Source organism: Candidatus Uabimicrobium amorphum (assembly GCF_009002475.1).
GTDB lineage: Bacteria > Planctomycetota > Uabimicrobiia > Uabimicrobiales > Uabimicrobiaceae > Uabimicrobium > Uabimicrobium amorphum.
This window is the reverse complement of sequence record NZ_AP019860.1, coordinates 8,336,753-8,394,423: the sequence shown is the minus strand read 5'-3', so window position 1 is coordinate 8,394,423 and position 57,671 is coordinate 8,336,753. Positions and strand designations below refer to the sequence as shown.

33 protein-coding genes and 1 pseudogene (2 of these 34 running past the window's edge) are annotated in these 57,671 nt (G+C 40.0%); 6 read left to right on the top strand and 28 right to left on the bottom strand.

Annotated elements, in window-relative coordinates:
- From UABAM_RS29420 to nusA, 3 genes are all read right to left on the bottom strand, one after another.
- Positions 1–1,025: the 5' portion of a phosphopentomutase gene (locus tag UABAM_RS29420; protein ID WP_151971565.1), read on the bottom strand. The gene continues 136 nt to the left of window position 1, outside the view; only the first 1,025 of its 1,161 coding nucleotides appear in the window; it begins with the start codon at positions 1,023–1,025; its stop codon lies off the left edge, out of view.
- A gap of 1 nt (position 1,026) precedes the next feature.
- Complete coding sequence (gene infB / locus UABAM_RS29415; protein ID WP_151971564.1) at positions 1,027–3,441, bottom strand: translation initiation factor IF-2; 2,415 nt, start codon at positions 3,439–3,441, stop codon at positions 1,027–1,029.
- A 251-nt stretch (positions 3,442–3,692) separates the two neighbouring features.
- On the bottom strand, positions 3,693–4,736 hold the full coding sequence (gene nusA / locus UABAM_RS29410; protein WP_173013647.1) for a transcription termination factor NusA: 1,044 nt from the start codon (positions 4,734–4,736) through the stop codon (positions 3,693–3,695).
- Positions 4,737–5,467: 731 nt separating this feature from the next.
- On the opposite strand from nusA, the gene UABAM_RS29405 reads away from it, so the two are divergent.
- Positions 5,468–6,832 (top strand): serine/threonine-protein kinase, encoded by a 1,365-nt coding sequence (locus UABAM_RS29405; RefSeq protein ID WP_173013646.1) that lies wholly within the window; start codon positions 5,468–5,470, stop codon positions 6,830–6,832.
- A 94-nt stretch (positions 6,833–6,926) separates the two neighbouring features.
- On the opposite strand, the gene UABAM_RS34075 is transcribed toward UABAM_RS29405, so the two are convergent.
- The 20 genes and pseudogenes from UABAM_RS34075 to UABAM_RS29310 all read right to left on the bottom strand — a co-directional run bounded on the left by UABAM_RS34075 (position 6,927) and on the right by UABAM_RS29310 (position 38,329).
- The gene (locus UABAM_RS34075; protein WP_261344016.1) at positions 6,927–7,208 is read right to left on the bottom strand and encodes a hypothetical protein; all 282 of its coding nucleotides are present in this window, start codon (positions 7,206–7,208) and stop codon (positions 6,927–6,929) included.
- 363 nt (positions 7,209–7,571) lie between these two features.
- Positions 7,572–8,345, bottom strand: a pseudogene (locus UABAM_RS34070) (hypothetical protein); the annotation flags it as partial.
- A gap of 15 nt (positions 8,346–8,360) precedes the next feature.
- Positions 8,361–11,954, bottom strand: coding sequence for an MG2 domain-containing protein (locus tag UABAM_RS29395; RefSeq protein WP_151971560.1), 3,594 nt, complete (start codon positions 11,952–11,954; stop codon positions 8,361–8,363).
- Positions 11,955–12,470: 516 nt separating this feature from the next.
- The gene (locus tag UABAM_RS29390; protein WP_151971559.1) at positions 12,471–14,969 is read right to left on the bottom strand and encodes a hypothetical protein; all 2,499 of its coding nucleotides are present in this window, start codon (positions 14,967–14,969) and stop codon (positions 12,471–12,473) included.
- On the bottom strand, positions 14,962–18,264 hold the full coding sequence (locus UABAM_RS29385; RefSeq protein ID WP_151971558.1) for a serine/threonine-protein kinase: 3,303 nt from the start codon (positions 18,262–18,264) through the stop codon (positions 14,962–14,964). Before UABAM_RS29385 ends, UABAM_RS29390 begins: the two co-directional genes overlap by 8 nt.
- 14 nt (positions 18,265–18,278) lie before the next feature.
- Positions 18,279–19,685 carry a pyruvate kinase gene (pyk, locus tag UABAM_RS29380; protein WP_151971557.1) on the bottom strand — a complete coding sequence of 469 codons (1,407 nt, stop codon included), beginning with the start codon at positions 19,683–19,685 and terminating at the stop codon, positions 18,279–18,281.
- Between the two features lie 275 nt (positions 19,686–19,960).
- The gene (locus UABAM_RS29375) at positions 19,961–20,911 is read right to left on the bottom strand and encodes a glutathione S-transferase family protein (protein WP_151971556.1); all 951 of its coding nucleotides are present in this window, start codon (positions 20,909–20,911) and stop codon (positions 19,961–19,963) included.
- A 12-nt stretch (positions 20,912–20,923) separates the two neighbouring features.
- A complete protein-coding gene (locus UABAM_RS29370) occupies positions 20,924–21,613 on the bottom strand; it encodes a pirin family protein (RefSeq protein ID WP_151971555.1) in 690 nt (229 codons plus the stop codon).
- A gap of 562 nt (positions 21,614–22,175) precedes the next feature.
- Entirely contained in the window at positions 22,176–22,805 is a 630-nt protein-coding gene (locus UABAM_RS29365) for a DUF4783 domain-containing protein (RefSeq protein ID WP_151971554.1), read from the bottom strand.
- Between the two features lie 102 nt (positions 22,806–22,907).
- Positions 22,908–23,276 carry a cytochrome c oxidase assembly factor Coa1 family protein gene (locus tag UABAM_RS29360; protein WP_151971553.1) on the bottom strand — a complete coding sequence of 123 codons (369 nt, stop codon included), beginning with the start codon at positions 23,274–23,276 and terminating at the stop codon, positions 22,908–22,910.
- A gap of 11 nt (positions 23,277–23,287) precedes the next feature.
- Positions 23,288–24,121 (bottom strand): hypothetical protein, encoded by an 834-nt coding sequence (locus tag UABAM_RS29355; protein ID WP_151971552.1) that lies wholly within the window; start codon positions 24,119–24,121, stop codon positions 23,288–23,290.
- 119 nt (positions 24,122–24,240) lie between these two features.
- On the bottom strand, positions 24,241–26,790 hold the full coding sequence (locus tag UABAM_RS29350; protein ID WP_151971551.1) for a M14 family metallopeptidase: 2,550 nt from the start codon (positions 26,788–26,790) through the stop codon (positions 24,241–24,243).
- On the bottom strand, positions 26,787–27,137 hold the full coding sequence (locus UABAM_RS29345; protein WP_151971550.1) for a S24/S26 family peptidase: 351 nt from the start codon (positions 27,135–27,137) through the stop codon (positions 26,787–26,789). The genes UABAM_RS29350 and UABAM_RS29345 overlap by 4 nt, the downstream gene beginning before the upstream one ends.
- A gap of 628 nt (positions 27,138–27,765) precedes the next feature.
- On the bottom strand, positions 27,766–28,341 hold the full coding sequence (locus UABAM_RS29340) for an HAD family hydrolase (protein WP_151971549.1): 576 nt from the start codon (positions 28,339–28,341) through the stop codon (positions 27,766–27,768).
- Positions 28,334–29,365 (bottom strand): tetratricopeptide repeat protein, encoded by a 1,032-nt coding sequence (locus UABAM_RS29335; protein WP_151971548.1) that lies wholly within the window; start codon positions 29,363–29,365, stop codon positions 28,334–28,336. Before UABAM_RS29335 ends, UABAM_RS29340 begins: the two co-directional genes overlap by 8 nt.
- A 257-nt stretch (positions 29,366–29,622) precedes the next feature.
- Positions 29,623–33,876, bottom strand: a complete 4,254-nt coding sequence (locus tag UABAM_RS29330; protein WP_151971547.1) for a hypothetical protein — start codon at positions 33,874–33,876, stop codon at positions 29,623–29,625.
- 5 nt (positions 33,877–33,881) lie between these two features.
- The gene (locus tag UABAM_RS29325) at positions 33,882–35,366 is read right to left on the bottom strand and encodes a hypothetical protein (RefSeq protein ID WP_151971546.1); all 1,485 of its coding nucleotides are present in this window, start codon (positions 35,364–35,366) and stop codon (positions 33,882–33,884) included.
- Positions 35,363–36,457 (bottom strand): PX domain-containing protein, encoded by a 1,095-nt coding sequence (locus tag UABAM_RS29320; protein ID WP_151971545.1) that lies wholly within the window; start codon positions 36,455–36,457, stop codon positions 35,363–35,365. Before UABAM_RS29320 ends, UABAM_RS29325 begins: the two co-directional genes overlap by 4 nt.
- Positions 36,458–36,529: 72 nt before the next feature.
- Positions 36,530–37,450, bottom strand: a complete 921-nt coding sequence (locus UABAM_RS29315; protein WP_151971544.1) for a DUF445 family protein — start codon at positions 37,448–37,450, stop codon at positions 36,530–36,532.
- Positions 37,451–37,858: 408 nt separating this feature from the next.
- Positions 37,859–38,329 (bottom strand): hypothetical protein, encoded by a 471-nt coding sequence (locus UABAM_RS29310; protein ID WP_151971543.1) that lies wholly within the window; start codon positions 38,327–38,329, stop codon positions 37,859–37,861.
- 215 nt (positions 38,330–38,544) lie between these two features.
- Between UABAM_RS29310 and UABAM_RS29305 the strand changes: the two genes are divergently transcribed.
- A complete protein-coding gene (locus tag UABAM_RS29305) occupies positions 38,545–39,756 on the top strand; it encodes a serine/threonine protein kinase (protein WP_151971542.1) in 1,212 nt (403 codons plus the stop codon).
- 289 nt (positions 39,757–40,045) lie between these two features.
- Here UABAM_RS29305 and UABAM_RS29300 read toward each other — a convergent pair whose 3' ends face one another.
- The 4 genes from UABAM_RS29300 to UABAM_RS29285 form a co-directional block, all read right to left on the bottom strand.
- Complete coding sequence (locus UABAM_RS29300; protein ID WP_151971541.1) at positions 40,046–40,417, bottom strand: FHA domain-containing protein; 372 nt, start codon at positions 40,415–40,417, stop codon at positions 40,046–40,048.
- A gap of 63 nt (positions 40,418–40,480) precedes the next feature.
- Positions 40,481–41,674, bottom strand: coding sequence for a tetratricopeptide repeat protein (locus UABAM_RS29295; RefSeq protein ID WP_151971540.1), 1,194 nt, complete (start codon positions 41,672–41,674; stop codon positions 40,481–40,483).
- A 67-nt stretch (positions 41,675–41,741) separates the two neighbouring features.
- The gene (locus tag UABAM_RS29290) at positions 41,742–43,154 is read right to left on the bottom strand and encodes a hypothetical protein (protein WP_151971539.1); all 1,413 of its coding nucleotides are present in this window, start codon (positions 43,152–43,154) and stop codon (positions 41,742–41,744) included.
- 14 nt (positions 43,155–43,168) lie between these two features.
- Positions 43,169–43,906: an FHA domain-containing protein gene (locus UABAM_RS29285; protein WP_151971538.1), complete on the bottom strand. Its 738-nt coding sequence runs from the start codon at positions 43,904–43,906 to the stop codon at positions 43,169–43,171.
- Positions 43,907–44,540: 634 nt separating this feature from the next.
- Here UABAM_RS29285 and UABAM_RS29280 point away from each other — a divergent pair.
- The 4 genes from UABAM_RS29280 (at position 44,541) to UABAM_RS29265 (ending at position 55,441) form a co-directional block, all read left to right on the top strand.
- Positions 44,541–48,953, top strand: a complete 4,413-nt coding sequence (locus tag UABAM_RS29280) for a hypothetical protein (RefSeq protein ID WP_151971537.1) — start codon at positions 44,541–44,543, stop codon at positions 48,951–48,953.
- 96 nt (positions 48,954–49,049) lie between these two features.
- Complete coding sequence (locus UABAM_RS29275; protein ID WP_151971536.1) at positions 49,050–52,406, top strand: bifunctional serine/threonine-protein kinase/formylglycine-generating enzyme family protein; 3,357 nt, start codon at positions 49,050–49,052, stop codon at positions 52,404–52,406.
- Between the two features lie 2 nt (positions 52,407–52,408).
- The gene (locus tag UABAM_RS29270; protein WP_151971535.1) at positions 52,409–53,995 is read left to right on the top strand and encodes a hypothetical protein; all 1,587 of its coding nucleotides are present in this window, start codon (positions 52,409–52,411) and stop codon (positions 53,993–53,995) included.
- A gap of 6 nt (positions 53,996–54,001) precedes the next feature.
- Positions 54,002–55,441, top strand: a complete 1,440-nt coding sequence (locus UABAM_RS29265; RefSeq protein WP_151971534.1) for an aldehyde dehydrogenase — start codon at positions 54,002–54,004, stop codon at positions 55,439–55,441.
- Positions 55,442–55,824: 383 nt separating this feature from the next.
- Here the strand turns inward: UABAM_RS29265 and UABAM_RS29260 are convergent, their stop codons facing one another.
- On the bottom strand, positions 55,825–57,671 hold the 3' portion of the coding sequence (locus UABAM_RS29260) for an SUMF1/EgtB/PvdO family nonheme iron enzyme (protein ID WP_151971533.1). The gene runs 115 nt beyond the window's last position; 1,847 of the gene's 1,962 nt are visible here — the last part of the coding sequence; its start codon lies off the right edge, out of view; the stop codon is at positions 55,825–55,827.

Sequence of the window (57,671 nt, the reverse complement as noted above, 5' to 3'; positions counted from 1 at the left end):
ACCAATAGCGGTACATATTCCCGCGAATGATCTGTCGAAGCTGTGGTCGGATCATTACCATGATCAGCGGTGATGATAAGCAGATCCTTTTCTGTCATTTTTGAGAGCATTTGTGGAACTTGTGCGTCGAATGTTTCTAAGGCCTGTGCGAATCCTTGTGGATTATTGCGGTGCCCGTACAACATATCAAAGTCGATTAAATTGACAAAAACTAGACCACGGAAGTCTTTATCTAAGAGTTCGAATACACTTTCCATGCATGCGGCGTTGCCTTTCTGTGGATAACTCTCCGTTATACCACGTGCCGCGAATATATCGGATATTTTTCCGACACCTATTGCAGATAAACCGTTCTTTTTTAAGGCATCAAGAATTGTAACGTCTGTTGGCTCTACGGCAAAATCTTTGCGCCGTGAGGTTCGCGTGTAGTTACCACTTTCTCCAACGAAAGGACGCGCAATGACGCGTCCGACACAATGCTCACCCATTAGTATTTCGCGGGCTATTTTACACATTTCATAGAGCTTCTGTGGCGGAATTACATCTTCATGAGCGGCAATTTGAAATACCGAATCTGCGGAGGTATAGACAATCGGATACCCTGTCTTACAGTGTTCATCTCCCAGTTCTTGTATAATGGCAGTTCCGGAAGCAGGGTAGTTTCCGAGAATTTTTTCTCTTCCTACTTTTTGAGTAAATTCATCGATGATTTCCGTTGGGAATCCTTGAGGATAAGTGGGAAAAGCTTGTTCGAGAATGACACCGCTTATCTCCCAGTGTCCCGTCGTTGTATCTTTTCCCTCGGAACGCTCTTGCATAGTACCCCATGCGCCCTTGGAGGCTGAAGTTTGCGTTGGGATAATATTACTCATTCCCAACGCGCTCATATTTGGAACACTCAAACCTACATGTTCATGGACATGGAGCAAAGTATGACTACCAACGTCGCCGTACTTGTCAGCATCAGGAGATGCTCCTGCCCCAACACCATCTAAAATAATGAGAAATACGCGATCAAAGCTCATATTAATCTAGCTTTCTCTGTATTTCTACCATTTCGAAAGCTTCCATCTCATCGCCTTCTTTGAAATCATCAAACCCATGGAGACGAATTCCGCATTCGAAACCTTGTTTTACTTTGGCAACATCGTCTTTGTGATGTTTGAGTGAAAGAAGTTCTAGTGGTTTCTCTTTATTCATCACAACACCATTGCGGCTAATGCGAATTTTTGAATTACGGCTTACAGTTCCATCTGTAACGTAGCAACCTGCAATGTTGCCCAGACGTGAAATACGAATCACTTTGCGGATGGTAATATGGCCGGTAATTTTTTCCTGAACATCAGGGTCCAACATACCAGTCATAATATCTCGAATACTATCCAGTAGGTGATATATGACGCTGTAACGGCGAATTTCAACACCTTTATCTTCTGACATATCACGCGCTGCTTTAGAAGGGGTTACGTTGAAACCAATAACTAAAGCTTGACTTACTTCTGCAAGTTGTATGTCCGTTTCATTAATTCCACCGGCGGCGGCGTGTAGAACTTTTACCTTTACTTCATCGTGGGAAATTTCAGAAAGCTTGTGAGTAAGAGCTTCGAGAGAACCTTGGACATCGGCTTTTAAGATAATGTTGAGTTCTTTGGTTTCGCCTTGCTGAATTTGTTTCATTAATTCGTGGATACTAAGCTTGCGCGATCCCTGCTCTAAGTTCTTTTCATGCAGATTTTTTTTACGTTCTTCCGCAATACTCTTTGCTTGAGACAAGTTCTTGACAACATAAAATTTGTCCCCTGCCTCGGGAAGGTCGGATATACCCGAAATTTCGATGGGTGTTGACGGACCTGCCTGCTTGATAGTTCTTCCAGTATGGTCGATGATATCGCGGACACGACCGTATGCACCTCCACAGAGGATAAAATCTCCGCGTTTTAAAGTTCCATTTTGTACCAGCAGTGTCGCTACGGAACCTTTACCATCTTTGACTTTTCCTTCAAGTACCGTGCCGCTTGCTTTGCGTTTAGGGTTCGCTTCTAAACTTTGCATTTCCGCGACAAGTGCTATGTATTCTAGTAGTTCATCGATTCCAGCACCTGTTATCGCTGAAACTTTTACGAATACTGTGTCTCCACCCCATTCATCGGGAATTAAATTGTACTTTGTAAGTTGTTGAATGGTGGCTTCTGGCTTGGAGCCTTCTTTATCTATTTTGTTTAAAGCAACAATAATAGGTACTTCCGCTGCTTTTGCGTGGTTGATAGCTTCTACTGTTTGTGGCATGACGCCATCATCGGCGGCAACGACCAACACCACAATGTCAGTTACATTTGCTCCACGAGCTCGCATAGAAGTGAACGCTTCGTGTCCTGGTGTGTCTAGAAACACGATGGAACTTTTTTTGTAGGGGACCTTGTAGGCTCCGATGTGCTGGGTGATACCGCCAGCTTCCCCTTGGGTAACTTTAGTATTACGAATTTTATCTAGAAGAGATGTTTTTCCATGATCAACGTGACCAAGGAAAGTAACTACCGGGCCTCTTAATTCTAGATCTTTTTCACGATCTTCCATTTCTTCCAATTCTTCGATCACAGTTTGTTCTAAATTCTTACTTTGTTTTATTTTTACTTTTTTATCAAACTCTAAGGCTATGGCCTCAATAATATCAGCATCAAGAGATTGGTTGATTGTCGCAGCCATACTATAAGATGCAAATAACGTTTTGATGATATCATTACTTCTTATGCCCAGTACCTGTGACAAATCTTTTACGGTAATCGGAGTCACCACTTCATATTCTCTGTTTTTTTGAATGATGGCTGTAGGGTGATCTTTTCTTCTCTCTTTTTGCTTCTTTCTATTTCTTCCTCTATTTCTGAAATCTTGTCTGTTATTGTTGAATCTGTTGTTGTGTCTCGAGTTATTTGTAGGCCTTGAGTGCGCTGGTTTTGCATTAGACTTATTGTCATTGTTACTATGTTGCTTTTGTTTTGGTTTTTGCTTTTGATCTTTGTTTTTATTGTTTTGAAAAGACGGTTTTGATTCTTTTGCTTCAGGTTTTGTATGACGTTGCTTTTTGTTATCTTTTCCTTTTGCAGGCGCGTTTTCTTGTCTAATTTCTTTGGGTTTGATCTGTTTTTTGTTTGGGGATGGTTCATGTTTGTGCTTTGCTTTGTCGTGTTTTATAGACGTCGCCTTTTCTGAACTTTCCGCTTCTTTTTTCTTGGTATTTTTGGGAGTTTTTTTTCTTGATTCTTTTTTCTCTTGTTCCTTTTCTTTTTTAGGAGCTTTTGCAAGTCCTCGTAAAATTTTTTCTTCTTCTTTGCTAATGCTTGCCAAGTGGTTTTTTAATTCAATATTCTTGGTTTGTGCTAATTTCATTAACTCTTTACTTGTTAGATTTAACTCTTTAGCAAGTTCCCACACTCGAGTTTTCATTCTACCTCCTGAGTTTAAACATTCATAATATAATCCCCTAAATAAATTAATATTTAATTTATTTTGGTCTGTCTGGACTGAAGTTATAAGCAATTTGTCGCGAAAAAAATTGCTTATAATATACGATATTTTTGATAAATGTGAGCATAGTATACACCTGCTCACATCTATTTGCGAAACTTTTTTGATATTTCAGGGTTTTTCTTTAATAAATGACCTTACCCGAAAGGTTTTTTTGCAATTTTAGAAAATTACTCGTCGTCTTGATTTTCTTGTTGTGTTGGACTATCGTCGTTTTGGTCATTTGTTTCCGACGATTCAGTCTCTTGAGTTTGTTTTTCCGTATGGTCAGAGCCTTCGGCTTCTGCTTGTGGAATAATATCTATGTCCCATTTACACAACTTGGCGGCCAGACGTACATTTTGCCCTTCTTTACCAATCGCAAGAGGTTGTTGACTGTCTTGAACAACAACACGTGCCTTTTTCTTTTCGGGCTCAAGGAATATTTTTTCAATTTCTGCAGGCTTTAGGGCATTGGCGATGAAAATTTCAGGGTTATTGTCCCACGGAATAATATCTATTTTTTCTCCGCCCAGCTCATCTATAATATTTTTGATACGTGACCCTCTTACACCTACACAAGCGCCAACGCAATCGACTTTGTCATCTTTACTGACAACCGATATTTTTGTTCTGTATCCGGCCTCACGCACCACATTAATTACTTCTATGATTTCTTGTGTAATTTCGGGTACTTCTAGTTCAAATAGTTTACGAATAAAATTAGGATGCGTACGCGAGAGAATAAGTTTTACGCGATGGGATATTTTTTTGACATCGAGTAAATAAGCGCGTATACGATCTCCGGGTCTATAATATTCACCTAAAATTTGCTCTCTCGGAGGTAAAACACCTTCGGTTTTTCCTAAGTTAACTATGAGGTTTTTGTGCTCATAGCGCTGCACGTAGCCCGTAACAATGCTACGTTTTTTGTGTATAAACTCTGTGTGAATTACATCTCTCTCCGCTTCGCGAATTTTTTGTATAATAAGTTGTTTTGCTGTTTGAGCAGCAATTCTACCAAATTCTGGAGGTTCTAACTTGTCTCCATCTTTCGAAGAGGCGATAATATTTCCATTTTTTCTATCAATGTGGATAATCACATCAGAGTTCGAACGGTATTTTTTTCTAGCTGCCGATTGAAGAGCGGATTCTATCCCCTGAAATATAATTTCTTTGTCAATGGCTTTGTTTTTATGGATTGTTTCTACTAATCTAAGTACATCCCCTTGCATATTTATGCCCCCCAATCGAATTAAAATCATCGTGATTTAGTGGCTAATATAAACTTTTGATTCTCCTCTTGTTGAGAGGTAATAGCAATTAAATCATCAAAATCTAAAGTCTATGCGCGATTTTACCTTCAGCGAAATAAATGGTACTTCAAAATATTGGATGTTTGTTACAGACACATCCTAAAGATTCAAATATAAAGCTCGGGAACTCTACAAATCCCCGAGCTTTACAGAATGCATTTCTATTCCAAAGTATTTAGGGCGTGCCATTAATTAATTTCACATTGTGAATTTAATTGATGATACGCCCTAATATTTTTATTTGGTAGCAGGTGGTATTTTCCCTAATATTATTCTACACCACCACAAACTCCAAAACAGCATTTTTCTGAATTATATTCTCTAACAACGTGAAATGTCAAGTAAAAATTGACTTTAGACGTGGAAAAGCCACTAAAGGAATTTTCTAAAAACTTTGTTTTTTACACCTGTCATTTAACGGATAGGTATTTTTCCCTTGAGAATTTAGGGGTAAATTGCTAAACTTTTAAAGCCTAAAGCAAGCATTAAACGCTATTTAATGTTGAAATACATCCTTGTAATTTTGGGCGTATCTTTCAGTTAACTCCTGTTAAATCTCTGACTCTTACAAACACTATATTGTGTTACTTCTCCATAAAATAATACTGCTATGTTCCCACAAAGCACTAAAAGCAATGAAAGAATTTCGAATGAAGGGTATCGATAAGAAAGACCAAGAGGCTTTTGCAAAATTTTTAGTTGTTGACAAAAAAGTCATGACTTCTGACGAGATAAAAACGTGTTTCAAAGTTCAAAAAGCCATGACCGATTTGGGTATACCATCGCCTCTTGACAAAGTCATCGTTGAAAAAGGTTATCTTAACGCAACAACCGTTGGTGATTTGATCAGGGAATTTAAAGGAGGAGATGAAGATTTTGTTCCTGGATATCGAATTCTTTCTAAACTTGGTGAAGGTGCTATGGGAGAAGTGTACAAAGCCATTGATTTAGAAGAAAACAAAGAAGTTGCTATCAAAGTATTATTCCCACACCTTGGCAAAAGAAAATCGACAGCAAAAAGATTTCTACAAGAAGCCGAAATATGTAAAAAACTCAATCACCCAAACATTGTAAAGGGTTTTGATGTTGGCTACGAAGCAGACCAAGATTTTTACTTTTACATAATGGAATATGTGGATGGAGTGACTCTTAGTGGCTATGTAAAAGAGCATGGTATTTTACCGGAAGATTTAGCTATTAAGATTGTGGAACAAATGGCCTCCGCTTTAGAGCAAGCCACACGCCTAAATTTGGTGCACCGCGATATCAAACCTGATAATATCATACTCACAAAAAACAACGATGCAAAGTTGTGCGATCTCGGCTTGGCGCGAAACTGGGCGCAGGATTTGTCGCTGACGCTAACAGGAGCGGTAATGGGTACACCTTTCTACATTTCTCCTGAAGCGGCAAAAGGAATGGAAGATCTAGATAGTCGCAGTGATATTTATTCCCTGGGAGCAACTTTGTACCACCTGACAATTGGCGAAGTGCCCTTCAAAGGCAAGAATAGTATGGAAGTGCTAGATTTACACAAATCCGATAAGGAAATAACACCGCCTATTTCGCTGCGTGCTGACTTGTCTCCAGGTCTTTCTTCGATTATTGAAAAGATGATGATGAAAACAGTGAGTGATCGCTATCAAAATCCATCGGAACTCATTATCGATATAGAGTTGCTGAAAAAAGGCGAAGAGCCTTCGGCACTTCAGGAAAAAAAGCAACAACTTCCCAAGAAGAAACTCAGCCGCCAAAAGACCGATGGCAATATTCAAATTCAGAAAGACGATCAATATCGTCAATCTAGTGTCGAAGAATACTCGATACGCCCATCAAAGAAAATGAAAAATATTGGCAAAGCTCCCAATATATTTGATAATTTCTTTACCTCTACAGAGCAACGCGTCTTATCCAACGCGAAAGGAAAGCTCACCGCTCTCATCACTCTTATTGTTTTGGTAATATCACTGATCATTATCCTCGCCATCTTTTTAGTTATGCGCATTTTCTTCTAAAGTTTCACTGCGTAGTTTGGTGAAGAAGTAATCCCTAGTAAAGCTAGGGATTACTTCAGTAAACTTCTGTGAAAAAATACTGACTATTCCAGTACTATTCTGTTACCTCAATAAGCTGTGGCTTACTTTCAGCACGAACATCCGGAGAGTAGTATTCATAAGCAGTACTTTTGGGCGTTTTCGCTTTGAGTGGATATTTCGCCTTTAGATGATAATTGAATTTTATTTCATCTTGAGGATTTACATCACCCAAATACAAAGTTACCTGTGAAGGCGTAATGCTGTAGCGCTTGATGACATTTCCCCCCAGCAACTCCGCAAAATCACCACGGTCTACGTTGAATCCTGGTGGAATTCCCAAGTCAATAATCACCATATACGTAGAGCTTGTACCGTTGTACTTTAGTTTTGCCGTCGCAATGATGGTGTCATGTCGCGATAAAGTGGTACGATCGTAACTGACGTTGAGATCTATCATTGGCTTTTGTGGTGTATTGTCTTTTCGCCACGGCTTGTAATGACGCGTGACAACTTGGTACATCACGTTAGGATTTCCGGTTACTTGAAGTTTTAGGTTATTTGCGCCTTGTTGTGTGTATTGTGCGAGGTCGATAATTTGCATCACGTCACGGTTACTGTCGCTAATTTTCCACGTGTCGATTTTCTTATCGTTTAACACAATATCAATATTCGCATCCCCGCCTGTTGTCGACAATGCATCACAAGAAACCAAACTTTGCAATGCTAGAATTGTCGCTTGCGTGGAGCCCCAAGTACCGCTACTTAGCCTAGATTGAACAATATACTGTAGCGCTTTGTTCACGACGTCGCTGTGAGTTTTTGCTTCGAGCATTGCGAGAATAGCCAGAGCTGTTACTTCGACATTGGCGGCATTTCCATAGGCATAGCTTGCGGTTTTGCCTGTGGTTTTCCAGTAACAAATATCCTTCTCTGTTGTAGCAATGTCACGCAGTTGTTGCAGTATATCTAAACCTATTTCGTCTTTATCGTCGATAGACAATAAGGCATTGGCCGCCAGAGATAACAAATATGGGTTGTTTTTTGCTTTGTTAACATTGTTGCGCAAATAACGACAACTGGCATCGAGGTTTGCAAAACCAGCTTTTGCTAAAGACCATGTCACATAAGCGGTCAATGCAAAATCGGGATGGGCAACGTAAGAAATGGTTTCGCTATGAGTGTTACCTATGTCTCCCCACGAACCATTTGCCTGGCGTTTGTTTATTAGAAAATTACGTGCGCGCTCAATGACACCCATGTCAATTTCTTTGACTTTTGATAAGGCGGTGAGCTGCTGAACACCATAGGCGGTTAACCACACGAGTGCCGGATCGCGTCCCCACCAGTCAAATCCACCCCCAGGACGTTCAAATGTCAAGATTTTTTGATAACCAACGTTTAGCAAACTTTCCGCTTTTAGCATAATTTTAGGAGAAACCGAACCGGTTCTCTTCAAGTAGTCCACAACCAAAATGTTGGGAAATGATGTGGACGACGTTTGCTCGAATCAGCCACCAGGGAGGCGTAACATACCTTCCAGTCCCTCGACGAGAACGGCGGCAACTCCTGGATAACATTTCACAATGATTTTGCTCGCTTCGGCAATAGCATCTTCAGGAATGCTACACTTATGCTCTATGGTCTTACTAAGCGAACCGTTTATTACCGTCTCCATTTTTTTACCGTCCGGTGTTATGGTTACCGAGCGACGAACCGCGTCGTCCATTTTACTACCATAAGCAAATACTGTTAGCTGTCTTTGTCCAACGCGTTTGGCACGTATGGTGAAGTGTGTTGCGGTAACTTCGTTAGCAGATACGGTGAGCTGTTGCTGCGCTTCTCCCAAACACTCAAACCAATCTTCTTTTTGTACAACTAATTTGATTTGCTGTTCACCTTTTAAGTAGTTGTATACTTGGATGGGAACCGTTACCACATCGTTTTGCGTCAAGGCAACGGGGAAATCAATGTCGACAAAGAAGTCCTGAAAAACGCGAATACCTGTTGTCGTTGCGCCCAGATTTCCTTGGCGATCGACTCCCTGGCATACCATGCGGAATGTGGTGATCGAATCGGAAACTGGTATGGTAATTTGCGCTTTGTTGTCCTCAGCGATGAGCTGTGGGTTCCAGTAGAGTGTTTCCGGAAAATGTTTACGTATGCGCACCTTGCGCTTTCCTTGGCCCTGGCTTTGTCCAGGTACAAGAGACATTTCTTTGGTTTTTTTCGCGAAGGTTTGTTCGTTTTGCATGTCCATATTTTCAGCAAAGACCATACCGTCTTGTACACGTCTTGCGTTGCCCACACTTGATAGGGTTGGTAACAGCAAAAAAGCTACTAAGCAGAAAGAAGGTATAACTGTCGCAAACGCCAAGTTTTTACCTGCAGATCTTTCACGTAGAAAACTACCTAAATAGGAAGCCATTAAAGGTACAAAGAACAGTACGACAAAACCACTGATGACGAGAACAACTTCGATTGTATTTCGTCCTATATAATTGCGCAGTTGGTAGTTATCTTCCAGAACGACAATCGATAGTATACCTAATGCGAAACAAACGAAAAAAGCAATCAATGAGCCTACAGCGAAGGAAGACGACTTTATACGCCGTTTGTGGAAAAAGTAACGACAGGCATAGCCCAAGGACAATAACAGTGCCTTCGCCAACAAGATGATATACAGCCAAGCATTTAATTCGCGAACATTGCGTACATATCGCCAGCGGTTTGCTGTGGAGAAAAAAGTGGAGACAAGTGCCGTAATTGCGACAATGACAAAAATCGCCAATAAACCGCGGTGTAATCGCACGCGTGAATTGCTCGTAGTCAAAGAGGCAACTATAGTAAAAACAGCACATGATGAGATCAGCATGGTCAAAGCCACTATTTTGTTATATGTTTCCGTTAAAATGAACATACTAAGGAAAAGTAATACAACGGTAAATATCGCAACTTTATAGTGAAAAAGTGTACGTGCTAGTGTTGCTTGTTGTAGTGATGGTTCTTGGTAAAAAATATTTTTTTGGGCAAAAAATTTGTAAAGACTCATGACCACTGCCAGTAGACAAATAAGCCATCCTATTACAAAAGGGATGCTGAGCAAAAAAGTACCTAATTTTTTAAAGTATAGACTTTTTTGTCGTTTGATTTTTTCTAGTTTGGGCTGGTAACTGTTGTTGAATTGCTTGTAGTCTTCAGCACTATTGGCCATGGCAAACATTACCCGCGTTGCTTGTTCTTTCTCTTCGCGTAATGACGATTTTTTTTGCGGTAAATTGACCACTTCTCTTGCGGCAATTGGGGGAGAGTAGCGTATCTGATAACGTGGCTTCAGTAACTCCTTGTGCAACATGAAGTATACTTTTTCCAGTCCCGGTTGCATTTCCTGTAACGCAAATACACTCTCATCAACGATGGAAATGGATAAAGCTGCGCGCTTAGAATTTGTCGTAAAATCGATGACCGCGTTCTCTCCTGGACGATATATATCTTTATCGAGTTTGGTGGTGATGTCTAGATCTTTTGTCGGAGAAACAAAAAGTAAACGTGTGTCGCGCTCGACAAGATAGTGTTCACTACTTTTGTAGATGTTAACTGTTAGAGCACCGTTTACATCTTGAGGTAGAGTAAATTTTAAGTTATGCTTACCATTTTGTGGAGAAACAATATAACTGGCAATGGCCTGTCTCTCTTTGATGATGTCAACATAAAAATTGCCGCGGTGATTTGTCGATAAAATATCGAGGGATACTTGTTCTCCCGTTTTATAGGTTGCACGGTCTAGAACACCGAGAAATGTTCCATGTGAATCGCCGACTTTTATTTGTTTTTCGATGCGATTTCCACGTTCGTCTACAGCCATAACTTGCGCTTTTAGAGGTATAGTTTGTGGCGTAACTTGCCACAACGCGATACCAAGATCATTGGTGGCAATGGTTTCGCCGTTGATCGTTATTTCCGTCTTTGCCGGTAAACCGTTGGGGTATGTGGTGCACAGAAAAATCGTATTGCGTACTCCACAAACCAAACGACTACTTTCGCTAATGGCGAATACATCTAATGTATTCTTGCTAACGGTAATGTTTTTCGTAATTTGTTGACTGTGATTTGCTGTATCTGTCACCTTTATGTTTACTGTTACGAGGGCACTACCCTTTGTCAAAGCACTACCGTACAGCTTTTGTGGTAGGGAAAATTCAATAGGGCATTTACCATCGCGATCTGTTTTGCCTTTCCACGATAACAATTTATTGAAGTTCACATCGAAAGTGGCGACATCTACTTCTACAGTGCTATTTGCCACGGGTTTACCAAAAAAATATTGGCTATCAACATTACCTTGTACCGTCTCTCCTGGCATGTAGTAGTCTTTTGCAAAACTAGCCGCGATTTTAAACTTTGGCAAAACGTAACGTTTGATATTTAGGTTTTTTTCTTCAGTGAATCTTCCGCAAGTGGCTTTGACAACATACGTTCCCTGGTTAATTTCACTCGCGAGTTGAAAATCGCACGCGGCGATACCGAACTCGGAACTAGGAAGTTGTTTTTTGAAAACTTTATTTCCCTTGGGATCGTTGACTTCGATGGTGACTTGTTCGTTCGCAACAGGCTGGTTACTGAAGCGATTCATCGTTAGACTACGAATATGAATAATTTGCCCAGGTTGGTACAAAGGCTTGTCGGTACTTAGCAAAATGCGATAGTCTTTTTTTATGGCGACGTCCAATTCTTGGACATCACGACCAATATTTGATTCTGTAGTTACTTGTAATTTGTAATTGCCGTCTTTGATTTCTGGTATTTCAAAAGCAACTTTCGCATTTCCGTTTGTGTCGCTAGTCGCGGTACCTAACTCTATGGTTTGCGTACCGGACACAAGCGTTGCGGTTACGTTGGCTTTGTCGACACGCGCGTTTGTTGCGCGGTCTGTTACCCACAAGCGTAGCATACCCTTGCTTTGAGGAGCAAGTTTTTTCGGAGCAAATAGTACCGTTTGCTGTGAATCAGCAACGAGGTTAGCTACACGCCACGAATATAACGCAACACCTATGACGACAGCCATAAGACCTGCAATGACAAATAGTATTTTTTTCTTTGTCACGAAAACCTCCAAATGTAAAGCTTGGTAATTTTGGGATGTAGATATTCGCTAGTGTGTGATATTCATACTGTTTAGATTCGTCTTCAGATTGGTGCCCTCACCATCGACTTGTAGATTTCAGCTGCGCTGAAAGCAACAAGTCTCATGCCTCTCCCACGGGAGAGGCGTAATACGCTTTAATTTGTTTTTATTGCTTTACTTTGTTACGGTTAAATACGTAATACAAATCAAAGAAGATTTGAAATAGCAGTGTTGTCCGCAAATCAAGTGAATTTTGTTTTTACCAAAAGAGAAGCATTACACCTCTCCCTGTGGGAGAGGTATGAGAATACGAGGTTTCAGCTACAACTGAAACTCGTTATTCGATGGTGAAGGCACCAATCTGAAGACAAAACCTTTTACTACACCACACACGCTAGTCATAATTATTAATCAATACCCAAAATACCAACAATATAAGTAGAAATATTTGATTTATTGTATTAGTTGTTTTTCTCGCATAAAAAGTTCCATATTCTATGGCAAAATTTTAAAAATATGTCGCTTATCAGCTAAGGGAACGATGGCAAAAGCTTGTTTTTCTGTTACGTAGTCGAGTTGGATGCTTTTCAACGGAATGTATGTGTAGTTTACTAGAACCTCACTCACAAATATTTTTTTTACGCGTATTTTATGTACTTTTTTTAATGTATAGTTTTGTGCATACATTCCCGCTGTGTTGTAGTAGTTGGCGATCGCTTTGGACAAATCTTTACCATGAAGAGATTGCGACTCTTCGTCGCTAAGTTGTAATCCTCGTGACATCATTTCATGAACTTTATTGTTGTGGTCTGCAAAGAAAATACGCCGATCATCGCCATTGTCTTTACCATTTTTCGCCGCGTATTGGTAAGAGACATCAAGCATTTGCCATTCTTTGCGTGCAACCTCTATCTGGCGTAATTTTTTTATTTTACATATACCAAGGCTTTTCGCGTTCAAAAGAATGTCTACGAGTGGAGTAGATGTGGGATATTGTTTAGGTAGATAACGTTCTATGTATTGTTCTATATTTTGCGGAGCGGATACCTGTGAGGCCGTATGCTGTTGTAAGTGTGAAAAAGTTCTGTAGTCTTTTGCCGCAAGCCTATTTTTATTGCGTTGGCGAAATATTGTGGCGCGTGCGAGAAAGGCTTCGGGAAATATAAAATTTTTGCGGATGGCTCGCGATAAATCTTTTCGCGGTGCATCGGAAATAACGCTACGTTGATACAAGGCAATTTCCGTGTGTTTTGTGTTTTGGATCACGGTGGTGTAATGCTGTATTTGTTTTCGCGTATTTTCCTGGGGAATAATGGTCATGGAGTCACTAATTTTTTGATAGACAGGATCTTTCGCCATGCGTGACCAAAATCCAAAAACACAAAGGAAGTTCGTATTTTTTGCGAAAAAGTATGTCAGATGAAACTTGCCTATATCCGCACGACGACAATCGTAAGTTTTTTGCTGTCCGAGTATATTTCCAAATAAAGTTTTTTGGCTGCGCTTTGTGGAGAATTTCGTAGCCAAAGATTGTAAATATTTTTCCGTTTTGCGAATGACATCGTCTAGAGAATCCTGTGGATGTTCGCGTGAAATATAAAAGGAAAACTGACTGTGCGGACTTTCATAGATACGATGAACGGTACCAAGTGAAATTTTTTCATCGTAGCGCTTGTATTGTCTTGGTACGGTGTAGTGGATGGGAAAGCTTTCTTCGTAAACTGTTTTGAAGTTTTTTAGTTGTTTTTGCGGCGCTTTCGGTTGGTATTGAATTGTATTGACCACTTGGCGGATTTTATTTACCTCGCTTTTATGCAAAACACTAGGGTAGACGCTATAAATCATAAAAGAGTCGTTATCGAGACCTCCATAAACTAATTCCACAATATGTGGAGGAAGTGGGAGGGTTTTCACATGAGCTTTGTATATATACTTTTGTCCTTTTACACCATTTGCTCGATAAGGCTCTTTGGAAACGACCTCATAAGATCCCATCCATGCTAGCGTTAATTTTATATTTTTTGGCCAATTGAAATTTTTTCCCAGGTCTGCGATACGAAAAAATGTTTGCGTCATTTCATTGGGCCCATACAAATTGAAATGCATCCCCGGGGAGTTTCTCATGGGGTGCGATTCCCAAGTACTAGGGATTTGGTACGAAAAACTCAATCGCGGAAAATCAATTTTTCTCCATTTGTAGGCGCTAGGAGGAATAAACTGATTTTTGATACGTAGAGAAAACAAGGCCTCTTTTAATTGGGGGATATGTTTGCTACCTCGTGGACAAATGGCATAACACAAATATATATTTTGACCGTCGATACTGTAAAAAGCAATCGCTGAAGATATGTAACCATTGGCACTGGTGAGTTTATATTCTATGTATTTTCCGGGACGACGATCTATTTGTATATTTTCACTTACCACCGGAACATAGTCACTGTAGTTTTCTCCGAAAATGTAGTGTTCCGCAGACCTTATCACTTGACTGATTCCCAATGGTTCGCCATAACGATACGCATTGAACACTATTTGCGTGTAGCGATTTATATGATAATTGTATACTTGTTGTTTTAGCGTATCGGTATGTGTTTCTTGCCAGTTATCTTTGACTCTAAAAGAAAAATGGTGGGTATTGTTGTCTTTTTGTATCCAAACATTTTTCGCCTCAGGTTGTTTTTGGGTACTTTTTTTGGTTATTGTTTGCAATTGTGTGGATTGTTTGCGATTTATTTCGCGTTTTAGAATGACGACACGCCGCGAAACTTTACGACGTATATCGTCGTCTATTTCCTCATTTTCGATATTGTGAGGAAATGCCTTGAGAAAATTATTCCACAAATCAATTTGCAAATGACTGTTTACATTTAACGTGCGCAATGAATGAAACGTTTGGCGCATGTTGTGTAGTTGCTGTTGTTGATTTATGGTTTGTGGTTCATGATCACTACAACAGCACAGAAACACAAAGAAAATGCTCAAATACTTACTCATATTGCCCATCCCAATTTTTTGTGGAAAGTTCTTCGGTGACTTGTTGTCGGAAAAGATATTGGCAAAGTTGAAATGGCTGGTCTTTTATTGCCTGTTCAATCACAATTCCAGGAATGTCACGACGAAAATCGAAGAAGCTACTGCGTTTTGTGAGCGAATATTTATTTTTTTTGATAAAGTCATCCGCCCATCTTACGAAATTGTTGGGGAGACGTTTGTCGTGCTCTAAATGCCAAACAACTAAGTTACTGTTTTGCACGGTGGCGATACGTTGTTCGCTGGCGCTCAATGAGGCACCTGTTGACGGGATAAATCGCAGCGGTGTGCCAAATTTGGTATCCCAAATGATCATTTCTCCCTTTATGGTGATCGACAAAAGTCTGCCGGCAGATAGAAATTGCAAATGGTTACTAAAGTTGTCTTGCGAAATCGTTTGTATACATTTGCCACTCGCGATTTCCCAAATTTTTACCTGGTGGTCGACGAAAGCGGCTGCTAATAACTTATTATCGGCACTGAATGCCAATGCCTGTGCCCAATTACTGTGCTGGTGTATAGTTTTTTCTTTTTTCGTTTCCAAATCAACGATCGCGACATCTGTCTCTTTTGAGTAAGCAAAAAGTTTTTCATTGTTGCTCCAAGCGCAGCGAATAATGGCGAATTTTGTTTTGCAGTTATCTATGCGTTTTTTGGTGGAAAAATCCCACACATGTACGTGGTTGTTTTCCACAACAGTGAGTAATTTATTCTTTTGGGCGTTGATGTGCATTTGTTGTATTTCTTCTTTCTTTTTGTACAAATGCATCGTACGCGTATTTTGGCCGCTTTTTACATCGTAAATTTGCACTTTGCGTCTTTGGGCGATGGCTAGTCGATATGGGGAAACAAATATCCACGGAACATCTAATCTTGCTACAGGCCACGAGTAGAGTTTTTTTCGACTATTCACATCCCATACTTGGATACGCTTCTTGTCTGGTATGTGTGCTAAAATTCTATCTTCTTTGGTGTTGAACTTAAGGTAAGCAAAGGCGATGTCATCGGATTTTTGCATATACTCTATCTTTGATAATTTCCAGCAACATATGCTGCCATCTTCGGAAACGGAAACGATACTATTGCCTTTGGGATTTATGGAAAAGTCATTGATGGTATCATTATGATTTTTATATGTTTGGGAAAATTGACGACTATCGAGATTCCAAGAGGTAAGTTTATCTTTGTAGGCAACAATGACAGAGTTACTTGCGGCGTGTAGCACTGCCTTTTTCGCTTGTTCTATGGAAAATAAGTCGCGGTAAGTATCGGTTTTTAAATACCATAATCGGACTATTTTATAATCGTAAACCGCTGTCAGTTGTTGCGCATCATCGCTAAAAGTAAAACTTGTGATGCTATTGCGTCGTGATTTATATTTTCGTTGTGTATTGTCGTTGAGGTTCCACACGTGAATTTCTTTTGCTGCCGCAATTCCGAGAAGTTTTCCCTCTTTATGGAATTGTATGTCATTGATCCACTTGTATGTTTCCTGAATCGCGGTACTACTACCTTGGGGAAAATCGAGAAGTTGTACGCGGTTTTTGCTGGCAAAGGCAATGGTGTTTTTTTTGGGGTGCACGCGTAGTAGCTTTATATCGGCAATGTTTTTTTCATAGACGCGCGACTTCAAAGTGATGTCCATGACGACAATGTTGTTTTTTGTGCTCCAGATTATCTTGGTGTCGTCGTGGGAAAAGGAAACATGAAATACTTCGGTTTTCGCTGTGAAATGGCGGAGAATAGTTCCCGCAAAACTATTCCAAACGCGTACTCTTTTTCCCGAACATGTCACAACATAACGTCCGTTGTGACTGAAATTTACTTGTGATAAACCCACGGCATTTTTTTGGTTTGTCCACAATACGCCGTGCTGTTGAATCGACTGCTTTAACCATGTTTGTGTATGACTACGAAGACGATCAATATCAGAGCCAGAGTAATCTTTGATAAAATCTAAAGCAGCACCTGCAAAAATACCGCTTTGTGCCCAGTTACCGTTTTTGTATGATTCTGCGCATTTGGTAAGGGCAATCTTTGCTAGACGTATTTTGGAGTTGCGTGCTTCTTGGGTCTTCTCTGTTTTTTCACGTTCTGCGATTTGGCGTTGTTCTTTGGCAATTTGCCATTGGTAGTAGGAAAACACGCCACCGGTGACAATACTCAATAAAATGGCAGTTATGGTAATACTCGCTGCGAGGTGGCGTAAGATAAATTTTTGTATATGAGTAAAGGCTGTGGGACTTTTGGCTATGATCGGTTTTTTTTGCTGAAAATTTCTTAAATCACTTGCGAGTTCTTGCATGGACTTGTAGCGTTTTTCCGGATTTTTATGTAAGCATTTGATACAAATGGCTTCTAAATCAGAAGATATATCTGGATTGAGTTGCCGCGGCCAAATAGGGTCGTCTTTTAAGATTTTGTACCAAAGATTTACACGATTTTGTCCTTCAAACATGGGGCGCAATGTTAATATTTCGTATAAAGTAGCTCCTAGTGAGTATATATCGGTTCTTGTGGTAATCGTACTACCGTTGACTTGCTCTGGAGACATGTATGCGGGTGTACCCATAATGTCGCCTGTTTGCGAGAGCTGCGTGTCACTGTCCACTATTTTTGCTAGGCCAAAATCCATAATTTTTGGACGACCACTGCGGTGAATCATGATGTTTTCCGGTTTGATATCGCGATGAATAATACCCATGTCATGCGCATATTGCAGAGCCTCGGCCAATTGCACAAGTATGTTTATGCTGTTTTGCGGAGTGACTTTGCGCTGATAAATGAGTTGTTTTAGGGTAACGCCCTCGACGTATTCCATTGTCAGGTAGTTTTGCGGCTGGTGCCCTACGTCGAGTAAACGCACAATTCCGGGGTGTTGCAACTTAGCGTTTGCTTTGGCTTCGGTTAAAAAACGTTGCACTTCTTTTTCTTGCAATACGTCTTTGGAAATAAGTTTTATCGCCACGATACGCGACAAACGCAAATCTTCGGCTTTGTATACAACGCCCATACCGCCTTGACCTATTTTTTGGATAATGCGGTAGTTGGCAAATGTATGTGTTGCTTGTAATTCACGTTGTTGCGTTTCAGACAACGGGTGAGTATCTCTTTTTTGCTGGTACACAACGGTCTTATCTTCTACGTTTGCGGAAAATGGCTGGTGATACACCGCAGTTTTATCTTCTGTATGGTTCGTGTTTAGAGGAAGGACGTTTTGCGGTTTTGATTTACCTTCTTTTTTGGGATCATTTTGCATAACAATTCTTTCGTCTAGACCATCATTGCTTTGACAAGATTTGTATTTTTTCCCTCGCCAAACGGGTGCCCTGCGATAATAATCATGTAATCTCCTTTGTTGGCAACCCCCATATCGCGTACTTTTTCATGTGCAAAGTCAAATAGCTGTTCAAAATTTTGCGGCATCGGAATCTTTTTTACATTGATGGCAAATGTGAGTGCCAATTTTCCGATAATAGATTCGTTATAGGACAAGGCAAGTATAGGTAAACCCAGGCGTTGTTGTGCGACAAGTAAAGGAGTCATACCGGAAGCCGTAGGGGCAACGATAATTTTGGCGTTGACCTGTTCGGCCATCACGACTGCCGCGGAACTAACCGCCGATTGGATATCAGATCGCGGTGCTGATTGGTGTTTATTGAGACTGTAACAATTTTTTTCGGCCTCTTTGATAATACTCACCATGCGCTTTACTACCTTTGCGGGATGTTTACCCGCAGCCGTTTCGGCGGAAAGCATTACCGCATCCGTACCGTCAAATATTGCGTTTGCCACATCGGCGACTTCGGCGCGTGTGGGAAATTGATTTTCTACCATTGTTTCTAACATCTGTGTCGCGACAATCACTGGAACGTTGGCATTGCGTGCTTTGTTGATGATTTGCTTTTGTAATATAGGAACTCTTTCCATAGACAGTTCAACGGCTAAGTCACCACGTGCGACCATAATTCCATCGGTAACATCTATGATTCGGTCGATGTTATCTATTGCCGCTGGTTTTTCGATTTTGGCAACAATAGGAACTTGGCTATTTGACGATTGTATTAACTGACGAAGTTCTTGTATATCTTCCGCACGTTGCACAAAGGAAAGGGCTACGATATCAACGCCTAGTTGTAAACCAAATTTTAAGTCTTCTTTGTCTTTTGGCGTAAGGCACGGTATGGGAACGGAAAGTTGCGGAAGGTTGACTCCCTTACGCGAATGTAAGGTGCCACCGGTAAGAATTTTGCAGATGACATCATTGTCTTTTTTGTCAACAACAGTGAGTTGAAAATTACCGTCAGCGAGAAATATATTTGTTCCTGACTGAACGCTGTCATATAACTTATCGTAATTGACAAAAACGCGATTGTCAGTGCCATCGTCGCTTTGATTATTTGTCAAAGTAAGATTTTCTCCTTGTCGGAGAACTAGTCGGTTATCTTTTAACATACCTATACGGATTTTAGGACCGGATAAGTCTTGTAAAATGGCAACTTGTTTGTTGAGTTCCTCGGCAATTTTTCTGACAATCTCATACACCTTGCGGTGTTCTTCGTGAGTACCATGACTGAAGTTTAAGCGTACGACATTCACACCTGCAGTAATTAATTCGCGAATAACAGCTTCGTTATTACTTGCGGGTCCAACAGTGGCGACTATTTTGGTAAGTCTCATGCGCTTTCCTTTTGAACAGAAGATTCGGATAATAAAGAAACCATGCTTTGTGGATTTATGGTTCCATTGGTATTTTTATTATAGCGAACTGCTGTAAAAGAGTACAGTGGTTTGTGTATGGTGTTAGAAAGTATGTGTAGTTGTATTAGGGAACGGTGGATGAGATGTTTGTATGAAATTTAGAGAAGTGTATCCACCTGTATTTGAGGGAAGGGGCGGACACGGGGTCCGCCCCTACATTCCAACATGTATCCTGTTCTTTGGTTCAGGTTGTATTAACCGCGATTATGTGGTTTGTCTAAATCTAGTTGTGGTCCTTTGGGAACAACGCCCGTTGGGTTAATCGTTTTGTGGCTTTCATAATAGTGACGTTTTATATGTGTCATATTGGTGGTTTCGGCAACACCGGGAACTTGGTATAGCTCACGCGTATAGCCTGACAGATTGGGATAATCGGCTATTCTGCGTAGATTGCACTTAAAGTGACCTACGTAAACTGCGTCAAAGCGCACTAGAGTAGTAAATAGACGCCAATCGGCAACGGTCATTCTGTCTCCGAGTAGGTAGCGATTTTTGCCTAGGCGCTCTTCCAATTCATCTAAAGTTTTAAATAAATTGTCATACGCTTCTTCATAAGCTTGTTGTGAGGTGGCAAAACCCGCTTTGTAGACACCGTTATTGATATTTTTGTATACGAAAGTATTGACTTCTTCGATTTCTTCGCGGATGTCTTCGGGATAGTAATCTACGCTGTTGTCAGCAAATGGGAACTCGCTGTTCATCATGAGAATGATTTCACTGGATTCATTGTTGACAATCGTTTTCTTTTGTTTGTCCCAAAGGATCGGTACGGTTACACGTCCGGTATAATCGGCTTTAGCAGTTGTATATATTTGGTGTAAGCGTTGCGCGTTATTTACCGTATCGGGAATACAGTCTTCTCCATCACTAAACATCCAGCCCTCGCTGCCCATAAAGGGATCAACGACAGATATTGTAATAGCATCTTCCAATTTTTTGAGTTTGCGAAAAATTAAGGTACGATGCGCCCATGGACAAGCGTACGAAACATACAAGTGATAACGTCCAGGTTCCGGTTGGAAATCGGAAGAGCCATCACCGGTAATTTTATGACGGAAGATTGCATCTTCGCGTACAAAACGTCCACCTGTTTTCGCTGTATCATACCATTTATCGTGCCATTCACCTTTAATGAGTAATCCCATAGTTGTCTCCTTTTAGGCTAAATCAAAAATTAAAAATTTTGCGGCTGTATTTGCTTGAATATTTACAATTTCTTTGTTGCTAACAGAACTACCATCACCTGCTTGTAAAGTGTGTCCGTCAATACTGATACTACCAGAAATGACTTGGAACCAAAGATGTCGCGATGTCTCTAAGTTGTATTCTAGACCATGGTTTGCGTCAAAGTCTCCGATAAATATTTCCACGTCTTGGTTTATAGTTAAAGATCCATCATTTTCGTCGGGAGATACGACTTTTGCAAGTTCATTTTTTTGTTGGGGAAACTTTTTTTGTTCATAACTTGGTTGTACCAATTGTTGCGGTTTAATCCAAATTTGTAAAAAATGAACTGGTTCAGAAGAGGAATGATTGTATTCACTGTGAAAGATTCCTGTACCAGCACTCATACGTTGAAATTCACCTTCATGAAGTAAAGAACTATTACCCATGTCGTCTTCGTGTTCTAGTGTCCCTTTTACAACATATGTTAAAATTTCCATGTTGCGGTGTGGGTGTTTGCCAAAACCATGTCCACCTTTGACATAATCTTCATTAATGACAAGCAAATCGCGAAAACCTTGACGTTTAGGATTGTGATAAAGACCAAATGAAAAAGTGTGATAACTTTGCAACCAATCAATATTTGTAAAACCTCGTTCTTTTTCAGTAATAACATCTATCATATCATATCTCCTTACACACTGGAATGGACCCTGTAAATTTATTTTGTACTAAGGCAAAAGGTGTGCCAAACGTTTGGGAAGGATGTTTGTTTGCCTGGAAGTCTTTTATTTTCAGGGACTTGATGGATGTCGTATGCTGAAAGGAATGATTTGGTTTTCGGGAACGAAAAATCGTTGTTTGTTGTAATTTGGTTTTAAGATGTTTTTTCGTTGTTTTAGTGTGGTGTTTTGGATATTCTTTTGGGCGATGCCCTCACCATCGAATTTAAGGTTTTAGCTTCGCTAAAAGCCTTAATTCTCATGCCTCTCCCACGGGGAGAGGCGTAACACGTCTGAATTTGTTTCCATTTGCTTTCTTTAGTGCATGTTACAGGTCAGCATCAATTAAAATAGTGTATTACATCACTACTTTTGACCCGCAACTCAAGTGAATTTAGTTTTTTACAAAAGAGAAGCATTACACCTCTCCCTGTGGGAGAGGTATGAGAATAGAAGCTTACAGCGATAGCTGTAACTGCTAATTCGATGGTGAGGGCACCAATTTGGAGACGAATTTCTCATCTTACCATATGCCTGCTTCCGCTTCGCATCCTGGGGAGATTTCTTGTTCGTCTACTTTGATGACTTTGTTGTCTTTGAAGGTGTACTTGGTGATATAGAGTACGTTATGGCAACCCATTGATAGTGTTTGTGTGTATTCCCACATGTCGCTTTTCATCACCTGTGGGTCGTCGTACTTGTCTATTAATTGTTCTTTGCTTTTGCCGATATCATCTTTGGAGGTTTGTTTTTCTATCTTTTTGGAATCTTGCGGTATTTCACGAATGCTCGTGATTAAATTTACTTTATTCCACACGTTATAAGACGTAAAGAAATATAGTAAAGTGCGAAAGGTTTGTTTGTTTTTGCGGTATGCGTAATTTGCCACAATGACACCTTTTTTGATTTTGCGTTTATTATATTGAAACGCAACAATCTCAACTTGTTCGAAGTATTCCTGTAATACAGTTTGTGCTTTACTGCGCGAATAGTTACCGCCACTCTCACTGAGAAAAATGCGTACTTCATTTGCCAAAAACAATTGCAGACTGTTGATGTCTTTATCTTGCCATGCGTTGCGCAGTTCATCTTCGAGAAAACTTTGCGCCATAGTACACGTTATAAAAAATAGTAAAAGAAAAATGACTCTCATCGATCTTACTCCTATTGATGTACAATAGCACAAAGTGAAGAAATGGCAATACAGATCAATGTGTTGTATAAATCGAACACATACAGTGAGTAGCGCACAATGTTATTCCAACAAATTGATTTCTTTATCTTCTATCTGAAAAATAAGTGAGAAAAATCTCCAATCGTCGCCTTTTTTTTCCAGAGAAGCATAAAGAACCCCTGAGCCTTTTGGACCAGATAGGGGAACAGAGAGTTTGGCTTTTCCTGACTTTTCTTTAATCTCCAACATTCCCGAGACAAAAAAACCTTCTTGGATGGGAGTACCTAGGGCTTCTTGTATTACTTTCTCCTGGTGAATGTACTCCACTGTTTTTTTGTATGGCGCGGAAGCTTTCATGGAGCGCTGTAAGAAAAACAGTATGAAAACGCCGGCGAAAATCGAAATGAAAAAGCTAATGATGACAAAACGATTAAAGTGTGATTCTTTCATGAGTTCTTCCTCTAGGTGCTTTGTTTTTTGCCATAAATTTCCCACCACGTTCCATAAAGTTGTGCGGTTAACTTGGCATCTAATTTTTTGCCTATGTAGGCGGAAAAGTCTTTATGTTTTTGCCCTTCTTGAAAAAAGCCAATATAACCACCAATGGCTTTTTTTGTACTTCCCACAGCGTCGCGAATTTCTTCGGATATCTTACCTTGGGCGTGAAGTGCAAGAACCATGTACACTTTGCCTTTTTTGGTTTTGCGCGGCACACTTAGGTAACGATAGTTTTTCATGATGTATTCGCTCATTTGCGGAGCTTTATCGCGATAAGCTAGAGTTAAACCCACACGCGGGCTTGCGGTAATTTCGCGTTTGCTAAGTTCGTCATTGGTTTTTATGTGGAGCGGACTTTTTATGTCCCAAACGTCATAATCGCTAACGCGCTTGTCGAGTTCTGCAACTGTCGCGCAATTTGTTTTTTGTAAAATATGATCCACACAAAGACATGGTCCATCGATCACGTCACCGCTTTCATTTTCAATTCCGCGGATAATAATGCCGCCAAATACATCGTTTTCGGCAAATGTAATGTCCATACCTTTAAATGTTCCACCCTTGTATGTTCCACCGCTGCGGTGAAAATACCATTTTTCGTTGGTTTTCTGCATCGGATCACAGTGAACTGAGGGGTCGCAGTGGTCACTTTGATTTTGATAGTAAAACTCTATTTCGACAAATCGATATTGTTCACCATTGATAATAAGGCGAACCTTGTTGAGCAGACAATCTGCGATCTCTTCAAACCAGAGAGATACACTTTTATTTTGTGGTCTTGTGGTTAAAAGTTGCAAATGGTTTTCCTTTAAATTTTTTGTTTAATTTGGATATCTATCGAAATTTGGGAGACGGGCGGACACAAGGTCCGCCCCTACAATGCACATTCTAAAATATAGTATACTTCTAGAAGTACTTACTTTTCAACAGAACCATTATCAATTATACGACCAAATAATACGCCATTGATGAAAATTTTGTTTGTTCCATACCAAAAAGCGCGGAAATTTAAATTATCGGCCATACAAATTACCTTACCACGTCCTTTTCCACAAACGACAATTGCCGGGGTACTTTTGATCAGTTGTTGATTTTCTTTGGACATGTAGCCACTGGCAAGAGGATTATCGGTGTACACGATGGGAACAGAATAGACATTTTTTGGTTTTTTTATGGCCATATTTCCACGACGAAACAAGTGAATGGATTGGTGATGGTATCCATAGAGAAGGGGATGTGTTAAGTCTGTTTTTCCTTCGAGGATGGCACCACCTGTTATCTGCGACCCTTCATTTTGTACACGTGAAATGTAAGGTAGTCGATCTGTATATGTCGATTCCGGAGTTACAAATTGTAGTGGGGCTATTTGTGCGGAAACGGCCCAATTTATGGCGCGTTTGGCTGCAATTAGGTTTCCACCGCTTTTTACCCAGTCTTGTAATTTTTGTGTATCACTGCTACTAAGATTATATGAACCATCGACCATCACCATGGTGTTGTACTTGTGCATGTCAAGGGAAGAAAAATCATCGACATCGACCACCACAAGTGGAATGTTAAAGCGCACATCAAAAAGATGCCATACCTCTCCCGCATCGTAGGCGTTGACTCCTTTTCCTGCTAACATAACGGTTTTTGGCGGTTGTAAAGAACGAAAGTTACCACTACCTAAGTCCATTCCCACAGGTGTAAAACCAGTTTCGGCGCGATATACGGCGACATGGTCCTCGCTGGCAATTGTTTCCATAGTGTGGGCAATTTGTTTTTTGTCGGTTTGAATGCCCATGGGAACAAGTATAGTTCCATAGGTAAAGCGTTTTTGTGCGCCGTTTACTACCGCGGAAAATTCTTTTGTGGCCACTTTAACCTTTGCTCCTAGTTGCAACAATCGATTCAACGCGCGGGGAGCATAGTAACCATCCCAGGTGAACAGATAGGCATATGCCTTTTCATCAAAAGTTGTTTGCGGAGGTGTAAAGGTATATTGGTAATTTTCACCTTGGAGATAGGTGAGTTGTGCTTTGTTTTTTAATTCTGCAAAACTCAAATGGAACGCCATGGGCATTGTCCACGCCGATACATCGTAAAAAATAGTGTCGGCGAAAGAAGTGCGTCTTTCAAATAGCGATTTGATTAAACGATACTGCGATTGATGTGTCGGAACAAGTAGGGAGTTTTCTTCCGTGTACTCGACGCTATCTACGGTGATGGGTTTGGCGAGATGAAATACGTCAATCTTATGACGTTGCAACAACTGCGCAAAGTGCGTTAATCGCTTTTTATCGTTGTTGTCGCTGATGATGTATGCTTTTATCTCGTCTTTTTGAGCCAATTCTCGGGACTCAGAATAAAAATTACGCCGATAGGAGAGTAGCTCTACACGTAGATTTTGCGCCGCTTCCAAAGTCGAAAAAATTGTTTTTACCTGATTGCGTATGGTAAACGGGAAAGAAACATCACCATGCACACTTTCTTGTAAGTGTCCTCGGGAACTCGCTTGTTCAAATAAAATTCCAACAGCACCTTGAACGTCAGGGTATGTAGAACCTTTGCCGTAGTAAAAGTCATCAAAGCGTTCTTCGCTGTAATATAGTGAACCTATTTTGTCGAGTGTTTTTGCGTGAAAATGTGCGATTTTTTTTGTGAGAATTTGATTTTTTTGCGGAGTGAGTGGATGAGTACGCTTGGGAACACCGGGTTGAAAAAAATAGGTAGATTGGGTTCCCATTTCATGGTGGTCGGTAAGTATATTAGGTTGCCACTGTTGGAAAATTTTCACTCTACCGCGGCTTTCAGGGTGTTGTGTTAGCAACCAATCGCGATTAAGGTCAAACCAGTAATGATTGGTGCGTCCACGTGGCCACACTTCATTGTGCTCGCGACATATGGCGGCAGCAGTAGGTTTTTTACTTTTATGCGTATTTACCCAGCTTGCAAAACGATTGAAACCATCGGGATTCATACATGGGTCTAGAAGGATAATCGTGTTTTGCAACATTTTTTCTACCTCTTCGCCTTGGGCAGCGGCTAAAAAATAGGCCGCAATAAGAGCTGCGTTTGAACCACTGGGTTCATTGCCATGGATAGAATGACCGATGTATACAACCGCAGGCATGGTGCTGACGTCTATGTCATTTCCACTGCGTAAACTACGGTGTCTTTGTTGTATCTCTTCGATATTTTGATGATTGTCGGTACTGGTGATCGTTGCCACAATAAGAGGACGTGCTTCGTAGCTACGGGCGTATTCTTGTACATTAAAACGTTCGGACAATTCTCCGAGTTTTTTTATGTAGTACACCAATTGGTCGTGACTTACATGCCATTCTCCGACCTGATATCCCAAAAACTGTTGTGGGGTGGGAATATTTTTGTCGTATTCTCCTTGAGGCAGGTAGTAGTCGAGTTGCACCTGTGCGGTAACAGAGGCGCACAGTAGTAGTAATATAATTACATATTTTCTCATAAAGAGCTCCTAAATTCGTCGCAAGCTTGTTTTCCAATAGCTACTACTTTAGCAAAAATATTCTGTTGTGCAACCCATACACCTTTTTTTCCTTTGATATTGGTAATGAGAAAGCGCACACTATCTTTTTCTTTTCGAACTGTCCAAATGATGTGCGTTTTGAAGGAACCTTTGCTTTTAAAGTAGACGATGTCACCCTTTTGCAAAAGTCGTGGGTTTGTTACCGGAGCGAGAAGCACTGGCTCGCGATGTTTTATTTTCGGAGCCATAGAGTTTCCGCCCTCGCAGTTGACAACGTATTCTCCGCGTTGTAGTTTTTCGAGTAATATTTTGGTTTTTGGATGCATAATTTTTGTATTTCCTATTTTGTATAATTGTGTGTTTCTGTGTTTCGGTGTTTGAGGGATTTCTTCTCCGTATTGGTGCCCTCACCATCGCAATTGTGGGAGCTGCGAGTCTTTTGGTATGCGATGCCCTCACCATCGAATTTAAGGTTTTAGCTTCGCTAAAAGCCTTAATTCTCATGCCTCTCCCACAGGAGAGGCATAACACGTCTAAATGTGTTTCCATTTGTTTTATTTAGTGCTATCACAGCTCAACATCAATCAAAAGAGTGTATTACATCACTACTTTTGACCCGCAACTCAAGCGAATTTAGTTTTTAACAAAAGAGAAGCATTACACCTCTCCCTGTGGGAGAGGTATGAGAATAGTAGTTTACAGCGTAGCTGTAACTGCTAATTCGATGGTGAGGGCACCAATCCGGAGAAAGAACTCATACCGCTTCACAAATCCAATCAAAAGAGTGTATTACATCACCACTCTTGACCCGCAACTCAAGCGAATTTAGTTTTTAACAAAAGAGAAGCATTACACCTCTCCCTGTGGGAGAGGTATGAGAATAGTAGTTTACAGCGTAGCTGTAACTGCTAATTCGATGGTGAGGGCACCAATCCGGAGAAAGAATTCCTAATCTCATACCGCTTCACAAATTCGCTGTAGCTCATGCATGTTTCCCATTTGATAACACTCCCAGCCGCGCTCTTGGGCGGCGTGAATATTTTCTTCTTTGTCGTCTATAAATAGCAGTGGACGTGAGTATTTTTCTTCGAAATACTCGTATATTGCGCTGTGTGGTTTCATGTAGCCTACTTCGTAGCTAAGTACTGCGCCGTGAATATTTTGATAGAACGATAGTTGTTTTTTTATATGGGCAAAATGCAATTGTGAGGTATTGGACAAAAGAACCACGCGCAATTTTTTATCTATAAAAGACGCAACAACTTTTTGTATACCTTGTATTTGTGGGCCTATAATCGCCTGCCACGCTTCGCGGAGTTCCAAAGCTGTTTTACTCGGGAAAATATTTTGTAACTGTGTGATAAAATCTGCTGTGGAAATTTTACCGGTTTCTAGTAGATTGTTTTGCCGCCAAATTTCGTGGCAGTTTAGTAGTTCCTGCGTGGAAGAAAAACCCAACTTTTGCGCACAAAGTTCATAGTTTAAGTGAACGCATACGCGTCCGATGTCAAGGGCAATGGTGTTATTCATTTTGCATACTCTTTAATTTTTGTTGTATTTTTTGCGTGTATGGCCCACGGTATTGTAGGGCTTTTTTCAAAACGATGACAGCTTGGGGGTCGTTATTCTTGAGCAAAATATTTGCGGCACTATAGAAGGCGATGTGTAATAAATGTTCTTTGTCTGTTGCACTGGCAACTTGTAAGTAAGTTTGCATTGCTGCGTCGCTTTCGCCGATACAAACGAGACTATCTCCTTTGGAAATAAGTACATTGGCAATATATTTCCCTTTGGGGAACTCTGAGATATAGTTGTTGTAATAAGTAAGGGCTTCTTTACATTCTTGTAAGCGATGGCTCAGGGTGTACGCCAATTTCCACAATACTTGATCGCGGTGTTTGGCACGAGGAAAGTTACCTAAGTACACCTGGGCGTTTTGGATCAAGGCTTTGTATTTGTGTTGTTTATCGTGGACAATGATGCGAAAATAAATGTGTTCTGCGGTGTTTGCGTTTAAAATCGCCAACGCTTCTTTATATTCTTTGTTGTGGATGAATTTCGCGATGAGCCTATCGAGTTCAAGATGTGTAAGTCCATTTTTTTGCTGATGTTTTAGTAGTAAGTAAGCCTTCAGCGATTTTTCGCTGCAAATGTGGTGGGGAAATTTTTTGTGTAGTTGTTGGAGATAAAGCCATTTATTGTGATCGTTTGCTACAAGTGATTGTAAATAAAAGTATTCAGAGGTGGCTTTGCCCCACTCTTTCGATATATGTTTGATGAGTTGTTGTAGCAATTGGTGATGGTTGGAATGATAAAGATATTCTCCCCAGCGCATCACCGTAATTTTCTTTTGGTAGGCACTACAGTATTTCAACGATAGAATGCGTTGTTGCGCTTTGCGTGGTGAGTTTTTATGCTGCTCAAGTATGGATATGATATGGTGACAATAGTTGTGACCTTGTGGAGATGTTTTTATATCAAGCGAAAATTTTTGTGCAAAATACGCGCTGCGTATATAAAATTCTTGTGGACCAAATCCCAGAACAAAACCCAATAATATGGCAATACTGTAGCTACTATAAATAAAAAATGGACGCTTAAAGATATTTTCCTTTTTATGGTTCTTTATTGTTAAAGATATTTTTTTTGTTTGATGTATTGTTCTTTGTTATTGGTGCCCTCACCATCGAATTTAAGGTTTTAGCTTCGCTAAAAGCCTCAATTCTCATGCCTCTCCCACAGGGAGAGGCGTAATGCGTCTTCAGTGTTTCCATCAGATTGTCGTTTGCGGGCAATGTTATGTGTATCGCCTTAGCGCAATTTCGTCAATTCTGATTGTACGGCTTTAAATGTTTCTTCATACTTGCGGAAAATGATGCCCATCGGGTTGAACAGGTTTCCTATTGCACGATTTTCAATTTTTGCTGAAGAGTTTATTTTGTCTTGCAATGTTCGCACACCATTGCGCAGTCTGGCCATTTGATCTTCGATATCCCGCACGTCTATTTTTTTGGTTTGTAAAAAGTTTATGATACGATTTATCTGTTTTTTCTGAACGGGATTGAAGGTCTTTTCTAGCTTTTCCTTCATAATTTCTTCAACAGTGCGTTTTTTAGAACGCTCTATTTTGTAAACCATAACGCCTAGGTCCGCTATTTCATCAGGAATGTTGCTCATCTGATTTAAACCGCGATTTAAACCATCCATCACTTGTGGATGGACGCGCGCACGTCGTATGTCGGACATCATAGAGTTTATGGTCTTTATCTCACTTTGTATGTCGTCGTACCACACACCGGGAGATTGTTTCCACTTCTTTTTGATGTCTTTTAATACTGAAGCCATTTGCCTTTCTTCGACAATTTCGGCTTTGTAGTCTTCATCCGTGAGTAGCTTTTCGTTTTTGTCTTGTACTTCCTTTAGATCTTCCCAGGCGATTTTGGTCGCGGGGAGAACCGTGTCCACATCGCGCATGTAGCTCGTTAAACCGCGTAGTGAGTTGTCGTACTCACCGGTTTGTAGTCCTTCTTCACCGTCGGCGATGACATCAAAAAGCTCTTTGTATTCGATGTCGGCTTTGGGCAAAATACCGGTAACTGTTCTGGGTGGTTTGAAGAAGTAATCTTCCGGATAATTCTTGTCCCAATTTTTGATCGCGTCTTGCATTTTCGTAATTATGCCTTCAAATGCTTTGCGGCGATCGCTAAGTACTTGTAGAGTGTCTTTGATTTGAAATACTTTATTCTTATTGCTGCCAATTTTCATCGCTTCGGTGACCATGTCCTGTATTTCGTAGCGATACTTACTTATCTCTGCTAAGAATTCAGGAGTTAATTTACTTTCTTTGGCATAGCGACTCAATAAATTCTTCGCTTGGTCCCAGTCTTTTTCTTTCTTCAGTTGTTTCCCTTGGTCAACCGCACTCTTTAAGTCTTTTACTAGAGTAATACTCGTTGCCAATTTATCTTTGACGTTCTGTGGTACCTCTGAGTAACCTTCTGATGCAGGGTAGCGTGTGTCCATCATTTCGATTTGGCGCTGTAATGGCTCGATATTTTCTTGCATTTGCTTGGTATAGTCAGAGATTTTGACAATATAACGTTTGAGTATCGCTGTTTGTTCTTTTTCGTATTTGAGTTGTTCGGCTTTTTCGATGATACTTTCTGACTCTTTTAGGTATTTCTGAGTTTTGGATATATAGCTTTCAGAGGAAGAAGTCAGAGACATAGAGCTTTGTAAAATATAGATCGCGTCGTCAAGGTTTTCTTGTTCGATTTTTTTGTTGACCTTGTTTGAAACAGAATTTAGCTGGGCGATCATTCTCTTGGCTTTGGCGACGTGTGTTTTACCGTTGCGATAGAATCTTTTCAATTCTCTATTGGGCTCGAAGGTTGTATATACGTAATTCAGTTTGTCTTGCAATAGAGAGGTTAGATCGGTGAGCGGTAGCAACTGCTTTTTTACTTTTTGTAGTAGCATTACGACACGCAAACCTTTTTCGCTTTTTTCTTTCATGCTCTGAGCAATTTTTACGGTATCCGCGGTGTTTTCTCTAACTTGTTTTAGCGAAATTAACAAGGTGGCATCTTCGGAAACTTTACTGATTTCTTCGAGAGCTTGTTTCACTTGACCAGCATATATATACTTACGGCTGGCATCAATGACTTTTCCGATATCCACCAATTCTTTTTCTGCCGTAGACTTAATTTCCAGAGTTTTCTTTGTTTCTTTTGGAATATCTAAATCATTACCAAAACCTTCTAGTGTCACAAGGTCGGCGCTGAGTGTTTTTAGCTCGCTTTCTATCGAACTAACACGCTTTTGTGCACCGTTTAGAAGAACGAGATATTGTGCTTTACGTTCTTTTTTCAGCGCGCTGGCTTCGCAAAGTCTTAGAGTTTGATCTACGTCTTCGATCATACTCTTGGCTTCGGTTCCATTTGGCGATTGTAAATCTTTGTAGGTATTACTGTTTTCCAGTGCCGTAGTGAGATTATCGGCAAAAAGTAGTTTTTCGATTTTGTTCAAAGATGTTTGCCAAGTGTCGAGATCCTTCTTCATATCCACGGCGAGTTTTTTGCTCTTTGGTGGTGGCGGCGGATAACCTTCCCCGGTATATTTTTCTTTTATAATAATGAGTTTACCATTTAACGACTTGTACAATTGAGAAAAAAGAATGATATTTTCACGTAGTTTTCTCAAGACGCGGCGTACGGAAGATTCTTGTACGCGAATATTATTCATATACTTTGCCATCGTTAGTGTATGGTTCGCCTTGAGTTTCAGATTGTCGATGGTTTTTGCGATTTTGTTTTTATACTTATCTTCGTTGTAATCGCTAAACTTTTCTTCGAGAAAAGCCTGTGCTTCTTTTTCTTTCCCTTCTCCAATCATTCGATTGGCTTCGGTGATTGTGCCCTTCATCTGTTTTATTTGTTCGCGGATGCGTTCCACTTCGGTGGTAATTTTTGGACTTGGTTCGGGAAAGCCCAATTTTGAAGGAAATTTTTTCTTCACTTCGCCGACAATGCCCAATACTTCTGTGGTTTTTCCTTTGACATCTTCGGTGTAGGAGTCTAATTGAGCGATAATTTCATTGCAGGCACTGACGGTTGTTTGGCGTTCGTCGTAGTTTTTGTACATAACCAGAGCAAAGTAAACGACGACAAGAGCCGCTACCGAGGCGCCAACGATTTTTAAATTTTGTGGTGTCAAATACTGTTTTATCGGAATGCGTTTTGCTGCTGGCTTTGCTGGAGACGTTGTTTTTGGTGGTTGAGGTTTCTCTACGCGTTTGCTGGTTTGTGTTCGCGATACCTTTTTTGTTTGTTTTTCTTTTTTGGTTACTGGGGCTAAGGTGATTCCATATTTATTGAGAATGTCGACATCTGCGGGATTGAGGGCCGGAAGTTCTTGGTCTTTAACGACAACAGAGTCTTCAAAAGCTTCGCGTATGGAGCGTGGAGTTGTTTTTTCTTCGCTATTGATTTCTACTCCGTATTTTTTGAAAATTTCTACTTCTTCGTGGCCGAGACTTGGCAACTCTTCGTCAAGAGGGATTTGTGATTCTTCGAATACAAATTGTTTGCTACTTAGGAACTCTTCTTCCTCTTCTTCCTCTAAGCCTGCACCGCTGGGGATTTCAATTCCGTATTTTTTTAGAACTTCAATGTCATCTGGGCCTAACTGTGGCAGTTCTTCATCGCGTATGACCACCGAGCCTTCGAAAATACCCTTGTTGAGATCTTTTTTCTTAATGGTGTCAATGCCATACTTGCTCAAAATTTCCATGTCACCTGATGTCAAAGGGGGCAGTGGTTCGTCCAAGGTGACGATTGAATCTTCTTTGATGGAGACATTATCACCTATTGTTTCTAGGTTGGGTTTACTGCGCGGAATGTCCATTTCTACCACCATCATTCCAGCGTCAAAGCTACTTTGTTGTTCACTGTCTGGATCTAAATCGACATAGTTCTCATCGGGTTTTGATTTGAGAACTTTCAATGAACAAGGTACATTGCCTAGTTCTTCACGTATTTTTTCCAATGCTTTTTGATCGCGGATGAGTTCATTTTTATGGCCAAAGAAAAAGTCATCTTTTTGATCGCTTTTTTGGCACAACAACATAGATCCGTTTTCCCAAATAAATATGACGTAGACAACATCTGGGCTTGTGAAAAAACTATTGCGTAACCGTAGGGCAAGTTCAAAGTCTATTTCTTCGTGTATGGTAGAGAGTGTGCCGGGATTAGCATTTAAGAAGTAGTTGAGGTTTTGAATTTCAATAGCGTAGCAAGAGGCTTTACGATCACACAATGAATCTTTAAAACCCAAAGACATGCTATTGTCTTCGATAAACGCACCATCGGCAAAATGATATTCGATGATTTCATTTTCAGTGTGTACTACGAGATATTGTTCTTTATCTTCTTCCAAAACAAGAACATGATTATTTTTGAAGTCAGCAAGTAATTCTTCAGTTAAATTTTTATCGTGAAACAAGCAATATTGTTTAGCGGCATAAATAAAGCTACAACATTCCTGAAACGTAATTTCTTTGTTCATCACTGCTACTCCATCATTAATTTTGCTTTAAGCTCATCATGTTCGCATGTATATTTTACAATTTGTTCTAACGTTTTTTTTATCTGGCTATCATTTATCAAAGGCTTGATGTTCTTAATACATTTTATCACTTTATAGGTGTGAATTTCTAGTTCTTCCGATAAATCTTTTACGGAAAATTTTTTTTGCGTTTGTAATATGTATTGGAAAATTTTTTGCGTGGTTTCATCCTGCAAGTAAGTAGAGTGCAAACTCTCTACATATTCTTCATCAAAGGCTTCTTCAAAAAAAGCGTTGTCTTTTGGCTGTAAACAAATTTTATATGTGGTATCTATTTTATTTTTACTGTGTGACCTACCAAAGAAGACAAACACTATATTACAAAAAAGATCATCGTTTACAAAATTTAAAAAACGCTTAAACTCTTTTTGTGGCATAAAATTTATGCCGTCGATGCAACATATAACTTTTTTGTTATCGCTGGCTATTTTTTTTCTAAGTTGTTGCCAGCCAGGGGCAAGCATTATATCTAAGTCTTGTATTTCTACAATATTTTGTTGGACATCGAAAACATTTTTTAGGTTACGATAAAACCAAAATTTAAATGTCGCACTATCTTGGTAAATGGTTTGCGGAGATATGTAGTATTTACACACATAGTCCGCTTGTGGATACTCTATGTGAGAGCACAGTGTTGTTTTACCGGTTGCAGGGGCACCTTCTATCATGATGGTTTTGATTTTTATACTCGGCGGTAAGCTAAAAATATCATCTAGAGTTTGTTCTAAAAAATTTTCAATCCACGGCATGATAATTACATCGTCATTATTACGATGAGTAAAGTCAATAATTCCTTTTTTTTCCGCCTGGTATTTCCGATAACTTTGCGTTAGCCGTTCTTTGTGAAAGTCTTTCATGCTGCAGTTTGTTTCATACAAACGAAGTCCCTCACTACCTATTAGTTTGGCAGCAAAAAATGGGGACATTGATAGTATTCTATTGTTGTGTTTGACAAACGTTTTGCCATCTTTTACTTCATATTTCTTTTTTGCAATAAACCCCAACAAAGAAGGCAAGAATTGTAAGTGCTCTTGCGCTTCGTATACATCGGAAATCGATGCTAAATTTTTGTTGAGTTCAATTACCTCATAGAACCATTTTAATCGCGTAAAACGCTCTTGAAAGGAAACCGTATCAAATATTTCTGCAAACTCTTGTAAGGAAAGAACCGTTTTGTCGTATTCTGCTACATGAGCAAATATTTTTGTCCAGTCTTCAATACTTCGGTGATTAAATTGTGAAAATAACCAATAATGAAATTGTTCGTCTTTTTCCTCAAACTGCGCATATTCCAACAAATGCAGTTTGCCGATGAATGAGATCGTTTTAAAAAATACTTCACCCACGGCAATGCTTCGTTTTTCTACATTAAGGTCTTGCGAAAGTGTTTTGTAGTATGTATCGATAAAATCGGGAAAATTTACGGTCATGATAGAATTTTGGCATCTGTAATTGCATGTTGGAAAACCATCACACTATGGCGCGAATTTGGTTGTAACTTTAGTTTTAAATCGTATTTTGAAAACCAATCTATGTAGCCGACGATTTGTTCTCCTTCGCCGAGAATAAGTTGCAACTTTGTACCTTTTTTTAGCTCTTCTATAGGTAATTTAAACCTTTCTTTGGGGTTTTTGCTAGGAAGAATAGGTGACTTTTGCAAATCGCGGTTTATCGTTAGTGATTTGAGTATTAGTTCATTGTTCCGATCACGACAAAAGTATTTTATATCGAGTTTTGGTATCGTGATGAGTTTACGATTTGAAAATACTTTTAGTTCGTATGGTGTGTATGAATGTACAGTACCTATTTTTGATTTCATATCGTATAAATGGAAAGTAATGAGGCTTTTACTCTTCTTTAATTTTTGTAAGTAATTATTGAGTGGTTCGTTATCACTCAAGCGGTCTTTAAGGTAGTTTTTGTACCAGACACCACGTTTTTTTTCTTTTTGATTTTGTCGCTCTAAATATTCGGCAACATCAATATCATTGTCCACGAGCTTGTAGCATGTTTCGAGTGGAATATCTGGATGATTACTTCTTATTTGCAGAGCTTTGCTTTTGCGTGCCTCTTTTATCTCATTTACCTTAAAATACTCTTCTAGAGTAAACTTGCCATCAATAATGGATTTTGCAATAGGGATCGACATTTTGTACTTTGTGGTCAATTGTAGTATTTCTTCTTCTTTTTCCACAAAATTTTGGCATTGTTTTTTGTATTCGTCTAGAGAGAAGGACGCTTCTAAAATTTGCATGACATTTTCTGTCGATAGGGTACCGTTTGGCGTAAATTTTTTAAGCTCTGTTTGTAGTTTCTTTTTGGCGATTGCATTTTGTTTGTATAACTTTTGCTTTTCCAACCACAGTTCTATGGGAACCACTCCTGTTGAAATTTCCAATGCCGTAGCTTCGTCCATATTGTATTTACGCATTAGGTGCTTTACTTTGCTACTTCTCTGGTTAGTAGGTTGCCTTCTCTTTTTTCTTTTATATTTGTGGCGATGATCCTTCTTGTGATTCATGGGTTTCTTTCTTTAAAGATTATTTCAAACAAATTTGAGTAGTGCTTTCGCGTGTCGACTATTCTGTGTAGCTCAAGACATCGTTGCGCTAATTAGTTTGTCTAAACAAACTAGTACGATAATACCAACTATCATAAAGCTAATAGACATAATCGGCCAGATAATAACAAATCCACCTACAAATCCTAAAACTCCTCCCAAAAGAGTTATGAAGGTGAGTTTATCATCTGAGAATTCTCTAAATCCCTGTTCTAGTTGTTCGGCAGAGATGGTTTGTAATTGAGTTGTGATTATTTTTCGAATATTTATTTCTTGAATTAATCCCATTTGCATTTTTAAAAGTACATTTTCGATAGATTCGCTATGGGTGTCTATTGTATGTGGAATATTTTCTAGTACAATATCCATGTCGTCAATGATGGAAATAAGAAGTTCGGAAACTTTATCTACAATGCGATCTACCAAATCGCCAAAAGGAATTTTCCATACATCTTTGACTTTTGAAAACAGTTTGCGTTTAAAAACTTTTCCGACAACAGTTTCTAGTTTAGATACAGAAATACTTTTTATTTGTTCGCGAAATTCGGCATCTTCCGAAATTTTTTTTATATAACTCGCTAGTAATTTTTTTGTATCGTCTTGAAATTCTTTATCGCTTGTTAATTCTTTTAGCTTTTCATTTAATGACAAAGTGATGCGTTGTAATATACCACTGTCTTCTATTTTTTTGCGTATCAATTCTTCATTTATTAATTTTTCAGATACTTCGTAAGTAATTTTCTCTATGAGGTCATCTCGTTGCGATGGAATCAATCCATGTCCAAAAATAGGTCGTGGATGCCGTGGCCAAAACAACATTTTTATTGCGATCCAATTTGTTCCAAAGCCAATCAAACCAGCGATCGAGCACGAACGAATTATCTGATGTGGATTCCAAAAAAAACTTAATGCGAACAATGATAGACAACACGGAGTAAAAATTCGTACTGCCAATCTTAAGCCTTCTCCTGAGCGAAAAGCCAAACTTTCAATTGTGTATTCGCCTTGTTCTTTTGTTGCTGGAAAAGGAAGCTGTGTTTCTTCGTGGAAGATTTTCCGCCGATATTTTTTTATATAATCAATAAAAATTGTGTAATTGCTCCATAGAATGCCACAAAGTTTTCTATAAGATTTTGCTTCGCTTTATTTTACAAAAAAACTTGTTTTTGGCAAATATAAAATGATTGAAAACCGTTTGCGGTGTAAAGGGATGGTTGAATGTAAGGACTAGATGTTCTCAAAAAAAGTCGCTTTTTGTTTGTGGATTCCCGGCTTGGTAAAAATGTGTATTTGTTTGGAATGTTTTTAAGGTTAGAAAGTTAACTGAAAGCCGGTATTACACAACCGGCTCATTATGCAAATTTAGACAAGTTTTACTTGTGATTTTTTACCACTTTTTTCCGCTTCACTTAAACCTTCCACACCGTTTTTTTCGATTTGTTGTCTAAGCCAGCGAATATCGTCACGAAATTTTTTACTATCTTCGTACGCGCGTTCTTCTGAAGATCCACTGCGTCCTTGAAGTGCTTCAAGTGCAATTTCTTCCGTGGGAGGCATCATTCCTGCGGACATCTTTTGGAAGATAACATTTACTCCTTTTAGATGTTTTTTGACAACTTCTGGGTCGGATTCTGATTTTAAACGATGAAGCTGATTACATACGCGGAAAGAAAGAGCCTTTAAACTACTAAGACCTTCGGATATAATTGCAAATCGCTTTGTAAATGCCAATGCTCTTTTTTTGCGAATTTCAAATGCAATCATTACAAAAATAGATGCGATGATAAAAGCAATAACAAAACCGATAATCAGAGAAGGAATATGTATTTGCATAATTAACTGTCTTTAATTTTGAGATAAATTTGTATGATTTATTAACTACTTTGGTGTAGACTAATAATAAAATTCTGCACGAATTAAGTTATCTAGAAAAGACCAATCTTTAACCTTACACCATGACTTTTTCTATATATCTTAATATTTGATTTTCACTTTTTACTACAGATTTGTCAAACAATATTTTTAAAAATATAAAAGAAAGGTGTGCAATGGCAAAACTCGGACATTACGAAGTTATCAAGTGTATTGGATCTACAGAGAAAACTATGTTGTATGCGGCACGACATCCCTATTTGGGACGCGATGTTGTAATTGAAGCATCTCCTTCTTCTTGTGATACCGATTTACAGAAGAGGTTAAAGTTTTTGGCACAGCTTTTGGGAACGTTAGACCATTCAAATATTTTACCCGTTTTTGATGCATTTGAAGACGGCAAGATGATGTACCTTGTCTTTAATTGGCCCAGTGAAAAGCTAAAATCTGTTGAGCGCATTGTGAAAGATGGTGGACAAATAAGTATTGATCAAGCGCTTATTTATACATTGCACTTGTGCGAGGTTCTGGAGTTTCTCGAACAAAAAGGTGTTGTGCACCAAAATATACATTTGCAAAACCTATTGGTATCTGAAAACGATTTTTACCTCAGTGGATTTAACTTGGCAAATAAAGTTACCAATAGTCATGAGGAGTACCGTGAGGAGCTTATGGATGGCCGTTATGCTGCCCCTGAATGGATTGCGCGACATCCACTTACTTGCAAACAAGATATATGGAGTTTAGGAGTTGCTTTATACAATATGTTAACGGGAAAGTATCCTTTTGAAGGAGATGAAGAACTTTCTACTGCTCAAGTAATTATTGGTGGAGAGTATAAAAGACTTAACAATTTCCCCAACATCCCGCAATGTTTAGATGAATTATTGCAACGTATATTTGTTGCCGAACCTGAAAAACGCATTTCGGTAAGTGAGATCAAGGATATTGTTTCTAAGGAACTTTACAAAACACCTGTGGGAACTGTTTTTATTGCTATGCCTTTTCATATGCATTTTAATCGTGCCTACAACGCCATTAAACGCGTGTGCCAAGAGCACCGACTTCAGCCAGTACGCGTAGATGAAAATTTTATGCCAGCGAACATTTGGCAAGAAATAGAGGAAGGTATTAACAAAGCAAACTTCATCATCGGTGATTTAAGTCCTGTTCCAGGTTTTGAGCAGACAAATCCCAATGTGGCATTTGAAGTGGGGATTGCGCATCATTTGCAAAAACCAACCGTACTATTAACGCAGGACATTGAAAAGTTACCGTTTGATTTTAAGCAACAACGTGTAAATGCGTATGCAAACACCGAGGAAGGAATGGTGGAATTGGAGAAGAAACTACACGACATTATTAAAAGTATCATGTCATCGAATTAAAAACGAAATTTGAAATCAGAAAGCTGTCTAAGAGTGTCATCCTGACTTTAAGAGTGTCATCCTGACTTTAAGAGTGTCATCTTGACTTTTAAGAGTGTCATCCTGACTTTAAGAGTGTCATCTTGACTTTTAAGAGTGTCATCCTGACTTTAAGAGTGTCATCCTTACTTTTAAGAGTGTCATCCTGACTTTTAAGAGTGTCATCCCTGACTTGATCAGGGATCCAGCGTTTGTAAATTTATTTTACATTGCTGGTTTCCCGCTTATGCGGGAATGACACTTACGCTTTCTAATCGATGTACTCTAGTATGAATTTTTCTTTTGTGCCCAGAAGAATAACGTGTACTTCCTCTTTGAAGTCGTGAATAGAAACATCTTCTACGCGATCTCCATCTAAATAAGAGCCATTGGAAGAAAGATCTTCTATTTTCACTTCTTCATCGAGGAAACTAATGCGCATGTGTTTTCTGGAAACACTGCGAAAATGCGCTTCCTCTGAAACACCCTCATGAACAATTGTTTGTGTATTTTCTCCATCTCTTCCCAGAGTTATATCGCAAGAGCGGCTTCTACCAAGAGTAACAGATTGTCCTAGTTCAATGTAAAATTCTTTTCCTTTTACACTGCCATATATTCCGCGTAATAAAAGTTTTCCTGACATTTTTGTAACTTTCTTTACTCTAACATCCTACGTGGTTATTTGAACATACTTGATATTTGTACCTTAATTTTTTTTGTCGTACTGTAACAATTCCATCTCTTCTCTTACTTCAACTTTTTCAATAGGGCGAATCATTGGATTTTTGGTGATGTATTCTTCTAGATACTTCATCGCTGTTTTATAGTCACCTTCTAGTTTGGCAATATTGGCTAAGTTTCGCGCACCACTTTTCATTTCGGGATAGTCTCTTATCATATCAAAGATACGATTTTTCGCCAAAACGATGTGCTTCTTAAATAAGCCTTGGTATCGCGATTTGGAGTCATCTGTCTTTGCATACTCTTGTGCCTTGCGCATTAAAACAGCTATTTTGTAATCCGTATCTCCGGCAAATCCTTGGGCAATGCGATTGCGCTTGCGGTTGATTTGACGTTGCATTTCCAAAAATTCAATCTGTCGGTCTAGTTTAGTGTGTTCGTCCTCTAACAGACCGATTTCTTCGCGTTTAGATTTTCTTTCTTCCAGGTAAGTGTCTATGGGAATGAGTTCTTCATTGGTAAATTTTATGTACTTATCTAGATAAGTTAAGGCCTTTTCGTAGTTTGGTAAACCTTTTTCTAAAAAAACGTCCACTAAGTTTTCCTGTGGAGATTGACCGGTTTCTTCATAAAGTGCCAGAGATCTCATCGCATCGCTGTAGTAAGGAAGAGCGACCATCGAGTGTACAGAAGCAAGCATGTTGTACAAGTCTTGACCTTGATCGGCATAATCCACAGCTTCTTCATAATGGGTTAAGCTTTTGTTAAACCACAGTTCGGCTTCTTGACGTTTTTTAGATATTGTTTGGTTAATTTCTTGTTGTTTTTCTTGACGTTGTTTAGCATCAACGGAGGAAAGCTCCAGCAATGTCTCGTCCAAGCGTTTACCTATGTTCATTCCCCTTTTAAAATAAACAGCAGCGAGACCTTGATGTGTCCATACATCTGCATTGTCCATTTCGTGGGCTTTTGTAAACCATTTTTCGGCTTCGTCATTTTTGTTTAGGTAAAAAAGAGTCCAGGCTTTCGATACAATTGCGCGTTTACTGTTTTGGTCGATTTCAAGAGCAAGTTCAATTTGCTGTAGAGCGTTTAAGTATTTTTTTCCGCGGTAATATGTTTGAGCACGTTCTAAGTATTCGTTTCTTTTGGCCACTTCTTCTGTGGTAAGAGCACACCCAATAATAAAAATACAACATATAATCATGATTTTTTGCATCTCAAGCTCCTGACTACATTGGAACGAAAATATTCCTTGAAATTCTTGTTGTGTTTTACGGTGAAAGTTATTGTTGTTTTTGAATTTGTCGGATATTTATCAAGGCTAGCTGGCGTATAAACGGTATATCTCTCATCTGTTTACCACTGAGCAAACAAGAATTTAGTGCTAGACAAGTTTGTATTTGTTTTTGGTATTTTTCGGACGAAATTGTATGCATGATATCTGCTGTTAGCAAAAGTCTTTGCGCAATTTCATTTCGTCTTTGTTCCCAAAACTCGCTAATAAAGTTTTGTAGAACAGCATAGTCTACATTTTTTTGTTCTGCAATGTTGTTGGTTACGTATTCCCGGCAATCTTGAAAATTCATCCACCACTGATCAAAAGGAAATTCTTTTACTAGATAACTTGAATTCTGAATCAAGCGATAGTGGTCTTCTGTTGTTTCTAAATCTACGATATACTCTTGTGGAATAAGATCTTCCCCGGGAAAAATATCGCGTAGTAGGAAAGCGGGTGTTACATGTTGCCCCTTATTTTTCCACAAAGCCCCACGTAGTATTTTTTTTGCTTTGTCTAGGGGAATTTCGCGAATGTCAGCGCTATTTTTCCAATCATTGATCATTGCTTCTTGTTTATACCGTGAAAGGTTCTCTAGAGAAAGAAAACTTTGCAGGCCTTTCTCTTGGTTGATCATAAAGGTTGAAATGCAATATTTATCATTTTCTTCACTACAACAAACGATCATTTGATTACCATAGCTATCCAACCACGAGATAAAGCAATCACTTACTGCTTGTGAACAATCTGGTTTTTGTTCTTCCAGGTGGGAACGATGTTTTTCGCGGTGAATGGCTAAATTGTTTAGTATTTTTAACGCGTAATCCGAAGTCTGCTTTTTCAATGCGTTTATCGCCAAAAGAGCAATGTCTTCGCTCGCCGATTCGGCTAAGTAACCAAGAAGCCATATACTTTTCTTTTTGTATATGTAGCATAGGTTGAGTATCAAATTTTCACAAAAAACACGGTCGTTTAATTTGGGTTGTAGTTGACAGGTGACCTCTTCAAGATTTTCGCCATGATCATCTATATTATTCACTAAACTACGTACGGCATAGTTGACTAGTTTAATTTTGTGTGGATATATACTGGCAAAATTATTAAATTCAAAATTTGGATGCTCTTGTAAAACCAGAACCAAACGGTTGCGTTTGTAGTCGTTTAATTCTGACTCTAGAAGATATTTTTGGATGGATTCTTTTGAGACATCACTTTTACATTGTGCCAACAGGTAAGAAATGATGTTTAATTCCCAAAAGTCTGAGGTCTCTGAAAATTTTTGTAGTCCGTGCTCTACTATACTCTCTTCTGGTGTTTTCTCAAAAAATACGTCCAAAATTTTTTGGACATTTTCGCTGACTCTTTTTTGAGAAATTTGGAATAGTATTTTATCTATTAAATTATTTAAATCAGTTGCCATTGTCATGACATTATTTAAGGACTTCCTATGTTGAATGTTGCTCGGATATTTTCTACTTCGATTACATCAGAATGCTTTAATTTGTGATCATCTACTTCCTGGCCATTAATCTTAGGAGGTTTTTTATTTCCTAAATGAATTATGCGGAAACCACTGTCTTCACGTAAAAGCACAACATGGCGCTTATTGATAAACCAACCTTCTAAAGGAAATTCACAATCGCTATTTGTTCCAAAAAAAGTTGCTGTTTTTGTAATTGGAAACTGTTTGCGAAATCCAGTATCGGTAGTTATTGTAAGATATGCTGCCAGGTTAGCTTTCTTCTTAATTTGCATTAAAGCTAATTCTTTTGCATCCATGGACATCGTCATTCCTTGAATGTCGCGTCCTTGTTGCCCTCCACCTTGAATCACTTCTGTGTTCGGTGAACTATCCAGCCATTCGTCTTCGGTATCCTCTTCCCCTTTTAAGAATGTTATAGAATGTTTTCCTAGGAAAAATTCGTCACTGTGATTTAGATTGTACTTCGCAATTTTTTCACCGCGAACAAAGGTACCATTGTTACTTTTTAAGTCGCGTAAAGTGTAAAAATCACCAGTTCTCTCTATTTGCACATGTACTCTAGAAACACCTAAGTTATCAACAACAACATCACAATCTGGTGCACGCCCAATAGTAACTTGATCCTTGTCAAACTCCAAAGTTTCTACTAGTTTTCCAGAAAAGCGAACAGCAAGTTTAAAGGAGGCCATATTCACGCCTTTCCACAAGTAACAAAAATTTTGTAGCAAAATTTACATGTATGACCACATTACACTAAATTTTATACAAATCAAAGAAATTAAATGTTTACTTCTGAATGAATCATTGAAAATTATCTGAATGAATCATTAGAAAATTATATTGTGTTGCGTTATCAATGGCAAGGAATTTTTAGCAAAAATATGCATATATTTGTTCTGAGATACGACTTCCAATAACAGAAAGTATAATACGGTCTCGTACCCATACCGTTCCCGTTCCCGAAAGTTATTTGCGTAAATGAATAAATCGAAAGCGCTGGTTTAGGAAAAAATATATATAAATTATTTAAATAATTGTGAGGGCTTTTTTTCCATATTCAGATATTGTTTTTCCATAAACAATATGTTATCATTTTAAATGATAGAAACGTACAGTTTTCTATACAACGCATTGTAGGAAAAAAGATAAAAACAAATCGTTAAAGAGAATGTTGTTGCTACTACACAATATTTGCTACATTTTATTGACCAAAGATTTTATAAATCTGTGATTGGGAAATAGATAAAAGAGTTCTTAGGCATTCTACAATTTGTTTTTACCTTCGACCATGATAAATGAAAACGATGGGATGGAGGTTTACAAATGATATTAAAAATAACAAATAATAAAAAAGCAAATGCTCTTATCACTGTTCTCGCAGTACTATTTGTCATTTCAACAATGGCAGTTAGTTTTGCAAGAATAGCAGGAAACGAGCGCGCTGCTTCTGTCAACTTTACGGAAGCTTTTAAAGCTCAGATGTTGAGTGAAGCAGGGATCAACTTCGCCGTTGCGAAACTGCGACGCGATTTTGAGCGCGAATTCTTTTCCCTTCCCCAAGGTTTTGGGAAGCAAGGAACAGAACCTGTCGGTGAAAGACGCTGGACATATACGGCATTAAAGCCACTTGCTTCCACAGCAGAAGCTCCCGATGATGACAGCGGAGCGGGCATTCCCATGGAAGATATGCAAAATGTGGCGGCCGGAAATAATGTTTTTGGTAACAACGAAAATCGCGTTTTTGCCGATTTAGACAATCCACAAATGATGACTCCGCACTTTTCGTACGCGTCGCTAGATCAGGACTCCAATTTACCAAAAACGATACTAAATCGCTTGACTGTTTCTCATACGGAAAAGACACTACCAAGTGGTGTTATTCCCTCATATTCACTGAAGATTTTTAGTTTAGACGCGCAGTTGGACTTGAACACCCAAACTCCAGATCCTAAAAATCCACCTGTTGGTGATCCCCAAGTGGTTACTGACTTACATATGGTGAAAATGTTGGAAAATTTGAGTAAAGCCATTGCTCTGCGAGAGCCATACTTTAGCAAATTTGTCGCAGGCGCCGGGGCTCCGGACGCAGCAGGAAACGGTCCACTCTTCTCTACGGAAAGAGATGAATTTATTGCAGAGGATATCCTCATACTGCGTGGACAGCTTCCTAGCCAACAGTACAAGACGAAATACCAAATTTTAAATATCCCTGGTATTGACAACGAGCGTGTACCATACCTATGGGACTTTATTTGCGCGAATCCCGAACCTGAAGGTGTCGTTTCACGGCCGGCGGAAGCAAATGTCGTTGAGCCCGCGGACGGTGAGCCTGAGTTAGAACAATATCGTCAAGATTTTCGTTCACCCGTGAATGTTAACGTCGCACCATGGCCTGTTTTGGTGTCTGTGTTTGCTGGTTTAGAATGTGTTCACCATGAGAATGGAGATACTGTAAGAATTAGCTTTGATGAAGCAAAAGCTCTTGCTTCGCGCATTTGTAACGTACGCCGCGAACAACTGTTTGAAGATGGTGACAGCGAAACAGAGATAGAAGATGCGTTGGACAGTTACCCGCTCACAACTTGGGAAAAGTTCAAGCGTTTTCTTCTGAAGAATGATGCCAGTGACGATCGCGGGGCTTTTGATGTTTTCGATGGAGACAACGAGTTAAAAATTCGTAAAGCCTTGCTTGTCTATGCAATGGGGGACCCGAATGTTCACCTGCGTAGAACAAACCCAGATAGAATACTCTACCAAGAAATCAATAAAACGGATATTACCCATCCAACGACGGAATTGACATTCCAAGTTCATGGACTTTTTGAAATTACTTCTCTTGGTCAACTTATCGATATCCAAGGGAACATCGTTCAGTCGCACAAGCGCCAAACCGTGTGTCGTATTTTCTCTCTACAAACAAAAAACACACAGGGGGATCTAAACGAAGAGCAATTGATCGCTTCGCTACCAAATATCCCTGTGGGGAAATTTAGCCAAGTCAATGGTTATTCTTCGGGAAACAATCTCAATGCCATCGATGCTCTTGACGATTCGGCAATGGATGATATTGCGAGTCAAGAATTTGGTCACGTTTCACCAGTGACTTTTGATCTAAACTATTTGGACCTAGACGGAACTATTTCCACATTTTCCAAAGATAATAATGATGGTGGAAACGTTTTGTTTCGCTGTAATTTTAACGGAGCTTCCCCCATAGATATCGCAACGGCGGCTGATGGGGAAATTGTTGTGAGTTTAAACGCCGACCACGCCGCGGGAGATCATAACCAAAAAGATCCAACAACTCTTGCGGACCCTGAGAATGCAGGTTCTGATTTACTGGCAGAAAAAAATGCCAAAACTCTTTTTCCTGAGGCAATCAACAGTGGCGATGTTGCCGAAATTGGCGATTTGGCCTCCGATGGGGTTATTTTTCACGAAAACCCTGACAATACCGCCGACGGTCTTCCTCTGGAAGATGAAACGCTGTGTTATCTAACAGAGGAAAACATGCCATTGCCGCCAACAGTAGAAGAGAGTGCTACTTCGACAAAAAGAGAAGGGACCGTTGGTTTTTGGTTTAAATTAAATAAAAACAAGAGCTGGAGTAAGTATCGTACGGTATTTTTTGCGACAACACCTTACCGCAACGACGCAGATGGACTAGCACTGGTTCCAGAAGTAGATGAAGAAGGCAACCCTATATTAGATGGAGATGGTAATCCCACGTTGGTAGAAGCAACTGTTCCCCTAGATGGTTTAAAAGGTGTGCAGATGGAAATCCAAATGAAATATAATAAAAATGAGGCCGATCCGTCTTTGTCACAAATGACCATTCAAGCGCGCAGAAAATTTTACGATTTAAAACCAAGTGTCAAAAGAAATGACGGTAGCAATACATTAGAAAATGACCAACCTGGACCAAATCCCGACGATCCAACGGGACCGAATATCGCAGATGGTATTTACGACACCGACAATCTTCCGGAGTTTATTGGCACAAGTGGAAGACTCACTTTTGATAACGTACAAGAACACCAGTGGTATCACGTTGTCGTTGACTGGGAAGATTCCACAAACATCCGTAGTATAGGCCTCTTTGGTTCTAATACACAGGTTGTTGCTGATTCTGATGGCTTGTTTGAAGTCGAATATCCCAGTAGACTCAATCAAGGAGACATCGATTTTGACGTCGAAAACCCTGTGGGAGATTTGGCGAATATTGCCAAAACAGCTGTTGCGGCGAATATATTTGTCGAAGATGTGGATACTGGTATAACATCGTTAAACGCTGATCTGTTAAAAGATCTACGACCAATCGAAAAAACCGAAGTTTTACAACGTGCCAATGCGCGCATGTTTTTTGGTAGTGTCTTGCGTTCGGTCTCTATGGATACCGTAGACGCGAGCGGTAGAAAAGTAACAGAAACAGATATTTATTCTAGCTCGATGACTCTTGACGATATTCGTATTGCTGAAGGTTTGTTTAGTAACCAAACGGTGGCTGTGACCAGAATAGCGCCAACAGGTTTCGAAAACAACAACAACAGTGTGATTGGTTTGTTTACCGGACGTTTCTCGCAAATTGATGAGAATCGCACACGACTAGGACGTTTCAAATTTACCATTCGTACACCGGCGACTGCCATAGATCCTTCCGGATTTGTGGAAGACCAAGACTCTTTCAATCTGAACGATGGAACGGTAGGAGCGGAAGAGTTGGGAGAGGATGTCAATTCTGTTTCCGAGTACATTACGCGTTATAATCCTGGCAAAAAGCGTAGGGCGATGCGTGTCAATGGCAACAGAGGTGTTGATGGTGATGCCATTGAAGTTTTAGAGGATATGATTCTTGGCGATGACGGAGGAAGTTCATTTTTTGGTTCCGAAATTAGTACCAATGAATTCAAGTCACTCTTCTTAAACGATCTCAAGCAAAAATGGCGCGAAATCATTACAGACCTCAATATGCACCAATTTACTACCATAAGAATTTTAGGTATTCCTGTTGGTCGTCGTTATGACAACATGAACAGTCCGTTTAAACTCACGGGAAATGATTTTGATCACCTCCAAGATATCGACGATCTTAATCTTTTAGGACGAGATGCGGGCGAGAGATTGGAACATTTTCTGCAGGTACACCCTCAATTCGCGGAACGTTTTGACGAAGCTATTGCAGAAGTGAAAGCAGAAGTTCTCATCGAGTTAGGTGGCGGCGAGCCTGAGCCTGATCCCGAGCCTGATCCTGTATTAGACAACAATACAGGCAATGCCGGAGGACAAGAACTTAATATTATTGTTGAACAAGATGGTTTGCCACTAAATGGTGCCGCGAATGTGGCCTTAAAAGTGGACGTAGAACTGGATGAACTCAACGAGCCAGCACGAGCGGCGCGTCTCATCCAAGAAGCGGTAGAGGACGCAGGCATTGAGGAAGCTCCCTCCGCGGGTGGCCAACCTGTGGGTTTAGAATCATCTGCTGCACAAGCGATCCCTAGTTTTTCTTTCGACGATAGTGCTGCGCTTGGTACGGAAGAAGAAATCATTGTGACACCACAAGGAGCGGAGTTCAATTATAATATTCTGTTTGAACAAGCACCAGGCAATGATCTTGACGGCGATGGAAATCCTGACGAGGTCAACTTGGCATTTGAGGCTCCTGTTGTCGATGATGTTACCCTAAGTTATCAAACGAAGTTGCTATTTTTCTATAACATAGAACTATTTGATTAAACACTTTCGGTATGAGTAACAATAAGCAGACGTGGTGCGATAAGCACTCGTCTGCTTTTTTTGTGGATATAACTGTTGTAAAAAGGACCAGTGGATATGAGCGACGAACATAAACCTATTCCAGAATTAGATTCGATTATTGCAGGCAGTGAACAAGAATTTAAAAAGAAACACCACATTGCCGGGAAAACCGAAGATTGGTTGGGGAAAAACTTTAAACAATACGACGTGGTAAAGAAACTCGGGCAAGGGGCTATGGCCGAGGTTTTTCAAATATACCATCCGGGTTTGAGTAAGCACTTTGCCTTAAAACTTACTGGAAGTAGTTTGGACAAAGTAGGAACGCTGAGTGATCAAGATTCCAAGCGTTTTCTTCGCGAAGCGCGTGTTTCGGCGAAACTAAAGCATCCGAATATTGTCTCGGTGATTGACAATGGAACAAAAGACGGGCGTGAATACCTAGTCATGGATTATGTCGAAGGTATGACTCTTGACGATTACATCGCCAAGAAAAAACCGTCTTTTAACGCATGCCTGAAAATTATTGCCAAAATTGCCGACGCCCTGAGTCATGCCCACAAACAGGCGATTATCCATCGCGATTTGAAGCCAGGAAACGTGATGATGGAAGGTGACGAGCCGATGCTGATGGACTTTGGTCTTGCCAAACCCGTCGATGTCGACACAAGCTTTACTCAGATGGGGACCGTTTTGGGAACGCCCAGTTACATGGCTCCCGAGCAAGCGCAAGGGCGTATTGATGAAATTGATGCCCGCAGCGACGTCTATGGGCTTGGTGCTATTCTTTACTATATGTTGACGGGAAAAGCGCCTTTTGAGCGCAAAGTGGTGATGGCAACACTGATGGCCGTTGTACGTGAAGACGTCGTTCCACCTTCGGGACACAATGCCGACGTTCCTGATGAAGTAGAAGCTCTTTGTCTAAAAGCGCTACAAAAAAATCCGCAGAATCGCTTTCAAAGCACCGATGAAATGGCAATGCATATTCACGCGTATTTGAATCCGCAAGGTGCGCAAGCGGCGGCGGTGAATCGCGCGACCATGGTTCAAAAAACGGGTGATACCGTCATTGGTAAGGAACAATCAGCTACGGTGGCACCGGGCAAGCGTGTAAAAGACAGCGGGGCTTTGGCAAAGTATGTGGTGAAAAAAGAATTGGCCAAAGGGGGAATGGGAGTCGTTTATGTCGCGGAAGACCCCAAATTACAGAGAACTGTCGCGATAAAAATTTTACATTCACGCCAACATGCTACGGACAAAGAAAATGCGCGTTTTATTAAAGAAGCGCGTATGGCCGCTAAACTTTCACACGGACGCATTGTGACGGTGTACGAGGTCGGCGAGTGCGAAGAAGGCTACTTCATCGCCATGGAGTACTTTCAAGCCAAAGATCTTGAGCAACTCATCAAAGCGCGCGAAAAGTTTTTCCAACAGGATATTAAATACAGTTGTGGGGTGGCGATCAAGATTCTGGAAGGGATGCAGCACGCTCACGAGAATAACGTACTGCACCGCGACTTGAAACCTGCCAATATTTTGGTACGCGACAAAGATTTAAAAATTACCGACTTTGGATTGGCGACCGATACCAACGCCACGGCAAGCGGGAAGAAGATCTTTATGGGAACACCCATGTACTGTTCGCCAGAACAGATGAAGTGTTTGCCACTTGACCCACGTGCAGATTTATATTCTATCGGAATCATTTTGTACGAAATGTTGACGGGTACAGTACCTTTTACCGGGAAGTCGTTTGATCAGCTTGCGGCAAAAATTAGCAAGCGTCCACCGAAACCACCGACAAAAATCAATAGTAAGATACCGCGCGATTTAGAAAATATTATTTTGACAGCGCTGAGTAAGAATAAAGAAGATCGTTATGCGGACGCCAACGATTTTAAGTTAGATTTACAACGCTTCTTACTCGGTAAGCCCATTTACGCAAAACCTCCGTCGGCGCTGGCGCAAATTTCGCGAACCTTGCAGTCGAGTAAAATGGGAATTATTGCTGCGGTGGCGATTATTGCTATTTTTTGGATGGTGAGTAGTTTTATGGCGAGCAGTGCCGCGACAAAACAACGCCAAGATGAGTTAGATGGTAAAATAGACCAAGTGAATAAATGGCTAGAAGAGGCGAACGAATACAAGCAAAAAGGGAACTTTTTTGAGGCGATTAAGCTAGCGCAAAACGCAAAAAAGGTGATCTCTTCTGAAGAATTTCAAGTACTTGCCGATGAATTTGTTCCTTTCATTCCTGAGGTCGATGAGTTTTTAGAGCCAACGGTTTCTTTACGTGATATTCGTTTGAAAAGAGCCCTGAAAGACCTAAAAAAGCTGCGTACGGAAAATCGCTGGGCGAAAATTCGCAAGGAAGTGATGAAAGTAAAACTTTTAGATGCTGAAAATTCTTATGTAAAAGAGTTGGAGACTTTCCTCAATAGTGACCATCTTGAACTTGTTCTTTCCGTAACCCCTAGAGACGCAGAGTATCGCGTGTACGGAATTAGCGACAGCAAGATCATTCTTTTTGATAAGGTACTGCACAGTGGTAAGGTCGATTCTCCTATTGATTTGACACAGGACAAGTGGTACATGTTGGAAGTGGTAAAAGAAAACTATTTTACTGTGCGTAAATTTTTGTTTGCTGGACGCGAATCGAAAAGTGTGTATGTGTCGATAAATATGGTGTCGCAGGGAGATTATCCGAATTATCGCAATATGACATACATTCCTTCTGCAAAGGTAGCGCTTGGACCAAAGCGGCCGTTGCCACGCCGCAAAAAGGTACGTTTTCCTCTTGGGACGTCTTCGCGACAAATCAATCATTTTTTGATAGATCGCTACGAAGTGAGTAATAAAGAGTATCGACAATATCTCGTCGAAACCGGAAAAGTAAAACAACCATCTTATATTCCCAAAACTTGGAAGAAGGGAAAAATTCCTCGTAAACGTGAAAATCATCCTGTTGTGGGAATCAGTTGGGCGCATGCACTTGAATATGCCGAACACTATGGAAAAGACTTACCGACATCCGCACAAATGGAGTTAGCGGCTCTTGGTACCGATGGTAGACGTTATCCATGGGGAGATCTTTCGGCGGTTACCGATAATGGAAAACTTTCTTATAAAAAAGAATTTATTTACTTGACTCAACCGAGAGTTTATACAACAGTTGCAGTAGACACCGTGAATAAAGATGTCAGTCCTTTTGGTATCCACCATTTGGGAGGCAATGTGCGCGAGTGGACAAAAACCGATGGAAAAATAAGAATAAAAGGTCGCGGTGTTGTGGAATTTTACGTAACCCGTGGCGCACATTTTCAAAAAAATTGTTTTGAAACAGATCAGTATCCACTGTGGGCTTATAAAGGAAAAGATTACAGTCCATACGTTGGTTTTCGTTGCGTGAAAAATCTCGCAGGAGGAAAATAACAATGAGGTATGTATTGTTTACGCTTATATGTAATGTGTGCCTGTTTTCGCAGGCACTAATGAATTTTTCTCAAGAAAAAGTCCAGCAAACAAATTACTGGGTGGTAAAAGGAAAAATTGATTTGCCTGAGCGTAATATGGTCAATGTGACGATGCATTTAGACAATCATTTAGTTCCCGATAGTAAAAAAATGTTGTACGTAAACAAAGGACGTTTTATCTATAAATTTGCCGTGAAAAAGCGTGCATTACCTGGGAATTACGAAATTAAGTTGATTTATAAAAAAAATAAGAAACGCCAAACGCAAATTCAGAAAGAATATATTGGCAGTCCTGGTTCCGAAGCGATGTACCGCAAGGAATACAATTTGTTTTTTCGTAACTTTATCGAAGAAATCACCGCCTTTCATGATTATGTAAAAGAGCAAACGGCCAGTTATTTAGAGGAAAGCCCGGTTGTCAGTCAAAAGAAAATTGATGAGCTTACAAATTGGGGCAAGGATTTAGAAAAAAAACTCAACGAATTGCAAAAGAATTTAGCAAAGTATTCTGAGCGCCGCGTTCTCATTCCTTATTCCTATGAAAGTATCAAAAAGGCGAAATTTGTTCTCGTTTACAGCAAAAGTTTGTTAAGTAGCTCAGAACAAAGCGTTTTATCGCACTTTAAGTTGAGCAAAAAGCGCGATAAAATACTTGGGGAGCGACGTGAAAAAATATATGTTGGTAATATTGAAAATCTAATAAAAGAGATCAAAAAGAATGAGCAATTCGCGGAATATCTCAATGATAACAGTGTACGTAGTGATCTTCGGTGGGTGAGTTCTGTGTACAGTAACTTCTCACAAGTCTATGTCAAGTCCCAGCAAAAGTTTGGTAAAAAATTCTGGGAAGGAAGAAGAGATGATTTCGCAGCACAGATGAAAAATTTTGCGCAACGTGTAAAAGATTATGAAGAGTCTACTTTTATCGAAAAGCATCCTAAGATACTCAAAAATTTGCAACAACTTTTGAGTTTACTTCGCGAAGTAAGTGACGCTTACACACGTGATTTATATGATAAAGCGCAGATTAGTTTACCCCCTGAAGTTACCACAACGAAAGACACTGTCGAAATTCAAAATGCGATTAAAGATACATCGTTTGTCATATTTGATATGCTACAAGGACTGATGTCACAAGAAGAAAAAGAACGGCGCCAACTCTTAAAACAAATGAAAGATACTCTAACGACTATTTCGCGTATGCAGCAAGAGATGCAGAATGAGTACATGATCATTATAGAGAGTCAACAGAACGGAAAATTAGACGAAAAGAGGCTAAATCGCTGGCGTAGTTCATGGCAAGGAAAAATGAAGTCGCTTAGTATCGACATTCAGAAAATTCTTCTTTTACAACGCATCCATAAAGTAAAAGGCGTTCCGCTAAGCTGGTATTTTTTCGTAAAGTATTTTAATACTGTTGACTTTAACTATAAGAAAATTGTCGATAGGAAACAAGATTCACGTACGATTGTGACCATCAATAAAAATCATGCACAAATTCAAAGAATGGTGAATACGATTCGCGTGGCGATTGCAAAGGAAAAGTAATCTCTGATGAAAATATTGACAAACTATATCGATGGTGAATTGTTGCCTACAGATAACCACCTCGACGTATTTAATCCTGCGGAGGGAACGGTGTACGCGAAAGCTCCGCGTTCGGGTGAGCACGAAGTCAATTGTGCTGTAGAGGCGGCCACACGTGCTTTTGTAAAATGGTCACGTCTCTCCGCAAGTGAACGCGGAGAGTATTTATTGCGCATTGCACAAAAAATAGAGGAACATTCCGAGGCTTTAGCAATGGCGGAGACCACGGATAATGGTAAGCCATTGTGGTTGTCCAAAGCCGTGGATATTCCACGAGCCGCGGCAAATTTTCGTTTTTTTGCCACCGCAATACAACATTTTGCCTCGGAGTCACATAGTAGTGAAACGGTTACCAATTATACGCTACGTCGTCCCATTGGCGTTGTGGGGTGTATTTCTCCATGGAATTTACCACTATATTTGTTTACGTGGAAAATTGCACCGGCACTTGCCGCCGGAAATTGCGTTGTGGCGAAACCATCGGAAATTACACCTGTTACGGCCTTCATGCTCAGTGAAATTTGCTGCGAAGTTGGGTTACCCAAGGGCGTTTTAAATATTGTTCACGGTTATGGCGGCGAAGTAGGGGCGTGTATGACAGCCCATCCAAAAATTCCGGTGATTTCTTTCACTGGAGGGACAAAAACCGGGGCGCAAATTGCCCAAACAGCGGCACCACTGTTTAAGAAAATCTCTCTAGAACTCGGTGGAAAAAATCCGAATGTCATCTTTGGGGATTGCAATTTTGAACGGATGATCAATGAAACAGTTCGTTCGTCTTTTGCCAACCAAGGGCAAATTTGCTTGTGTGGTTCGCGTATTTTTGTCGAAGAGTCGATTTATGACAAATTTTTAGAGCATTTTATTGCCAAAACCAGACAGCTTAAAATCGGTGATCCCCTAAAACCTGAGACCAAACAAGGTGCAGTGGTTTCCCATGAACATATGCAGAAAGTACTTTCTTATTTTGATATTGCAAAAGAAGAAGGCGGTAAGATTGTCTGTGGAGGTAAGGCTTTTCAAGGGGAAGGTCGCTGTGAAGGTGGTTGGTTTATAGAACCAACAATTATTACGGACTTAGGGCCACATTGCCGTACAAATCAACAGGAAATTTTTGGACCAGTTGTGACTGTTACGCCATTTACGAGTGATGAGGAAGCTCTAACATGGGCAAACTGTACACCGTATGGTTTATCGGCAACGGTGTGGACAGAAAATTTGACACGCGCCCATCGCTTTGCCCGTGACCTGCAGGCGGGAATTGTGTGGATAAATTGTTGGTTGGTAAGAGATTTACGCACACCTTTTGGTGGTGTCAAGCAATCAGGAGTAGGACGCGAAGGTGGCTGGGAAGCGCTACGCTTTTTTACGCAAACCAAGAATGTCTCTATTTATCAGGGTGAGTAGGTTGGGAGAGAGGTAAAGAGATAGTTGTTAGAGAGTTTTGTTGTTGTGCGATGCCCTCACCATCGAATTAGCAGTTACAGCTGCGCTGAAATCTGCTATTCTCATACCTCTCCCACAGGGAGAGGTGTAATGCTTCTCTTTTGGTAAAAACTAAATTCACTTGAGTTGCGAGCCAAAATAATTTTGTGTCTGACTGAGACCGTATAATATAAAATGAATGGAAGCACATAAGACGTGTTACGCCTCTCCCTGTGGGAGAGGCATGAGAATTAAGGTTTTTAGCGAAGCTAAAACCTTAAATTCGATGGTGAGGGCACCAATCCGAAGAAATAACCTCTAATCTTAAATGAACCCCCAGCTCTCATCTTAACCCAGCCCAAACCCTAAAACAAATTCTTCACAACACGAAAGCTGGAAAAACGATTACCGCGATTTGAGGCAATTCTTCCGCGGTATGCACAACGGCAAAAATCGGCGATGTAGTAATAACTTCCTCCGCGAATCACTCGGGTGGAAGGAAATTCATCGTCAATCCATGCCTCATCCCCTTGGGGAGCTTTTTCATAGTTAGGGTGCCAGGTATCTAAACACCATTCCCAAACATTGCCGAGCATGTCGTGTAAACCATAGGCATTGGGTTTTTTCTCTGCAATATTGTGCGTTTGACCTCCAGAGTTGTCGCCATACCAGCAATAGTCTTGGTCCATTTTGTTGCCCCAGTAGTATTCATGACCACTCCCTCCGCGGGCGGCATATTCCCACTGTGACTCCGAAGGCAACTCTAGATCATTTTTTTTGCAAAATTCCATACAAACATCCCAGCTAACGCTGTCAACGGGCCGTTTGTCTCCTTTGAAGAACGAGGGGTTATCTCCCATTATTTGCTGCCACACTTCTTGTGATATGATGAATTTACTAATGAGAAAAGATCTGATGGTTACGCTACGCATCGGTTTTTCCCAATCGTATCTCTCTCCACCCATGACAAAACTTCCTCCGGGGATGAGGGCGAAGATTAGACCAGTTTTTTCGTGTTCAAATTCGTCAATGGCAAAAGCAATATCTCCACAAGTGTATGTTTCTTGTTGGGTGAATTTGAAACCTTTTTCTGAGATTAGGCCATGTAGGTTTTTTGACTTTCTCTCGTCGGGAGGTAGCATTAGCATTTCAATGTCGTGAGATTTTACATTTTCTGCTTCCCACCACTCGGGGCATTGACGTATGACTAGCCCCCACGCCTTATCTTTTATATCTTCGTTGCACAATTCACTGGAGATAAACAAATTGTATTTTTCAATTTCCAGGGTCAGACGTTTTTGTACATCATCTATTTTTTGATTGGCAATGCGTTCTAATCTTTTGCTGTTTTCTTTGTGGAGTTTGTTTTTAATTTCGCGAAGTTCAAGAAGTTGGCTTTCTACTTTTTCCTTTTCTTTGAATATCTTAATCACATTGTCTACTTCTTCTTGAGCGCGGTTGCCACCGACATCATCTATATGTGATTTGATTCTCGCCAACTCTGTTTGTTCGATATCACCTATTTTCTTTTCAATGTCACCAATTTCTTGCATGGTGTTGTTGATTTGTTGTGAAGTAACTAAATCTTTGTAGCTGTCAACACTTAGAAAGAAAAAATATTCTCCATTTTGATTTTGAGCAAATGTATAAAAATAAGGATATGGCTTATCTTTGTCCGCCAAAAGTGTACAAACGTTTAGATGTAGAGTGGAGGCAATAAGTTTGGATTGTTTGTTGTCAACAAGAGCTTCTAGCACCGCGTCGGTAAACGCACTGTGATTGTTAAATTCTGCGCTGGGGGTTTTCCCTGAATAGATCACTTGGCGAGACTGTTCTACATACCACTTGGTCAACATGTCGTCGTCAATATTTCTTTTCTCTTGTTGCGAAGATAAAAAGTTACCATGAAAAAAGGAGTCACAAATAACTAGCACATGACGTGCACGACAATGGTCAACGTATTTTTTTATTTCGTAATTGCTCACCCACTTACCGAGGCTTTCTTCCGTTGCATCTACAGGGAGCCAATACCCCTCATCGGTCCATTCATCTATAACACCATGTCCAGAGTAAAAAATGATAAGAGAGTCTTGCTCTTTTAGGCCTGTAGAAAATTCACGTAGGTAATAAAGAATGTTATCCCTAGTTGCTTCGTCATCACATAGCGATAGGATGTTTTCCTCCGCAAAATTATATTTGGATATTAAAATTT

What these genes read in the sequence shown, in the direction of transcription:
- infB (WP_151971564.1), bottom strand. Translation starts at nt 3,441, where the DNA reads ATGAAAACTCGAGTGTGGGAACTTGCTAAAGAGTTAAATCTAACAAGT.
- nusA (WP_173013647.1), bottom strand. Translation starts at nt 4,736, where the DNA reads ATGCAAGGGGATGTACTTAGATTAGTAGAAACAATCCATAAAAACAAA.
- UABAM_RS29405 (WP_173013646.1), top strand. Translation starts at nt 5,468, where the DNA reads ATGAAGGGTATCGATAAGAAAGACCAAGAGGCTTTTGCAAAATTTTTA.
- UABAM_RS34075 (WP_261344016.1), bottom strand. Translation starts at nt 7,208, where the DNA reads ATGGTGATTATTGACTTGGGAATTCCACCAGGATTCAACGTAGACCGT.
- UABAM_RS29390 (WP_151971559.1), bottom strand. Translation starts at nt 14,969, where the DNA reads ATGAGTAAGTATTTGAGCATTTTCTTTGTGTTTCTGTGCTGTTGTAGT.
- UABAM_RS29385 (WP_151971558.1), bottom strand. Translation starts at nt 18,264, where the DNA reads ATGCAAAATGATCCCAAAAAAGAAGGTAAATCAAAACCGCAAAACGTC.
- pyk (WP_151971557.1), bottom strand. Translation starts at nt 19,685, where the DNA reads ATGAGACTTACCAAAATAGTCGCCACTGTTGGACCCGCAAGTAATAAC.
- UABAM_RS29375 (WP_151971556.1), bottom strand. Translation starts at nt 20,911, where the DNA reads ATGGGATTACTCATTAAAGGTGAATGGCACGATAAATGGTATGATACA.
- UABAM_RS29370 (WP_151971555.1), bottom strand. Translation starts at nt 21,613, where the DNA reads ATGATAGATGTTATTACTGAAAAAGAACGAGGTTTTACAAATATTGAT.
- UABAM_RS29365 (WP_151971554.1), bottom strand. Translation starts at nt 22,805, where the DNA reads ATGAGAGTCATTTTTCTTTTACTATTTTTTATAACGTGTACTATGGCG.
- UABAM_RS29360 (WP_151971553.1), bottom strand. Translation starts at nt 23,276, where the DNA reads ATGAAAGAATCACACTTTAATCGTTTTGTCATCATTAGCTTTTTCATT.
- UABAM_RS29350 (WP_151971551.1), bottom strand. Translation starts at nt 26,790, where the DNA reads ATGAGAAAATATGTAATTATATTACTACTACTGTGCGCCTCTGTTACC.
- UABAM_RS29345 (WP_151971550.1), bottom strand. Translation starts at nt 27,137, where the DNA reads ATGCATCCAAAAACCAAAATATTACTCGAAAAACTACAACGCGGAGAA.
- UABAM_RS29340 (WP_151971549.1), bottom strand. Translation starts at nt 28,341, where the DNA reads ATGAATAACACCATTGCCCTTGACATCGGACGCGTATGCGTTCACTTA.
- UABAM_RS29330 (WP_151971547.1), bottom strand. Translation starts at nt 33,876, where the DNA reads ATGAACAAAGAAATTACGTTTCAGGAATGTTGTAGCTTTATTTATGCC.
- UABAM_RS29325 (WP_151971546.1), bottom strand. Translation starts at nt 35,366, where the DNA reads ATGACCGTAAATTTTCCCGATTTTATCGATACATACTACAAAACACTT.
- UABAM_RS29320 (WP_151971545.1), bottom strand. Translation starts at nt 36,457, where the DNA reads ATGAATCACAAGAAGGATCATCGCCACAAATATAAAAGAAAAAAGAGA.
- UABAM_RS29310 (WP_151971543.1), bottom strand. Translation starts at nt 38,329, where the DNA reads ATGCAAATACATATTCCTTCTCTGATTATCGGTTTTGTTATTGCTTTT.
- UABAM_RS29305 (WP_151971542.1), top strand. Translation starts at nt 38,545, where the DNA reads ATGGCAAAACTCGGACATTACGAAGTTATCAAGTGTATTGGATCTACA.
- UABAM_RS29300 (WP_151971541.1), bottom strand. Translation starts at nt 40,417, where the DNA reads ATGTCAGGAAAACTTTTATTACGCGGAATATATGGCAGTGTAAAAGGA.
- UABAM_RS29295 (WP_151971540.1), bottom strand. Translation starts at nt 41,674, where the DNA reads ATGCAAAAAATCATGATTATATGTTGTATTTTTATTATTGGGTGTGCT.
- UABAM_RS29290 (WP_151971539.1), bottom strand. Translation starts at nt 43,154, where the DNA reads ATGGCAACTGATTTAAATAATTTAATAGATAAAATACTATTCCAAATT.
- UABAM_RS29285 (WP_151971538.1), bottom strand. Translation starts at nt 43,906, where the DNA reads ATGGCCTCCTTTAAACTTGCTGTTCGCTTTTCTGGAAAACTAGTAGAA.
- UABAM_RS29280 (WP_151971537.1), top strand. Translation starts at nt 44,541, where the DNA reads ATGATATTAAAAATAACAAATAATAAAAAAGCAAATGCTCTTATCACT.
- UABAM_RS29275 (WP_151971536.1), top strand. Translation starts at nt 49,050, where the DNA reads ATGAGCGACGAACATAAACCTATTCCAGAATTAGATTCGATTATTGCA.
- UABAM_RS29270 (WP_151971535.1), top strand. Translation starts at nt 52,409, where the DNA reads ATGAGGTATGTATTGTTTACGCTTATATGTAATGTGTGCCTGTTTTCG.
- UABAM_RS29265 (WP_151971534.1), top strand. Translation starts at nt 54,002, where the DNA reads ATGAAAATATTGACAAACTATATCGATGGTGAATTGTTGCCTACAGAT.